The 54,361-nt window shown below is 48.5% G+C and carries 68 protein-coding genes; 45 read left to right on the forward strand and 23 right to left on the reverse strand.

Going from position 1 to position 54,361, the window contains the following annotated elements:
- The first annotated feature begins 371 nt into the window (after positions 1-371).
- The 3 genes from putP (at position 372) to M662_RS06515 (ending at position 3,804) form a co-directional block, all read left to right on the forward strand.
- Complete coding sequence (gene putP, locus M662_RS06505; protein WP_008636458.1) at positions 372-1,844, forward strand: sodium/proline symporter PutP; 1,473 nt, start codon at positions 372-374, stop codon at positions 1,842-1,844.
- A gap of 510 nt (positions 1,845-2,354) precedes the next feature.
- Positions 2,355-2,966: a DedA family protein gene (locus M662_RS06510; RefSeq protein WP_026578423.1), complete on the forward strand. Its 612-nt coding sequence runs from the start codon at positions 2,355-2,357 to the stop codon at positions 2,964-2,966.
- A 13-nt stretch (positions 2,967-2,979) separates the two neighbouring features.
- Complete coding sequence (locus M662_RS06515) at positions 2,980-3,804, forward strand: undecaprenyl-diphosphate phosphatase (RefSeq protein WP_026578424.1); 825 nt, start codon at positions 2,980-2,982, stop codon at positions 3,802-3,804.
- 154 nt (positions 3,805-3,958) lie between these two features.
- Here M662_RS06515 and M662_RS06520 read toward each other — a convergent pair whose 3' ends face one another.
- Positions 3,959-4,153 (reverse strand): DUF4177 domain-containing protein, encoded by a 195-nt coding sequence (locus M662_RS06520; RefSeq protein WP_008637989.1) that lies wholly within the window; start codon positions 4,151-4,153, stop codon positions 3,959-3,961.
- 92 nt (positions 4,154-4,245) lie between these two features.
- On the opposite strand from M662_RS06520, the gene M662_RS06525 reads away from it, so the two are divergent.
- From M662_RS06525 to M662_RS06535, 3 genes are read left to right on the forward strand one after another with little or no spacing between them, the layout of a single operon-like run.
- Entirely contained in the window at positions 4,246-4,401 is a 156-nt protein-coding gene (locus M662_RS06525; protein WP_161484892.1) for a hypothetical protein, read from the forward strand.
- Positions 4,402-4,426: 25 nt separating this feature from the next.
- Positions 4,427-4,642, forward strand: a complete 216-nt coding sequence (locus M662_RS06530; protein WP_008637990.1) for a hypothetical protein — start codon at positions 4,427-4,429, stop codon at positions 4,640-4,642.
- Positions 4,643-4,663: 21 nt separating this feature from the next.
- Positions 4,664-5,263 carry a hypothetical protein gene (locus M662_RS06535; protein WP_026578425.1) on the forward strand — a complete coding sequence of 200 codons (600 nt, stop codon included), beginning with the start codon at positions 4,664-4,666 and terminating at the stop codon, positions 5,261-5,263.
- A 36-nt stretch (positions 5,264-5,299) separates the two neighbouring features.
- Here M662_RS06535 and M662_RS06540 read toward each other — a convergent pair whose 3' ends face one another.
- Genes M662_RS06540 through M662_RS06555 form a run of 4 tightly spaced genes read right to left on the reverse strand, consistent with a single transcriptional unit; the run spans position 5,300 to position 9,846 of the window.
- Positions 5,300-6,769, reverse strand: a complete 1,470-nt coding sequence (locus tag M662_RS06540; protein ID WP_026578426.1) for a sodium:solute symporter family protein — start codon at positions 6,767-6,769, stop codon at positions 5,300-5,302.
- A 1-nt stretch (position 6,770) separates the two neighbouring features.
- The gene (locus tag M662_RS06545; RefSeq protein WP_008637993.1) at positions 6,771-6,992 is read right to left on the reverse strand and encodes a DUF3311 domain-containing protein; all 222 of its coding nucleotides are present in this window, start codon (positions 6,990-6,992) and stop codon (positions 6,771-6,773) included.
- Positions 6,989-8,596 (reverse strand): amidohydrolase, encoded by a 1,608-nt coding sequence (locus M662_RS06550; RefSeq protein WP_026578427.1) that lies wholly within the window; start codon positions 8,594-8,596, stop codon positions 6,989-6,991. Before M662_RS06550 ends, M662_RS06545 begins: the two co-directional genes overlap by 4 nt.
- Positions 8,597-8,607: 11 nt before the next feature.
- Entirely contained in the window at positions 8,608-9,846 is a 1,239-nt protein-coding gene (locus M662_RS06555; RefSeq protein ID WP_026578428.1) for a M20 family metallo-hydrolase, read from the reverse strand.
- A gap of 361 nt (positions 9,847-10,207) precedes the next feature.
- Between M662_RS06555 and M662_RS06560 the strand changes: the two genes are divergently transcribed.
- On the forward strand, positions 10,208-10,864 hold the full coding sequence (locus M662_RS06560) for a class I SAM-dependent methyltransferase (protein WP_026578429.1): 657 nt from the start codon (positions 10,208-10,210) through the stop codon (positions 10,862-10,864).
- Complete coding sequence (locus M662_RS06565) at positions 10,864-11,361, forward strand: GNAT family N-acetyltransferase (RefSeq protein ID WP_081694925.1); 498 nt, start codon at positions 10,864-10,866, stop codon at positions 11,359-11,361. Before M662_RS06560 ends, M662_RS06565 begins: the two co-directional genes overlap by 1 nt.
- Before the next feature lie 15 nt (positions 11,362-11,376).
- Here the strand turns inward: M662_RS06565 and M662_RS06570 are convergent, their stop codons facing one another.
- The 3 genes from M662_RS06570 to M662_RS06580 form a co-directional block, all read right to left on the reverse strand.
- The gene (locus tag M662_RS06570; protein WP_008638005.1) at positions 11,377-11,838 is read right to left on the reverse strand and encodes a DMT family transporter; all 462 of its coding nucleotides are present in this window, start codon (positions 11,836-11,838) and stop codon (positions 11,377-11,379) included.
- A 12-nt stretch (positions 11,839-11,850) separates the two neighbouring features.
- Positions 11,851-12,279 (reverse strand): DMT family transporter, encoded by a 429-nt coding sequence (locus tag M662_RS06575; protein WP_008638006.1) that lies wholly within the window; start codon positions 12,277-12,279, stop codon positions 11,851-11,853.
- A gap of 64 nt (positions 12,280-12,343) precedes the next feature.
- Positions 12,344-12,661: an ArsR/SmtB family transcription factor gene (locus M662_RS06580; RefSeq protein ID WP_026578431.1), complete on the reverse strand. Its 318-nt coding sequence runs from the start codon at positions 12,659-12,661 to the stop codon at positions 12,344-12,346.
- A 137-nt stretch (positions 12,662-12,798) separates the two neighbouring features.
- On the opposite strand from M662_RS06580, the gene M662_RS06585 reads away from it, so the two are divergent.
- Both M662_RS06585 and M662_RS06590 read left to right on the forward strand, forming a co-directional pair.
- Positions 12,799-13,137 carry an avidin-fold protein gene (locus M662_RS06585; RefSeq protein WP_008638010.1) on the forward strand — a complete coding sequence of 113 codons (339 nt, stop codon included), beginning with the start codon at positions 12,799-12,801 and terminating at the stop codon, positions 13,135-13,137.
- 75 nt (positions 13,138-13,212) lie between these two features.
- Positions 13,213-13,434, forward strand: a complete 222-nt coding sequence (locus M662_RS06590) for a hypothetical protein (RefSeq protein WP_026578432.1) — start codon at positions 13,213-13,215, stop codon at positions 13,432-13,434.
- 60 nt (positions 13,435-13,494) lie between these two features.
- Here M662_RS06590 and M662_RS06595 read toward each other — a convergent pair whose 3' ends face one another.
- A complete protein-coding gene (locus M662_RS06595) occupies positions 13,495-13,677 on the reverse strand; it encodes a YjzC family protein (protein WP_008638014.1) in 183 nt (60 codons plus the stop codon).
- A gap of 167 nt (positions 13,678-13,844) precedes the next feature.
- Positions 13,845-14,591: an IucA/IucC family C-terminal-domain containing protein gene (locus tag M662_RS06600; RefSeq protein ID WP_008638016.1), complete on the reverse strand. Its 747-nt coding sequence runs from the start codon at positions 14,589-14,591 to the stop codon at positions 13,845-13,847.
- 205 nt (positions 14,592-14,796) lie between these two features.
- Here M662_RS06600 and M662_RS06605 point away from each other — a divergent pair, with 205 nt between their 5' ends.
- The 3 genes from M662_RS06605 to M662_RS06615 are packed head-to-tail and all read left to right on the forward strand — an operon-like array spanning position 14,797 to position 19,692.
- A complete protein-coding gene (locus tag M662_RS06605) occupies positions 14,797-16,566 on the forward strand; it encodes an IucA/IucC family protein (RefSeq protein ID WP_026578433.1) in 1,770 nt (589 codons plus the stop codon).
- Positions 16,563-18,467, forward strand: coding sequence for an IucA/IucC family protein (locus M662_RS06610; RefSeq protein WP_026578434.1), 1,905 nt, complete (start codon positions 16,563-16,565; stop codon positions 18,465-18,467). The genes M662_RS06605 and M662_RS06610 overlap by 4 nt, the downstream gene beginning before the upstream one ends.
- Before the next feature lie 7 nt (positions 18,468-18,474).
- Positions 18,475-19,692 (forward strand): type III PLP-dependent enzyme, encoded by a 1,218-nt coding sequence (locus tag M662_RS06615; protein WP_035388461.1) that lies wholly within the window; start codon positions 18,475-18,477, stop codon positions 19,690-19,692.
- On the opposite strand, the gene M662_RS06620 is transcribed toward M662_RS06615, so the two are convergent.
- A complete protein-coding gene (locus tag M662_RS06620) occupies positions 19,604-20,383 on the reverse strand; it encodes a MerR family transcriptional regulator (protein WP_008638020.1) in 780 nt (259 codons plus the stop codon). The genes M662_RS06615 and M662_RS06620 overlap by 89 nt on opposite strands.
- Positions 20,384-20,476: 93 nt before the next feature.
- Here M662_RS06620 and M662_RS06625 point away from each other — a divergent pair, with 93 nt between their 5' ends.
- From M662_RS06625 to M662_RS06645, 5 genes are all read left to right on the forward strand, one after another.
- On the forward strand, positions 20,477-21,007 hold the full coding sequence (locus M662_RS06625) for a hypothetical protein (protein WP_026578435.1): 531 nt from the start codon (positions 20,477-20,479) through the stop codon (positions 21,005-21,007).
- Between the two features lie 144 nt (positions 21,008-21,151).
- Positions 21,152-21,289, forward strand: coding sequence for a hypothetical protein (locus M662_RS06630; RefSeq protein WP_161484893.1), 138 nt, complete (start codon positions 21,152-21,154; stop codon positions 21,287-21,289).
- 50 nt (positions 21,290-21,339) lie between these two features.
- Positions 21,340-21,789, forward strand: a complete 450-nt coding sequence (locus M662_RS06635) for a GNAT family N-acetyltransferase (protein ID WP_026578436.1) — start codon at positions 21,340-21,342, stop codon at positions 21,787-21,789.
- Positions 21,790-21,887: 98 nt separating this feature from the next.
- Positions 21,888-22,661: a class I SAM-dependent methyltransferase gene (locus tag M662_RS06640; RefSeq protein ID WP_026578437.1), complete on the forward strand. Its 774-nt coding sequence runs from the start codon at positions 21,888-21,890 to the stop codon at positions 22,659-22,661.
- Between the two features lie 449 nt (positions 22,662-23,110).
- The gene (locus M662_RS06645) at positions 23,111-23,620 is read left to right on the forward strand and encodes a GNAT family N-acetyltransferase (RefSeq protein ID WP_026578438.1); all 510 of its coding nucleotides are present in this window, start codon (positions 23,111-23,113) and stop codon (positions 23,618-23,620) included.
- Between the two features lie 38 nt (positions 23,621-23,658).
- On the opposite strand, the gene M662_RS06650 is transcribed toward M662_RS06645, so the two are convergent.
- The 5 genes from M662_RS06650 to M662_RS06670 all read right to left on the reverse strand — a co-directional run bounded on the left by M662_RS06650 (position 23,659) and on the right by M662_RS06670 (position 26,133).
- Entirely contained in the window at positions 23,659-24,189 is a 531-nt protein-coding gene (locus M662_RS06650) for a DUF2812 domain-containing protein (RefSeq protein WP_008638032.1), read from the reverse strand.
- Positions 24,182-24,742, reverse strand: a complete 561-nt coding sequence (locus tag M662_RS06655; protein ID WP_026578439.1) for a DUF2812 domain-containing protein — start codon at positions 24,740-24,742, stop codon at positions 24,182-24,184. The genes M662_RS06650 and M662_RS06655 overlap by 8 nt, the downstream gene beginning before the upstream one ends.
- Positions 24,732-25,076, reverse strand: coding sequence for a PadR family transcriptional regulator (locus M662_RS06660; protein WP_026578440.1), 345 nt, complete (start codon positions 25,074-25,076; stop codon positions 24,732-24,734). The genes M662_RS06655 and M662_RS06660 overlap by 11 nt, the downstream gene beginning before the upstream one ends.
- A gap of 188 nt (positions 25,077-25,264) precedes the next feature.
- Positions 25,265-25,678: a DUF3021 domain-containing protein gene (locus M662_RS06665; RefSeq protein ID WP_026578441.1), complete on the reverse strand. Its 414-nt coding sequence runs from the start codon at positions 25,676-25,678 to the stop codon at positions 25,265-25,267.
- Positions 25,675-26,133 carry a LytTR family DNA-binding domain-containing protein gene (locus tag M662_RS06670; RefSeq protein WP_026578442.1) on the reverse strand — a complete coding sequence of 153 codons (459 nt, stop codon included), beginning with the start codon at positions 26,131-26,133 and terminating at the stop codon, positions 25,675-25,677. Before M662_RS06670 ends, M662_RS06665 begins: the two co-directional genes overlap by 4 nt.
- A 182-nt stretch (positions 26,134-26,315) precedes the next feature.
- Here M662_RS06670 and M662_RS06675 point away from each other — a divergent pair, with 182 nt between their 5' ends.
- Together M662_RS06675 and M662_RS06680 are read left to right on the forward strand one after the other, a co-directional pair.
- Entirely contained in the window at positions 26,316-26,549 is a 234-nt protein-coding gene (locus M662_RS06675) for a hypothetical protein (protein ID WP_026578443.1), read from the forward strand.
- 77 nt (positions 26,550-26,626) lie between these two features.
- Entirely contained in the window at positions 26,627-27,883 is a 1,257-nt protein-coding gene (locus tag M662_RS06680) for a hypothetical protein (protein ID WP_026578444.1), read from the forward strand.
- 63 nt (positions 27,884-27,946) lie between these two features.
- On the opposite strand, the gene M662_RS06685 is transcribed toward M662_RS06680, so the two are convergent.
- From M662_RS06685 to M662_RS06695, 3 genes are read right to left on the reverse strand one after another with little or no spacing between them, the layout of a single operon-like run.
- A complete protein-coding gene (locus tag M662_RS06685) occupies positions 27,947-29,125 on the reverse strand; it encodes a transglutaminase-like domain-containing protein (RefSeq protein WP_026578445.1) in 1,179 nt (392 codons plus the stop codon).
- Entirely contained in the window at positions 29,122-30,057 is a 936-nt protein-coding gene (locus M662_RS06690; RefSeq protein WP_026578446.1) for a hypothetical protein, read from the reverse strand. The genes M662_RS06685 and M662_RS06690 overlap by 4 nt, the downstream gene beginning before the upstream one ends.
- Before the next feature lie 14 nt (positions 30,058-30,071).
- Positions 30,072-30,722: a DUF5819 family protein gene (locus tag M662_RS06695; RefSeq protein ID WP_152522233.1), complete on the reverse strand. Its 651-nt coding sequence runs from the start codon at positions 30,720-30,722 to the stop codon at positions 30,072-30,074.
- Positions 30,723-30,772: 50 nt separating this feature from the next.
- On the opposite strand from M662_RS06695, the gene M662_RS06700 reads away from it, so the two are divergent.
- Together M662_RS06700 and M662_RS06705 are read left to right on the forward strand one after the other, a co-directional pair.
- Entirely contained in the window at positions 30,773-31,126 is a 354-nt protein-coding gene (locus M662_RS06700; RefSeq protein ID WP_008638063.1) for a hypothetical protein, read from the forward strand.
- Between the two features lie 128 nt (positions 31,127-31,254).
- Entirely contained in the window at positions 31,255-31,575 is a 321-nt protein-coding gene (locus M662_RS06705; protein ID WP_008638064.1) for a hypothetical protein, read from the forward strand.
- 110 nt (positions 31,576-31,685) lie between these two features.
- On the opposite strand, the gene M662_RS06710 is transcribed toward M662_RS06705, so the two are convergent.
- Entirely contained in the window at positions 31,686-31,868 is a 183-nt protein-coding gene (locus M662_RS06710) for a hypothetical protein (protein ID WP_026578449.1), read from the reverse strand.
- 213 nt (positions 31,869-32,081) lie between these two features.
- Here M662_RS06710 and M662_RS06715 point away from each other — a divergent pair, with 213 nt between their 5' ends.
- The 6 genes from M662_RS06715 to M662_RS06740 all read left to right on the forward strand — a co-directional run bounded on the left by M662_RS06715 (position 32,082) and on the right by M662_RS06740 (position 36,732).
- Positions 32,082-34,013 carry a fructose-1,6-bisphosphatase gene (locus M662_RS06715; RefSeq protein WP_026578450.1) on the forward strand — a complete coding sequence of 644 codons (1,932 nt, stop codon included), beginning with the start codon at positions 32,082-32,084 and terminating at the stop codon, positions 34,011-34,013.
- Positions 34,014-34,167: 154 nt separating this feature from the next.
- A complete protein-coding gene (locus tag M662_RS06720) occupies positions 34,168-34,953 on the forward strand; it encodes an ion transporter (protein WP_026578451.1) in 786 nt (261 codons plus the stop codon).
- Between the two features lie 167 nt (positions 34,954-35,120).
- Positions 35,121-35,303: a hypothetical protein gene (locus tag M662_RS06725; protein WP_026578452.1), complete on the forward strand. Its 183-nt coding sequence runs from the start codon at positions 35,121-35,123 to the stop codon at positions 35,301-35,303.
- Positions 35,304-35,316: 13 nt separating this feature from the next.
- Positions 35,317-35,781, forward strand: coding sequence for a GNAT family N-acetyltransferase (locus M662_RS06730; RefSeq protein ID WP_026578453.1), 465 nt, complete (start codon positions 35,317-35,319; stop codon positions 35,779-35,781).
- Between the two features lie 58 nt (positions 35,782-35,839).
- Entirely contained in the window at positions 35,840-36,061 is a 222-nt protein-coding gene (locus M662_RS06735) for a hypothetical protein (RefSeq protein ID WP_026578454.1), read from the forward strand.
- Positions 36,062-36,081: 20 nt separating this feature from the next.
- On the forward strand, positions 36,082-36,732 hold the full coding sequence (locus M662_RS06740; RefSeq protein WP_026578455.1) for an MOSC domain-containing protein: 651 nt from the start codon (positions 36,082-36,084) through the stop codon (positions 36,730-36,732).
- 189 nt (positions 36,733-36,921) lie between these two features.
- On the opposite strand, the gene M662_RS06745 is transcribed toward M662_RS06740, so the two are convergent.
- Positions 36,922-37,488, reverse strand: coding sequence for a glycerol-3-phosphate responsive antiterminator (locus tag M662_RS06745; protein WP_008638075.1), 567 nt, complete (start codon positions 37,486-37,488; stop codon positions 36,922-36,924).
- Between the two features lie 237 nt (positions 37,489-37,725).
- Here M662_RS06745 and M662_RS06750 point away from each other — a divergent pair, with 237 nt between their 5' ends.
- The 4 genes from M662_RS06750 to M662_RS06765 all read left to right on the forward strand — a co-directional run bounded on the left by M662_RS06750 (position 37,726) and on the right by M662_RS06765 (position 43,152).
- Entirely contained in the window at positions 37,726-38,502 is a 777-nt protein-coding gene (locus M662_RS06750; RefSeq protein WP_008638076.1) for an SDR family oxidoreductase, read from the forward strand.
- Positions 38,503-38,528: 26 nt separating this feature from the next.
- Positions 38,529-39,971, forward strand: coding sequence for an FGGY-family carbohydrate kinase (locus M662_RS06755; RefSeq protein WP_026578456.1), 1,443 nt, complete (start codon positions 38,529-38,531; stop codon positions 39,969-39,971).
- A 51-nt stretch (positions 39,972-40,022) separates the two neighbouring features.
- Entirely contained in the window at positions 40,023-41,468 is a 1,446-nt protein-coding gene (locus M662_RS06760; RefSeq protein ID WP_026578457.1) for an FAD-binding oxidoreductase, read from the forward strand.
- Between the two features lie 139 nt (positions 41,469-41,607).
- A complete protein-coding gene (locus M662_RS06765) occupies positions 41,608-43,152 on the forward strand; it encodes a BCCT family transporter (RefSeq protein ID WP_008638082.1) in 1,545 nt (514 codons plus the stop codon).
- Between the two features lie 496 nt (positions 43,153-43,648).
- Here M662_RS06765 and M662_RS06770 read toward each other — a convergent pair whose 3' ends face one another.
- Both M662_RS06770 and M662_RS06775 read right to left on the reverse strand, forming a co-directional pair.
- Positions 43,649-44,146 carry a hypothetical protein gene (locus tag M662_RS06770; protein WP_026578458.1) on the reverse strand — a complete coding sequence of 166 codons (498 nt, stop codon included), beginning with the start codon at positions 44,144-44,146 and terminating at the stop codon, positions 43,649-43,651.
- 110 nt (positions 44,147-44,256) lie between these two features.
- Positions 44,257-44,916, reverse strand: coding sequence for a hypothetical protein (locus M662_RS06775; RefSeq protein WP_026578459.1), 660 nt, complete (start codon positions 44,914-44,916; stop codon positions 44,257-44,259).
- A gap of 808 nt (positions 44,917-45,724) precedes the next feature.
- Between M662_RS06775 and M662_RS06780 the strand changes: the two genes are divergently transcribed.
- The 13 genes from M662_RS06780 to M662_RS06840 all read left to right on the forward strand — a co-directional run bounded on the left by M662_RS06780 (position 45,725) and on the right by M662_RS06840 (position 54,271).
- A complete protein-coding gene (locus M662_RS06780) occupies positions 45,725-46,045 on the forward strand; it encodes a hypothetical protein (RefSeq protein ID WP_026578460.1) in 321 nt (106 codons plus the stop codon).
- Positions 46,042-46,827, forward strand: coding sequence for a DUF4037 domain-containing protein (locus M662_RS06785; RefSeq protein WP_026578461.1), 786 nt, complete (start codon positions 46,042-46,044; stop codon positions 46,825-46,827). The genes M662_RS06780 and M662_RS06785 overlap by 4 nt, the downstream gene beginning before the upstream one ends.
- Before the next feature lie 203 nt (positions 46,828-47,030).
- Complete coding sequence (helD, locus tag M662_RS06790; protein WP_026578462.1) at positions 47,031-49,373, forward strand: RNA polymerase recycling motor HelD; 2,343 nt, start codon at positions 47,031-47,033, stop codon at positions 49,371-49,373.
- A 159-nt stretch (positions 49,374-49,532) separates the two neighbouring features.
- Positions 49,533-50,111 carry a type 1 glutamine amidotransferase family protein gene (locus M662_RS06795; protein ID WP_026578463.1) on the forward strand — a complete coding sequence of 193 codons (579 nt, stop codon included), beginning with the start codon at positions 49,533-49,535 and terminating at the stop codon, positions 50,109-50,111.
- A gap of 12 nt (positions 50,112-50,123) precedes the next feature.
- The gene (locus M662_RS06800) at positions 50,124-50,291 is read left to right on the forward strand and encodes a hypothetical protein (protein WP_161484894.1); all 168 of its coding nucleotides are present in this window, start codon (positions 50,124-50,126) and stop codon (positions 50,289-50,291) included.
- 13 nt (positions 50,292-50,304) lie between these two features.
- Positions 50,305-50,592 (forward strand): hypothetical protein, encoded by a 288-nt coding sequence (locus tag M662_RS06805; protein WP_008637314.1) that lies wholly within the window; start codon positions 50,305-50,307, stop codon positions 50,590-50,592.
- A 19-nt stretch (positions 50,593-50,611) separates the two neighbouring features.
- Positions 50,612-51,028 (forward strand): GNAT family N-acetyltransferase, encoded by a 417-nt coding sequence (locus tag M662_RS06810; RefSeq protein WP_008637316.1) that lies wholly within the window; start codon positions 50,612-50,614, stop codon positions 51,026-51,028.
- Positions 51,029-51,055: 27 nt separating this feature from the next.
- A complete protein-coding gene (locus M662_RS06815) occupies positions 51,056-51,433 on the forward strand; it encodes a DUF4440 domain-containing protein (protein WP_026578464.1) in 378 nt (125 codons plus the stop codon).
- A 74-nt stretch (positions 51,434-51,507) separates the two neighbouring features.
- Entirely contained in the window at positions 51,508-52,146 is a 639-nt protein-coding gene (locus tag M662_RS06820; RefSeq protein ID WP_026578465.1) for an alpha/beta fold hydrolase, read from the forward strand.
- A 68-nt stretch (positions 52,147-52,214) separates the two neighbouring features.
- The gene (locus tag M662_RS06825; protein ID WP_026578466.1) at positions 52,215-52,613 is read left to right on the forward strand and encodes a DUF1259 domain-containing protein; all 399 of its coding nucleotides are present in this window, start codon (positions 52,215-52,217) and stop codon (positions 52,611-52,613) included.
- 33 nt (positions 52,614-52,646) lie between these two features.
- A complete protein-coding gene (locus tag M662_RS06830) occupies positions 52,647-53,369 on the forward strand; it encodes an AAA family ATPase (RefSeq protein ID WP_026578467.1) in 723 nt (240 codons plus the stop codon).
- Between the two features lie 2 nt (positions 53,370-53,371).
- The gene (locus M662_RS06835) at positions 53,372-53,725 is read left to right on the forward strand and encodes a DUF4181 domain-containing protein (RefSeq protein WP_026578468.1); all 354 of its coding nucleotides are present in this window, start codon (positions 53,372-53,374) and stop codon (positions 53,723-53,725) included.
- Between the two features lie 54 nt (positions 53,726-53,779).
- A complete protein-coding gene (locus tag M662_RS06840) occupies positions 53,780-54,271 on the forward strand; it encodes a GNAT family N-acetyltransferase (protein WP_051348957.1) in 492 nt (163 codons plus the stop codon).
- Positions 54,272-54,361: the final 90 nt, after the last annotated feature.

A 54,361-nucleotide genomic window follows, 5' to 3' on the forward strand; every position in this document is an offset into this window, starting at 1 on the left:
TTTTTATGTATGTGAATTGCGTTCTAATTAACCAGTTTAAAAGAAAATGGGTGATTGACGGAACTTTTTCCATGAAAGGGCTTTATCAAAGGTGCGGTATGGGATGGAGACGGATGGGGAAGGGGCCGATGGGAATCGTGTCGCTTTCATCCTCTTTTCGTCGAAATGGTGCGGTTTTTGTCAGAATACGCGTTTATGTTATACTACTCCACATGTGTTTTTGAAATAAGGTTGTAAACATCGAGGAGGGTAATTTGTGGAGTTTGATTTAACTCTTGCCACATGGTGTTGGCTGCTTATTCCAATGCCGTTGTTAATTATCATATGCATCATTACATTCTTTACAGAAAAGGGAGAGAAGTGAATCACCAATGGACATAAACATTCAAACCTTAATCGCAATTATTGTATACCTCGTAGGGATGCAGATCGTCGGTTACGTCGCCGCCCGGTTGACGAGCGATCTGTCTGACTACGTGCTTGGGGGAAGAAGACTGACCCCTGGTGTCGCCGCCCTGAGTGCCGGATCCTCGGACATGAGTGGATGGCTGATGCTCGGACTTCCTGGTGCGATGTACCTCACCGGAATGAACTCGATCTGGCTTGCGATCGGTCTTGCTACCGGAGCGTTCATGAACTGGCAGTTCGTTGCCAAGCCGTTCCGTGTCTACACCGAAGTCGCGAAGGATTCCATCACGGTTCCGGATTTCTTTGAGAACCGTTTCCACGATCATACGAAAGTGCTTCGTGTATTATCTGCGATCATCATCTTGATCTTCTTTACTTTCTATACATCTTCCAGTCTCGTAGGAGGTGCGGTGCTGCTGGAGAACTCCTTCGGTATGAACTACCGACTTGCTTTATGGGTAGGTGCCGCTGTTATTCTTTCCTATACGCTGTTCGGCGGGTTCCTTGCCGCGAGCTGGACCGACTTTATCCAGGGAATCTTGATGTTCCTTGCGTTGATTATCATACCGATTGTTGCCATTCAAGAACTCGGCGGCTGGAATGAAACCGTCCAGGCAATTGGAAATATGGATACGTCTTATCTTGACGTCTATTCCGGCGTGACGGTCATCAGTGTCGTGTCGCTGCTTGCCTGGGGACTCGGTTACTTTGGACAGCCACATATCGTCGTACGATTCATGGGAATCCGTTCAACGAAAGACATCCCGAAAGCGCGGATGATTGGTATGGGTTGGATGATCATTTCCCTGTTCGGCGCGATATTTGTCGGTTTTGCCGGTATCGCTTATTTCGCTGATGCACCGCTTGCCAATTCGGAAACGGTCTTCATCATGTTCTCGCAGGTATTGTTTAACCCATGGGTCGCCGGGTTCCTGCTGGCAGCGATTCTGTCTGCCATTATGAGTACGGTCGATTCCCAGCTGCTTGTATCTTCCAGTGCCCTGGCGCAGGACTTCTATAAAGCGATCTTCCGTAAAGAAGCGAGCCAGAAAGAAGAGATGATCGTCGGCCGTATTTCCGTTATCGGAATTGCGTTCATCGCTGTCCTGCTTGGATATGACCGCGATAGTAAAGTGCTTGAGCTGGTCAGTTATGCATGGGCAGGTTTCGGTGCTGCATTCGGTCCGTTGATTCTGCTTGCCTTGTTCTGGAAGCGGATGACGCGTAACGGTGCGGTAGCGGGGATTCTCGTCGGTGCCGTCACGGTCATCGTCTGGAGCAGCCTGGAAGGTGGAATCTTCGACCTTTACGAGCTTGCCCCTGGGTTTGTGTTCTCCTTCCTGTCTATTATTATTGTCAGTCTGATCGGCAAAGAGCCGCCTCAATCCGTGCAGGATGAGTACGATCAGTATAAAGAGAAAATGAAACAGGCATAAGCTGTGAGCCCTCTATCCTTGGGTAGGGGGCTTTTCGTTTGTTAAAGAAGGTATATCTAGGGGGGGGAGGGGCTCCGGGAAATGGGACGCTTTCCACGGGGCGGCCGGTGAGCCTCCTCATCGCGTTGCTCTTCCGGGGTCTCACCTGTTCCGCTAATCCCGCTGGAGTCTGCCCATTTCCCTCCGCCCCTGCTACATTTATCCTCTAATAATCAGTTGAAGAAAGCCGCTAGTGTGTTTGTCAGGGCAGAAAATTCCGTTTTTATATGGAGTGAAGAAATATTTAAGGGTGAGCTCCTGTACTTTTTCTAATACTCGTTCTGTGGAATGTCTTCCTGAGTCGTCGGTCAGACATTTTTACCAGGATTGTAAATTATATGGGAAGTGGTATTGTAAATATTGTGTAAAGACAGTGGACGAATACTTCTGCTTGTCTTCTAATAGCTTTATTATAGAAAGAAATGTTTGTTCATAAGCCTTCACTAAATAGAAAAAAGAGTGGGGAATGACATGGAGAACTGGCTGTTGGATATGATGAACAATTATGGGTACATAGGGATTTTACTGCTGATCGCTTTGGAAAATGTGTTTCCACCGATCCCGTCAGAGGTCATCCTTACGTTCGGTGGATTTCTTACGACTTCGACCTATATGAGCGTGGCCGGTGTCGTTGCGGCATCGACGGCAGGTTCTGTGATCGGGGCGCTCGTGTTGTACGGTATTGGCCTGCAGCTCGATGTGGAGCGGATGGAGAAGCTCATCGACCGCTACGGGCGTGTGTTGAGATTGACGAAGGAAGATGTCTGGAAAGCAGACCGCTGGTTCGATAAGTACGGCCCGTGGACGGTATTCTTCTGCCGGTTCGTGCCGCTGGTCCGCAGTTTGATTTCGATTCCGGCGGGGATGTCGAACATGCCGCTCGGTATTTTTCTGCTGTTGACGACGCTAGGGACATTGATATGGAATGTCGTACTCGTCAACGTCGGTGCTTCTGTAGGCGAGTCCTGGACGGAAGTTGTCCGCTATATGGACGTGTATTCTACCATTATCTATATCCTTTTGGGGATAGCCTTCCTTCTCTTCGTTCTGCTGTACTTGAAGAAGAAAAGAAGGAAGAAATAGAGGAGAGAAGTCAATGGGATTGTGGGTATTCCTTGTTGCTGTCGTGCTCGGCTTTGTAGAGGGATTGACCGAGTTTGCACCTGTATCATCGACCGGGCATATGATCATCGTCGATGAGCTTTGGCTGCACTCCAAGGAGCTGTTCAGCGAACCGGTCGCCAACACGTTCAAAGTGGTCATCCAATTAGGTTCCATCCTTGCTGTTGTCGTCATTTTCAAAGACAAATTCAAACAGATGCTTCACGTAGGGAAGCCCGTGGATAGAAGCGGACCGAAGCTGAAGCTTTCACAGGTCATCGTCGGCATCATTCCCGCGGGGATTCTCGGATTTCTATTTGAAGATTATATTGATACGTATCTTTTTTCCGTTCAGACGGTCATTATCGGCCTTGCTGCCGGAGCCGTCCTTATGATCTTTGCCGATTATTATCAGAAAGGACAGAGACACACGACGATGACGGTCGACCGCATCACATACCGGCAGGCGTTTGGGATGGGACTGTTTCAATGTATCGGCCTGTGGCCGGGGTTCTCAAGGTCCGGATCGACGATTTCAGGAGGGGTGCTTCTCGGAATGAGCCACCGGGCGTCCTCGGATTTCACGTTCATCATAGCTGTCCCGATCATGCTCGGTGCGAGTGGGCTGTCTTTGATGAAGAACCTGGAATACTTCACGGTTGATGCGTTTCCGTTCATTGCCGTCGGTTTCATCAGTGCATTCGTGTTTTCGCTTGTGTCGATCCGCTTCTTCCTGAAGCTGATCAACAGGATCAAGCTCGTTCCGTTCGCCATCTACCGAATCCTGCTTGCCGGCTTGTTGTATATGCTGTATTTTTGAAGGAAGCTGCCGCCCCCTTGAGGATGGCAGCTTTTTTGTTGTTCATAAGAGGAGGGGTTGCGGAAAAAGCGGTGTTTTCCATGGGCATCCGGTTCGTGTCCTCTTTCTTTACATACATCAACACCGGGCGTGCTCCTGCAACGAACGGCTTTAGTCAGGAGGTTTCTTTTTGGCGTTTGAATATCAGTTCATAGTAGGAAGGAATGCCGTAGCTGCTTGATCCTGGTGCAAAGATCTGGACCAGTTCCCATCCGTCCTTTGCCTGTTCGTGAACGACTTCGTGGTAGTCATTTTCCGGCTTCCTGCGTAACGAAGATAGTTCCAACTTGATGAATTTATGTTCATACATGTGCGACACCTCCAGATTATATTCTTCTATACGTATCAACTACACGTTTGTTTCAAAAATCTGGTAGGATATAATCGGGAGGAGGGAGACGGTTGGTATCTTTCATTTTCATCGTTATCATATTCTTCATATGTATGAGCATCAGCTCTGTAATGAATGTGCTGCTAAAAACGACGGGGAAGCGGGACTGGTTCCTTTCATTCGTGCTGAGTCTTGCCATTGCTCTCTTCGCTTCCGGTGTACTTTGAAGAGATGGAAAGGGAGGAAATGGGGATGGATTTTTTCGGATGGAATGTGGTTCTTGATAAGAGCTTGAAACCATACATAGATAAGGACCATCAACGGATGGCGGTGCTTACCGCAGAAGATGACGACATCCATATAGCACTCGAGATGGATGAGGACGGGAGCCTCGTCATGCATCCGAGGTGGAACGTCAAAATCGTTCTAAGGGAAGAGAAGCTGGTCGAGCTTACAACGAACAGCTGAGAGGAGAGGTTTGAAACCATCATGAAGAAAACACGATGGATGTTGGGCGTTCTGTTTGTACTTGCCGCCTGTCAAAACAGCCAGGCTTCCAGTGGACTTACCGTGAAGCCGGCGGAGCTTTCGGAAGAAGGAGAAGTATTGGCAAAACAGATCTATGCGGATTTCAAAATGTTCTACACGCTTGATGGAAGCATTGGAGAAGATGAGGTGGTCGTCGCTTCCATGACGACCTATGAGAATGGGAAAGAAACGGCAGAGGCGCTGTCTACTTTTGAATCCTGGGAAGGAGGGGACTTTGAGGAAGCACTTCATTCGTTCCAGCTGTTGAGGTCTGAGGAAGGAGTGGACTTCATCATAGGTTCCCCGGAAGGGTATGTGGCTTCCAGTCACAGTGGTCAAGGGGAGAAGGAGGAGATGGGATATATCTTTCAATCTCTTGAACAGGAAGAAACTCTCGAAAAAGGCCGCCCCCTTTATGTGGGCTATGTGAAAGGTTCCACCGGTAATTCCTTAGAAGCACCAGGGATAGGGGACGCTCACACTTTTCCTGAAGATCTGAAACAGGCGGAAGAAGCGATTGTCCTTGAGCTTCAAATCAAAAACAAACACGATATAGAATGAAGAATCCCCGGCTGCGAGGCAAGCCGGGGATTCTTATCATGATCCTATCTTTCTGTATTCTTCGGCCATTTCCAGCTCCTTCGTCTGCGTGAAGGCACTCACGATGACGACGAGTGCAATATTTGTAAGCAATCCGAGAATCCCCGGGTTGATATCAAGCGGCTGGCTGTCTGCGACAAGTTGGTAGTAGTAGTTGACGATTGTTCCGACGATCATGCCGGTTACGACAGCGGGTGCAGTGACACGTTTAGAATAAAGGGCGGCATACACGCCCGGGGCAAATTGAACAATGGAGCCATAAGCTCCGAGCAGCAGGGCGATAAGCCCCTGTCCTCCGAAAACGGTGATGAAGTAGGCGAGTCCACCGATTACGAAGACGCCGATCCGCATAATGAGAAGCGTCTGTTTCGATGACAAATCTTTTTTGACATTTTTGATGAAGCCGTCCGTCAGCTCAAGAGAGGCGCTGTGGGTGATGGCGTCGGCCGTACTCATCGCGGCGGCAAGCGCTCCGGCACCGACAAGGCCGTATACCCATCCAGGGAGGTTCATCACGGTCGTGATCAAGTAAGGAAGGATCTCATCCGGTGACCCGATCTGAGAGGGATCGATGACGTTGACGGAGGCGAAACCGACAAATAAAAGTGGAATTAGAAACAGGGCGAAGACCGGATAGACAAGCACTGTCTTCTTGATCGTCCGGGCTTTCGTCGCGTAGGATTTAGAGAATAAGTGCGGCCACATCAGGAACCCGATGGTCGATACGAGAATCATTGTCGTATAGGCCATGGCTGACATGGTCGATCCTTCTGCTCCGATCTGGAGGAAGCCTGGATTCGATTCCGTAAGATTTCGGAACATGTTCGGGATGCTGTCATGCAGCTGGTTGACGATTGTGATTCCGACGGTCCATGAAATGACGATCATGAGAATTCCCTGAAAGACATCCGACCAGGCTGCCGCCCGGAGCCCGCCGGTCGCGACATAAACGACAACGATGCCGTAGGAAAGAAGGGCGCCCAGCCAAATCGGGATTCTTCCTTCGGTCATGATGTTGAAGATGTAGGCCATTCCTTTCATCTGCGTCGCTAAATATTGAATGGAAGCAAGCAGTGTAATGATACCGATCAGCATCGCGAGTCCGCGGCTGGAATAGCGCTTCTGCAGGAAGCCGGAGACGGTATACAAGTTGTGCTTGCGGCCGATCTTACCGATTTTCGGACCAATTATGTACCACGGAAGAATGGCGAAAGCGGTGTAGGTGATGATGTACAGGGCGGGTGCTCCGCGGGAGAACGCCCATCCTGGAGCGCCGAGGAAGGAGAAAGCGCTGAAGACGGCTCCTCCCATGAGGAACCACATGACGAAGAGTCCCAGATTTCCGCCTGCAACGGTGAATTCCTCCAACGACTCTTTGTCCTGTTTGCGCCCGGCCAGGACACCGATAATTAAGGCGACGACTAAATAACCGATCATCATGATCATTGCGATCTGCCATTGTGTCATATCATTGTACCTCCTCTTCGTCCTTGTCCGGATCGAGACGATACAGGAATAGGACGATAATGAATGTGATGATGATCCAGAAGATCACCCAGAAAACGGAGAAGGGGAGCCCGATGATGAAGGGAGTCTCCCTGTTTCCGATGGCGAATAATGGAAACACCATCAATAAGAAAGGGGCAAGCAGTGATAGACAGTAGAGTTTAACGAATTGTTGTTTGCTCAATAGACATCCTCCTTTAGTTTGTGAAAGACGGTTTTTCCATCCAGGATCGTCTCATCGACGGTCACCTCAGGAAGTTGCTGGATAGGAGTATTCAGGACAGGGCGATCGAGGATGATCAAGTCTGCAAGCATTCCGGGCTTAAGGCTTCCTTTCACATCCTCTTCACCGCTTGCATAGGCCCCTCCCCACGTATAGGCACGAAGCGCTTCTTCCAGAGTGATTCCCTGCTCCGCGCCGACGGACCGTCCGGACTTCGATTGTCTGGTGATGGCTGCATGAATGCCGACGAACGGATCGGCGGTCGTAATCGGACTGTCCGAACCGATTGCAAATGGGATATCGTTTTGAGCGAAGGCGTGCAAGGGGAACATCGCTTCTATGCGATCCCCGTAGTCTTTCCGGTAACCGTCACCGAATTCGTGCAGGAAAGCGGGATTCGGGATCGGTACCGCCCGGACTGCTTTCAGGCGCTGGACGAGATCAGCCGGTGTGAACCCACTGTGCTCGATGCGGTGACGTGTGCCGGGACGTCCAGACCGGGCTCTTTCAAGCGTGGTCAAAAGCATGTCCACTGCTTGATCACCCATGGCGTGGGCCGTAAGCTGCCAGCCATGTTCATAAGCGGAGAGAAGGCTTCTGTCGAGGGCATGCTGATCCATGTAGAGCATACCGGAATCTGCAGGATTGCTTGTGTACCCTTCCCGCATTTTGCACGTCGGACCGCTGCTGCTGCCGTCAATGAACACTTTGGCAGGCCCGATCCGGAAAGAGTCATCCCCGACACCTGTAGCCATCCCGCTCCGGATGCCGGCCTCCACCATGGAAACGGAGTCCGAAAGCGAACCGTAAAGAGCGTATATGCGCTGCTTCAGCGTCTTTTCCTGTACCGCTTTTTGGAGATAGCGGATATGCTTCGTTCCATATCCGCCGGCATCGTGGACGCTTGTAATTCCTAATTCAAGAAAATCAGCGGAAGCGATCGCCAGACCCTTTTGGACCTCTTCTTCGGAGTAGTCCGCGTGTTGGAACATGGCCATATGGGCGGATTCCAATAAAAGTCCGGTCAAACGGCCGCTGGTGTCACGGTGGTACTTACCTCCTGGAGGATCGACGACTGAATCGGTGATACCCGTCAGTTCCAGAGCTTTCGTGTTGACGCAGGAGATGTGCCCGCACGTTCGAACGACGATGATCGGGTGCGAGGTGGACACTTTGTCCAAATCATCTCTCGTCAGGTGTCTCTGTTCTGCCAGATGATTCTGGTTATACCCCCAGCCCCGGATCCATTGTCCCTTCGGTATATCCTCTGCTTCCAGTAAGAGCTGGTCCAGCAGTTCCGGAATCGAATGGACCGCTTTGGCGTTTACGCCGAGCTGATTCGTTCCGTAAAGTTCGAGGTGGGCGTGCGCGTCGATGAACCCCGGCATCAACGTCCGTCCTTCCAGGTCTGTCACCTCCGTACCGCTTTCTACAAAAGCTTGTATCTCCTGATTTGTACCGACTCCAAGAATCCGGTTTCCGCCAATGGCGACCGCTTCGTGAACCGAGAAGCGATGATCGGATGTGAACACTTCCCCGTTGATAAATACTCGTGTCGCTTGCATCGTTGTCCCTCCTAGTCGATGTTGGCAATGCGTGATGCTGTTTGGTAGAGCAGTTCGACCCCTTTAGTCAAATCGTCCATTTCTGCGAATTCCAGCGGGTTGTGGCTGATCCCTTTTTCGCAGCGGACGAAAATCATTCCGTAATCACTGATGTACGACATGAACAACGCATCGTGGAACGGACCGCTCATCAAGACGGGAGAGTCATAGCCGAGTTTATCGTCCTCTTCCTTCATGATGTCTTTGATCCAGTCTGCGCAGTACCTCGGTTCACTCTTCGTATCTTCCGTGACGGAGAACTCCAGGTTATATTCCGTGGCAGCTGTTTCGATGATGGCATGCGTCTTTTTCTCTAAATTCGAACGCGCTTCGACATCGATATCGCGGAGATCGATCGTGAAGGAGACCTTCTCGGAAATGATGTTCCTTGAGTTCGGGAAGTTCTCGATGCTTCCGACGGTCCCGACCGTGTTCGGCGTTCCTTCCTCTTGGATAAGTGCGTTGAAATTCTTAATGATGGATGCCGCCCCAAGAAGAGCGTCCTGGCGCATGTTCATTGGTACGGACCCTGCATGTCCGGCGAATCCTTCCAAGGTAACGGTCAGCCAGATCGGTCCGGAAATAGCAGACACAATACCAATGGGTTTGTCCTTCGATTCCAGCACAGGTCCTTGTTCGATGTGCATTTCCAGGAAGGCTTCAATATCACCTGGTTTATACACCGGGCTTTGGGAAAGGTCCGGTTCGACGCCGAACTCCCGCAGCGCTTCCAAGCGTGTGACGCCCTCTTTGTCCTTCCGTTGAAGTTCGCCTTCCTCCAGCTGACCGATCAATCCTCGAACACCGAATACCCCTTTGTTGAAGCGGGAACCTTCTTCATCCGAAAAGCAGACGACTTCCATCGTTCGCTCCGCCTGCATGCCTTTGTCTTTCATCGTATGTACCACTTCAATAGCAGCCAGTGCGCCGGCCGTTCCGTCATACCTGCCGCCGTAGGGTTGGGAATCGATGTGCGAGCCCATCATCAAAATCGGAAGGTCGGGATTTTTTCCTTCTTTCCGGCCGATCAGATTACCGAATGTATCGATCTTCGTTTCAAGGCCGGCTTCCTCCATCCAGCCTTTGACGATATCCACCGCTTCTCGGTCTTTTTTCGAATGGGCGAGGCGGCAGACGCCGGTTTCTCCGATTTTTCCTATCTCCGCAAGCGTATTGATATGATTCTCGTATCTCGTATCATTGATTTCCATCGCTGCTCTCCTCCTTATTTGTACTCACTATATCAAGTTCGGAATTATCCGACAATTAACAAAATGTCAAAAGATGTTTGATTATTCTGTATAATAGAGGAGAGAGATTGTCTTTACATACTGCTTAAAGCTTGGATTCAAAGGGTTTAGGAGGCTGCTGTCTTTAAATGACAAAATGTCGGTTTTGGATAATATGTAATAATTTCCAAGGAGATGACGATCGGTGGGATTTTTCATCCATCACCTGAAACCATTTGTTTGAAGAAGAAGTGAAGGCAGCACTCGGATCTTGTGGAATGTATGAAGAAAGAAGGCGGGTATCTGTGAAGATCGGCCGCAAACAAGGAAAGAGGGGAAGCAGATGAATACGGTAAAAAGCTATTGGGATAAACGTTATGAAGCAGGCAAACTATGGGGCGATCAGCCGTGTCCTTCCGTGGCACTCGCTCTGCCTTTTCTCGTCGTGAATGGCGCCGGATCGATCCTCGTACCGGGCTGCGGGTACGGCCGGAACAGTCGCGCTTTTGCCGAGAGAGGTTTCCATGTGCTCGGAACAGATGTATCGTCCGAGGCACTCAGACAGGCAACGGCAGATAAACCGGAGGTAATGGAACAGCTGCGGTATGAGCGGATGGATATACGGGAAATGGCTGCCGGGGAATCTTTTGATGCCGTCTTCCTGTCGAACGTCCTGCATCTTTTTCTGGAGAAAGATCGGAAGAAGGTGCTCGCAGCGTGCGATAAGCATTTGCATAAGGGAGGCCTGCTGTTGTTTACGTGCCTTTCCACAGCAGATAAGAAAAATTATGGAACAGGGGCGGAAGTAGAGCCGCATACGTTCCACCATAACGGGAAGACCCTGCGCTTCTATGATAAACGGGCCGTGATGGACGAGCTTCCGGACGGGTACACACTGCTTGAATGCAGGGAGCATATTCAGACGGAATTGTATCCCTCGGGACAGCGGGAAGATCTCGTCCTATGGTTCGTTGCTGCCAGAAAAAAGGGGGCAGAATGATGGAATGGAATGGAGACGGGACCATGCGCCCCTGCAGCTCCTCCGATCATGCCGTCGTCACAAGAAAGATGAAAGCGTGGTGGGGAGGCAGGGAGCTGTCCCTGCCGAAACTTTTCTTTGATCACTTTCAGGACACCAGCTTTATCGTGGAGGTGAACGGGGAAATCGTCGGCTTTCTAATCGGTTTCTTATCCCAATCACGGGAGGAGGAAGCGTATATTCATTTTGTGGGGGTCGACCCGGCTTATCGAAAGCTGGGAATAGCGGCCGCGCTTTACGACAGGTTCTTTGAAAAAGTGGTGGAGCATGGCAGGTTGAGGGTACGGGCGATTACGTCTCCAGTCAATCGTTTATCAATCGCTTATCATACACGGATGGGATTTACCGTCGTTCCTGGAGATAAAGTAGTGGATGGTGTAGAGGTACATGTGGATTATGACGGGAAAGGGGTGGAGCGGGTTTTGTTCGTAAAGGATCTAAAGGGAAGGAGCGGATAACATCCGCTCCTGTTCTTACATTGCTTCTTGGACTGTCTTTTTATCCGCGACATAGATCAGTCGGAGTGCGATCAGCATCAGTACGATCGCTGTGCCCCGCTGCCAGTCGAAAGAAATTTGGAGACCGCCGAACAAACCGAAGTGATCGATGATGATCCCTCCGACAAGCTGTCCGATGACGGTCGCAATATTCGTTGCGATGACACCGATCTTCGGCACGGCGAGAATGGTAAGGAACAAGTATCCGACACCGAACCAGACGGCCGTCAACTGCCACTTCGGCGCATCAAGGACGGCGAGGAAATCCCCCTGTCCGAAGAATAATACGACGATGGCCAGCATCAACGCTCCGGTGAAAAAAGTCATAAAGGTACTCTCATACGTACCTGCGTGTTTACTGAATGCTCCGTTGATCGAGGATTGGGAGCTGAGAAGCACTCCACCGATCACAGAAGCTGCTACTAAAAGAATCCCCATTTTTTCTCCTCCTTAATAAATCAGAATCAGTGCGGCCGCCATCAATAGGACGGCAATGATTTTTTCTTTTTTGACTTTCCGTGCTTTACTGCCGAGCCATCCCTTATGCTCGATGACCATGCTCATCGCCATTTGCCCGACGATGACGCTGATCATGGCTGCACCGACGCCGACAAGTGGTACGGCGATGACCAAGATCGTTAAGTAGGTCATTCCCAGCAGTCCTCCGGTCAGCTGCCATTTAGGTGCTTGGAAGGTGTAGGACAAGGAGCCTTTTCCTAAAAATAAGAGAACGATTCCAAGGATAATGGAACCGACCAGAAAGTTATAAAAGCTTGCTTCGAGCTTCCCGATGGATTGACCAAGTTCTCCATAGATCGCCCCTTCGATGCTCAAAGACAAACCTGCAATCAGTGCGACGATATACATCCATAGTTTCATGATTTTCCCCTCCTGTTATATCTACAATTCGAATAATGTCGATATGAAAAACAAAAAAAAGAGCTCACAGCTCTTCTTTCATGTAGGCAGCCACTTTCTGGATGACCGCTTCATTTCTCCGGTAGTAGGTCCACTTCCCGTGACGTTCGGATTCCAGCAGCCCTGCTTTCTGCATCATCGCCAAATAATGCGAGACCGTCGATTGGGACATGTCGGACTGTTCCTGGATATCTCCAACACATATGCCGCCTTTGTGATGAATCGTTTCCGAAAGGTGGTCGGCCGGCTTGTCGATGTAAGTCATAGGATCCTTCAACCACCGGAGCATTTCCAAACGTTTTTCGTTGGCCAACACTTTGAAAATTTCTACGTAGTTTTCCATGGGGACTATACTAATCGATGATGTTCGATCTGTCAAAAAGACGGCATCGGGAAAAATAAGAAAGAAAGGGCCGAGACAGAGGGGATGCCTTCGGAATGTCGAATGAAATAGAATCGTAACTAAAGGAGGAAGCACACATGATTGATGTACATAACAAAACATTTGTATCCGTCCAAAATACGGAGGACGGGGAAGTATCCGCAGAAACGACGTTCCATTATTATCAGGAAGAAAGCATCATTTACGCGGATTACAGCGGAGGCGACATTGTGAAAGGGAGTCTGGTCGGAATCGTCAAGGAGGACGATACGCTGGAATTCCGCTACAACCATGTTAATAACCAGAAGGAAATCCGCGGCGGATCATGCGTCTCGACACCAGTCTTAACGAAGGAAGGGAAATTGGAACTTTGGGAAAGCTGGCAGTGGAATGATAAGGCACAGACAAGAGGGGAATCATTGATCCGGGAAGTTTAAGTGAAATGGAGGTATGTCCCGGCCGCCTGTCACATATCCTATAGTCAATGACTTACTTCAAGGGAGTGGATGGGCATGGGATTCACTTATGGGAAGGACGAGCTGATCGGTGATATACAGGAGCTGTTCGCCAAACACAATGTCCAGGCGATTCATGTGAAAGAGGAAGGGACGCTGTTCTCCATAGACCAGGACGGATCATTTCGGATCGGAGTCGGAGCTACGATCGTCGCTTTCGACCGGCATCCGGATGATAAGACGACCTTCCAGGTGATTGATGGCGGACGGAAGAAATGAAGGCATAGGAAAGGTCCTGAGCTTCGATTTGAGCTCAGGACCTTTTATGTGTTCATTCGGTCAGGCTTTTTTCCAATATGCAGCTTCTTTGTTGGAACGAAGCGGAGGGAATGTATCCCCGTTGCTCAGTTCGATATGTTTTTCATCTTCCGTCACATCTCCACTGCCACCATCTACTAATCCGTCAAATTGGTATGTTCCTGCTTCAGGTGCCTGTTCTCCAGTCTTGTAACGGTCTGCCATTTGTAAAAACATCCTTTCCGATTTTGGTTATATTTTGTGTGCGCACATAGGCTATATATCCAGATAAAACCAATCGAAAACATGTTTTTACCAAAATGTTACATTTGTAGGAGGGGTGAGCAGAAGGGACTATGGGAAAGAGCCTTTGTATCTTTTCTCTGCTTTATCTACAGTCTGTCCGCCCGCTCCTCATCGGATATGAGTGGGCAGGTCGGGCAGCAGTTCTTCTTGTTTCCCTGGTGCAGCATGTACTTCATGCAGCAGTGTCTGCGCACGTAGGTCCCTTTACCGTTCTCCTTTTCGAAAAAGCGGAATTCGAAGTGAAGTGGGTTGACCGTGCCGTCCTCAAACAGCTCTTCGGAAGTGAACCAGTGCAGGACTTTTTCCGCGAAGTCTTTCTTCTCCGGGTGCTCTTCAGCGAAAGCGAGACTCCGTTGGTGCAGGTTGTGACTGACAATCGAGCGCATGTGCGTCGATTTGCAGTTCGATGCTTTCGCAATCGTTTGGAACAACGGCTGAAGATTCTCCGTAATGAACCGGCGGATACGATCCTTCACTTCTTCTTCGGTCAAGTCTTCGATGGAAGCCACCGCTTCTTCACGGATGACGTAGTTCATTTTATTTTTTTCCAAGCATTCGATGCCGATATTCTCAGGCGAAGCATCGATGACGAGCCCGTATTTCACGATCGTTTCGTACATGCCCATCGTCATGACCGAATACATCTTCCCGAACAACAGCCCGGTGATCGATAGGTCGGGGGCTGCCAACCCTTCGTTCTGAGCTTCCAATAAAGCGCGGCATGCCGGTTTATGGTCGATGAGGCTTTCCAGCTCATGTGTAATTTTATGTTCATGGTCCGTGCCGATATAGAACCGGTGGTCCTGTTTTAATTGCTCCCATGCAGTATTCATGAAAATGACTCCTACATTTTGGATTTTTCCAGGCATAACGCTGGAAATGAGAACTACTTTCAATTATAAAAGAAGATGGCGTTCCTCTCAACTATTCGAACAGGCATAATGTGCCCGTCTCGTCGTAAGCTAAGCCTATGGTGATTAACCCGGCTGGAAAGAGGGAATAGGGTAGTCCGTATCAAGATGGAAAGGAAAGAACCCAATGCATAACGAAACGAATCGTACCACCTACATACAAAATCAAGCCGACCGGATCATTCTTCACCTTTTAATGCAGGCGATGATCAGGGAAAAGGCCTATCCATACGATCTCCTTCCAAACGGGGCCGCATTTCCAATCGGCAAAGCGGCACTGGAGGTAGAGATCACCCATACATACAGGCTTGGGCAGCTCGATATCGCCCGCGTTCAGTATGTGGAAGGAGAAGATGTGCAGGAAATAACGGACCCGCTGCAGGTCCTGGGTCTCTTCCTGCCGACGGATGATCCTTTCTATATAGAAGTGAAGAACAGTGTCCGGAATCTCGCACTTGCACTCACCGCGTCAGAAGAACGGAACCAGGAAGTGGAACAAGAAGCCGAAGCGCTCGGTGTATCGGATGTTTTTTCTTATGTTCTCCAAAAAAAATCAAAAATGTTCAGTCCTCTGACATTTTTCGAACAGCTGGTCATCCAGGGACACACGATTCATCCATGCGCCCGAACGAGGATCGGCCTGTCCGAAAAAGAAGCAAGGCTGTATGCTCCGGAGTGGGGTGGGACACCGGCGGTTATTCCCGTCGCCGTTCATAAACAGTTATTCCGGGAGACCCTCATGGAGGGGAAAACGGTGAAAGAAATTCTTTTTGCGGAATATCCAGAAGTGGAAAAAGCCTTCCTGTCTGAGATAAACCATCCTGATGATTATGCTTTAATTCCCGTCCATCCATGGCAGTGGAAGCATACGATCGTTAAGGATTACCAAGCGGATATAGAAGCCGGCAGAATCAAGCGTGTAAAAGGCGCGGACATTGCGACAGCTGCGCTCATTTCCTTCCGCTCCCTTGCACCGTTAAATAATCAATGGAAGCACCATATTAAAACAGCCGTCAACATCCAAATGACGAGTGCGGTGCGGACGGTGTCTGCCGCATCCACTTACAACGGGCCGATGCTTTCCCGGTTTTTCAAGGATTTGCTTGAGTCCGATGAAGCATTACGCTCCCATTTGAGCACCATGAAAGAACCGGCAGCGATCCATTATCAACCGTCCACAGGAGTGGAGGATGTCCATTTCTTTCAGAAAAATTTGGCGGCTATTGTAAGAGAAAATCCGGAGCATGCATTAGGTGATGAGGAAGTAGCGATTCCGGGGGCTTCCCTGCTCGCGCCTTCTCCCGTGTCCGGAAAAACGATTGCGGAGGAAGCATCGGAACGGGCAGGATCTCCGCGTTCCTTCATCCGCCGCTATGCCGAAGCGCTTCTGCCTGGAGTGCTGCATCTGTTAGGAGAATACGGGATCGCTATGGAAGCGCACCTCCAGAATGCAGTGGTCGTCTTCAAAGGCGGGCATCCGCTGCGGACGATCCTTCGTGATCACGGCGGCATCCGCGTGCTGGAGAAGCGGCTCGCTGAACATTTCGGTGATGTACCGATTGATGCAAGCACCAATTTGCTGACTGATGATACCGAAGAGCTGCTTGATATCTTTACCCATTCGGTGCTGCATAACCATCTCGGTGAAATTATCGTACAGTTGGCAAGAAAGACCGGATGTGCCGAAGACGGTCTGTGGGCGGAAGTGGAGAAGGTAATCAAGGAAACGGCCGTCCGCCTGTCGGAAGAAGCAAGGGAAGATATCCAGCGAATCCTGCACCGGCCGGCTCGGATGAAGGCGCTCGTGCAGATGCGGTTGAAGAATGAAGTGACGGAGAATCGCTATGTAGATATGCCGAATCCGTTTACAAAGGAAAGCGAGGTGCGTGGACGATGACCGTGACAGAACGATCGTTGTTGAAGGAAGAAGCGGATTGTCTGCAGTTTTTACAGAAGCAGCATCCCGAAGAGGTGGATAGATTTCTCGAATACCTTCCGGAAGGCAGAAGAGGAATAGTGAAAAAGCTGTCCGATGCCTATTTCCGTGAGAATATCGACGGGGCGTATGAGAAGGCCGCTGCGATTCCGGTAAAAACGGAGGGAGGACAGTTGAACCGTGCCGTCCTTCCCTCTATGTACAACGGACTGCAAGGCTATGACTTCCAACCCGAGCTTACTTATCAAGCGGTAACATTCGGAACTTACGGCGTAATGTTCGCCGTCGATGGTGAATCTGCTTTCCAGCGTGTCCACACGACCGGAGAAGTCGTCTATTTCGATGCTGGAAGTTATCGCCCTGTCGAAACGGCGTCGGAGCTTTCCCGACTGCTTTTCAGCAGGGAAAAGTATCCGAATGTGGATACGTTCATAAGGGAACTTAATAACGGAGCGGCGAATCTGACACTTGCCTTGATGAATCAGGAGCAGTGGGCGACGAGCGTGAGAGAAGAGGCTGCAGGCAGAACTTCGACAATCGAATATGCCCTCTCCCATTTCAGGGAACCGAGTCTTTTCTTTGAACAGCTTGTCACAGACGGTCACCATCTTCATCCTGGGGCGAAGACGAAGCTGGGACTGAGCTATTCGGATGTGCTGCGCTATTCCCCTGAGTTCCGACAGTCTTTCGCTCTCCGGTTTGTTGCCGTCCGGCAGAACCGGGTGATCAAGACGACCCAGGCATCCCTGCTTGCTGATTGCTATCCAGAGTGTTTACAGGAGGCGGGGAAGGAACTGGCGGCGAGAGGGCTTCCGGCTCAGGATTATGAGATTCTGCCTGTCCATCCGTGGCAGTTCGAGCATGCCATCCCTGACATTTATAAGGAAGAATGTGCCTCCGGGGACGTTGTTCTTCTTCCTGGAACGGTTCTGCCGGTCGATGCCACTTCCTCTTTCCGGACGGTCACTTCCAAAAAGAAGGGTGCCCCGGTGTTGAAGCTTGCCGTCAACAGCCAGATGACTTCCACAGTCCGGTCAATCTCTACACAGACCGCGCTCAATACGACCGTCTTTTCGGAAATGCTGGCGGCAATCCTTGAGCGGGAGCCGCAGCTTGACGGTTTTCTTCCCCTGTATGAACTTGGCGGAGCCGCTTTTCATACGGATGACCGGCTGAAAAGCAGGAACTTGACGATGCTGATCCGGGAAAGCATCGATGACAAACTGGAACAGGGAGAGGCGGCCGTTGCCGGGATGGCGCTGTATGCGAAGTCTCCGATGTACAACGGAACGATCATTCAAGAAATCGTGGAGAACTCACCATTATCCCGGCTCGAATTCTTTATCGACTATGTAGAAAAAGTGCTTCCCGGTTATTTGACGCTGATGGTCAAATATGGAGTCGCCCTGGAAGGCCATCTTCAGAACAGCATTCCGGTTTTCAAGGACGGCCGGCTCACCAGGTTTTTCTTCCGGGACTGGGGCGGGGCCAGGATATATACAGAACGACTCCGGTTTCACGGAATGAAGCCCGCCTTCGCACCGGATTCCGTCTCGATTACCAACGACATCTCTGATATGCACAACAAGCTGTATTACACCGTATTCCAAAACCATTTCGGAGAGATCATTAAGCAGCTCGTCACCTCTTCTGAAGAAGAAGCGCAGTACTGGAAGGCTGTGAGAGAGGTGTCCGATCGTGTCTTGACGTCGCTTATGGAAGATGCGCCGGAAGCGGTGGAGACGGACCGTGCGTTTTTATACCAGCCTGCCGTCATGCATAAATCGCTCGCGACGATGCGTCTGACAGCAAGTAAAGGGTACGGCTATAATGCTGTGCCGAATCCATTAGCTAAAGGATGACAGAAAGATGAAAGCCATCGAAAGATATATAGAAGAAAGACAGGATCATTCGAATCCTGTCTGTGCCTATGTGTATGATCTTACCCGGCTCGAAAAGCATGCCGGGATGATCAAGGAGACGCTCCCGGATTTTTGTTCCTTCTTTTACGCGATGAAGGCGAATCCGGACCGACACCTTCTGAAGACGCTCGCACCGATCATCGACGGGTTTGATGTCGCATCAGGGGGAGAGATCGCCAAAGCGGCTGCCTATGGAAAGCCGATGGTCTTCGGTGCCCCAGGGAAGAAGCAGAGCGAAATCGAGATTGCGATGGAGGAAGGTGTCCGTTATATCAACGTCGAAAGCACCCATGATTGGGACCGCATTGCCCATTTAGCTGAGGAAAAAGGTATATCCATTCCTGTCCTGCTCCGCGTCAACTTAAGCAGCGACGTACCGGAAAGCCACCACATGATGTCCGGTGTTCCAAGTCAGTTCGGAATGTCGGAGGAAGATGTGGCGGCCTGCATCAAGCAGTCGGAGAAAGAAAGCAGAGTGTCGATTGCAGGCTTTCATTTCCATGCCATGTCCAACAATCTCGATGCAGAAGCACACGTGCGATTTGTCCAGCTCTGCGTAGAGAAAGCAGACGATTGGCGCCGGCGCTACGGGTTGAAAGCCTCGATCATCGATATCGGCGGAGGGATCGGTATCAACTATTGGAACCCGGAAGAACCGTTTGACTGGAAAGCATTCGCCGCCGGTATGCACCGGCTGGATCCGGAGGGATGGACGCTTATCCTGGAAATCGGACGTTACTTGACGGCAGCGAGTGGTTATTATGTGACGGAAGTGCTGGATGTGAAAGAAAACCACGGCCAATGGTTTGCCGTCGTGCGGGGCGGTACCCATCATTTACGGCTGCCGGCCGCCTGGAAGATGAGCCATCCTTTCCGCATTCATTCGGTCGAATCATGGCCGTATCCCTTCAAGCGTCCTGGTGTAGAGAAGGGAAATGTCACGATCGCCGGAGAACTCTGTACGCCGAACGACGTGCTCGTTCGCGGTGATTACGTGGACAACCTGCGGGCCGGCGATATCGTTATTTTCGAATACGCGGGAGCTTACGCATGGACGATTTCCCATCACGATTTTCTCAGTCATCCCCACCCGGAACACGTGTATGTTCGGGATGGGGAAGTGCTTGCTCAGGAAGATGCTGGAACGCTTCCTCGAGAAAAGTGAGAATATCCAGAGACACGGGATAGAGTCCGAGCTCCGCGGACGTCTCCTCGGATTTACGCGCCTGCCAGAATTTATCGATGAGAACAGGGTCATCTCCCAGCATGCCTGCAGACAGGGCAAGGCAGTCTTCGGCGATCAAGCGGCCGTCGATTGAATCGGGACCGATGCCCCGCTCGATACATATCCGGGTCCGCTCAACAAGGCGGATCCATTTTTTCGTTTCCGCTTCTTCCATTTTCGGAAGGTCCTGCTTCAAGAGCATCTGCTCCTCTTCATTGAAATGATGGTTCCAGCGGTTTTGATCCGTCCGCTGCTTGTTGTCCCGTACGAGCGGAAGCAGCGCGTCCCATCGGATCGTCCCTTCGAGGCGAAGCGAGTTCTTCAATGCTTCGTTCTGCCCCAAAGACTGCTCCAGATCGGCGATCGATGCCCGGAGCTTTGCTTCATTAAGGGTGAGGATTTCGGCAATCGTCGTCTCCTTGAGGATCTTCTCGATATCGTCAAGCCCCATGGCAAGCGACTTCAGGAGCAGCACCTTCTCGAGCTCCCTGACCTCCTCTTCGGAATAGAGCCTTCTGCCGGAAGGGTCTTTGGCAGCAGGTGATACTAATCCAATCTGGTCATAATACCGGACCGCGCGCACCGTAATATCCAAATGTTTCGCTACTTCTCCTGTCGTATGTAAGCCCATTTACCAAAACACCTCCAAAAAAACTTGCAGGTGACGTAACGTCATCCTATATGATGAGAATACCATAGATTGGCAGCAGAGGAGAGGTAGCTTTTGAATAGTATCGGCTGGTTGATTGTTTTCAGTGAAATTGGATTTTGGGTCGTCATTTTGCTCGGACTTGTGCTTCGCTACGTCGCAGGAAAGGAGAAGGCAGGGCTGTTCTTCCTCGCCCTTACACCGGTGATCGATCTCCTTCTTCTCATCGCGACAAGCGTCGATCTTTATCGTGGGGCGACGGCGACGACGATCCACGCTGTGGCAGCGGTTTATATCGGAGTATCCATCGCGTTCGGGAAGAGCATGATCCGCTGGGCGGACGAACGCTTTCAATATTATGTTACGAAATCCGGTCCGAAACCAAAGAAACGCAAAGGGATGGAGTATGCGCGTCATTACTTCAAAAGCTTTCTGCAGCACATCCTTGCTTATGCGATCGGGTCCGCTTTCCTGTGGGTCTTGATCTGGTTGATCGGCGATCCGGAGAGAACCGAAGCGCTCTTCGGCGTCTGGCGGATCTGGTCGCTTGTCCTCGGAGCGGATTTCCTGATCGCTTTAAGTCATTTCCTATGGCCGAAGAAGTAAGAGCGGAGCACGGCTTCCGCTCTTTTTTTCGTTGATAATTTCAGGGCCGAATAGTTTTATGGGAGCCACTCCTGCCAAATTAAAAAACTCTCTCTGGAGGATCATCAATGGATTGAAAGAGGAATGGAAGCAGGTGAGGGACGAATGGTTAACGAAAGTATGGATAGATGGAAGTATGATCAGGAAGTTTCCAACCATTTTGCAGGCTGCATGAAGAAGAGAATAGCAGGAGGGAGAGAAGTGGATGGGGACCCGAAGTCAAAGGGATGGGATGTTTTTTAGAGGCCTTAGGTGAACCCCTCTTGTAATCAAGTATGGGAGTGATTTTTCTAATGGAAATCCATTTCAAAGTGCAAAGAATTAAAGCAGAACAAACGTACCATCTTCGACACCAAATACTCAGACCACATCAATCGTTTCAGGCATGTCAATATGATACGGATCATGATTCCGGGGCATTTCATATAGGTGCGTTCCATAAAAGAGAATTGGTCAGTGTGGCTTCTTTTTATCCTGAATCTCATCCGGAATTGGCAGACTCTCATCCATATAGATTAAGGGCTATGGCTACTGTCGAAGAATATAGAGGGAAGGGAGCAGGAAGGGAGGTAGTGACCTTTGGAGAGAGCGAATTGAAACATCTTGCAGCAGATCTGCTTTGGTGTAAAGGCAGGACTTCTGTAAAGCAATATTATGAGAGGCTTGGTTTTCAACCTTTCGGAGAAGCTTTTGACTATCCTTCCCTAGGGCCGCATGTAATTATGTATAAAGAGCTTAGGTAGGGTTTCCTGTTATTAGATAAACCAAATATCATTGGAACCATAGTTGCTATGTTACAATGATATTTATTGAATACATAATTTTACAGGGGTGATCTTTCATGGATACAACGCAGCAGAATAGTACGGCCTGGGACCAGAAAGTAGAAGAGGGCTCCAAGTACACAAAGCCTGTAAGCAGGGAAGTGATAGAAAAAGCGAAGAAGGATGAATGGAGTATAAGCGTGACAACGGAAAAACAAGTACCCAGGCACTGGTTTCCTGAATCGTTGAAGGATGTGAAAATCCTTTGTCTGGCTTCCGGAGGGGGACAACAGGCACCCGTTCTCGCTGCGGCAGGAGCAGATGTTACGGTGACGGATATTTCTAAGAAGCAGCTGGAGCAGGATCGGAATGTCGCAGACAGAGACGGATTGTCTTTAAGGGTTGTACAAGGGGACATGACAGATCTGAGTGACTTTGAGGATGAATCGTTTGATCTGATCGTCAACCCGGTTTCAAATTTGTTTGTGAAAGATGTACACCTCGTTTGGAAAGAAGCATACAGGGTTTTGAGCCGTGGTGGTGTTCTGATCACTGGTTTCACCAATCCGCTGTTATGGATTTTTGATGATGAAAAGGAAAGAGAAGGGATACTGGATGTGAAGCACTCGGTACCGTCGTCGACGCTTGATTATATGCCGGAAAGCGATGTCGAAGCATACATAAAATCAAACCAGACCATTGAGTATGCTCATACGTTGGAAGATCAGATACAGGGCCAGATCAATGCTGGGTTTGTCCTTAATGGATTTTACGAAGACGATTTCGGCGGAACCAGAATATTGGATAAACATATCAAAACCTTCCTTGCTACAAGAGCTGTGAAAGCGTAGAATTATTCTTCCTTTAATAACGTCTCTCACAAGATAGGGGAAATGAGGTTAGGAGTGGAAGTATTAGACACGCGATCATTCATGCGATTAACGCGGTTATTTTTGTTCTTTTGTTAGGTACGGGAGCCATGTTGTTCTTTGGTACTCATTTTGTCCCCCAGCCGGACCCCTACACAGCGGAGAATGTGGCCATCGTTTTCATTTATATCCTTTGGGCGGTGAGTTATTGGCTTCAGTTCAAGGTGCAGACGTATAAAAGTATTGTGTTTATAAATGTTGGTCTTATTGTTTTCCTTGGTTTTTATGTTGTTTTTATGTATTATCCCATAACTTTTTTGGAATTGTTTCTGGAGTAAGCAGGGAGAAAGTTTTTTATGTTCATGGCTTACACTCCAATGATGTTGCAGCGTAAACGGTCATATACTTGATTATCATGCAGGAGGTCGGATATGGACATAAGAAAAGCACAGCAGGGCGATGCTCTGGGAGTGGCCGAGGTTCAAGTAGATACGTGGCATTCTACATACAGTCCTATCGTACCGGAAAGTTATTTGCAGAGGATGACTTATGCGGGACGGGAAAAGAAATGGCGAAAAATCATTGCTGCGGAACAGGTATACGTAGCCGCTGTGCCGGCAGAGGGCATCGTCGGTTTCATTCATGGAGGGCCGGAAAGAAGCGGCCTTTATGCTGGATTTAACCAGGAGGTTTATGCACTTTACATCAGGAAAGAGCACCAGGGGAAAGGGCATGGAACGCGGCTTCTGGATGCGTGGAGGACGGGGCTGCTGCATAGGGATGTGCCTGTCCTCGTACGGGTGCTTGAAGACAATCCTGCTTGTGCTTTTTACGAAAAGAAGGGTGCGGGTAGGATCGACAGTCAGACGGTGACCATCGATGGTGTCGATTTGGAGGAAGCTGTATATGGATGGGGCGATATCCGGCAAATCGACTTCTGAACAAAAAAGAGGAACCTGTCACAGGTTCCTCTCTTTTGTTATAGATGGTTCTGGGTAAGTTTGTTGATCTTAACTTTCAATTGGACGATAGAGATGACGTAAAGGGCGATTAGAAAGCCATACAAAACTTTGAGAGCTGTGTAGATCGGATGTCCGGTGACACCAGGCTGGAAGATGGTTGCAGCAAGAACGAGAGTAACCAGGAACAGCGGGATCAGCAGATTGACGAGGAGCCGGTACTTATGCGCTTCCGTCTCGTGATCGGTATAAATGTCCGGTGCGTCTTCGTTTACTGTGAGCGGTTTACGGAAATAGTGCCAGCCGTGGAAGCGCTCGACCTTCTCCCATCCAGCTTCTTCGAACAAAGCTAAATAGCTGTCGATATCCTCGTCCGTCCCGTTCCTGTAGTCCAGTTTATAGACGTATTCGCCCGGTTCTCCCTGTATGAATGTGTAAAGACCGAAGCGGTACCGGGCCAGATGCCAGCCGTCCTTGGCCATCGATTGCAGCCATTCGGCTTCTTTATTGTCCTGCCATGTAAAAAATATCCGTATCGTTCGTTTATACATTCGTTTTCGCTCCTGTTCTTCCTTTTCTCAATTTCCGGCAGCGGTATGCGAAGCCGAGGAAAACCATTCCAGTGATCATGGTAGGGAACAAGGCAATTATTCCTATCCATTTGAATGCCTCACCGATCCAGGTAGGAAGCCCCGCCTCGCTGCTGAGGGCGCTCAGCAGGAAGGCAAGAACGGTCGTAACCAGCGACCATAGGGCCCATTTCCCGTCTTTCTCTTTCTCTGTTTCATACTTTTCCAGGAGGCTCGTCTTATCTGTATAGAGCGGTGTGGTTTCCGGCTCCGCCGTAAAAAGGTGAATATAATCTACCGACGAACATACGTGTCTCCAGCCTGCCTCTTCAAACAAATCGAAGTAGTCTTCATCCGGACTCTCCCGATAATCGATTTCGAACTGCTTCTCCTCCGGTTCTCCCTTTCGAAGCCGGAACCCAAGCAGCAGGAAGCGTTCCACATGCCAGCCTTTCTTCGCATAGCGCGCCAACTTCTCCATTTCTTTCCCTTCTGAAAAAGCGAGTCCATCCATCATGATATATTTACGCTTCATTGATAACATCCTCCTTCTCCTGCCATACCTCTTCGGCATGACGGATCATTCGCCTGCGCCGCTCGACATCGGATTTCAGCAGTTCTCGTCCGGCAGCTGTTGCGATATACGTCTTCTTTTTCCCGGAACCTTCCGCAAGCTCAATCAGCTCTGCTTTCAATAACTTCTTGATCGTCGTATAAAGGGAGGCAGGACCGATGGTGAATTCACCTTCCGTCCACTCTTCGATCGTCTGCATGATCAAGTACCCGTGACGGGCTTCCAGCAGGGAAAGGAGGATATAGAAGGACGTATCCGTCAGCTCCCCGGCATCCAAGGCATCGTTTCTGGCCAATCTCTTCACCTCATTTGTATCGTTTAATGATATATCGTTAAATGTAATATATCGTTTAATGATATAAAAGTCAATCTATTATTGGAAATTTTTTCAGAATTCGCTTGAGGAGAGGAAAAAAGAAAAATCCGGTCATGGAACGCTCTTATAATAAAAGCGTTCGATGACCGGAAGTTGTATGTTTTCTGTCATTCTATATGCTCGAGCTGTTGATTGAGCTTTCGTGATTCATGACGGAAATAGAGATAAAACCCGAGCCAGATCACTCCATACAGGACAAGAAAGACGGCGATGAAGAAGAGCAGACTTGTCAAGGTGAACGGCATCCATCCTACCCAGGCGCTGAGCGGAAAGAACAGGCACGTCACAATCAGGAAGTGGACGGCCGTCTGTCTGAAAAGGCTCCATGATTCGATTTCGAAAAGGAGCGGCGTGACGGAGAAGAACCAGCCGCAGAACATCGATCCGAGTGAATTTTTGATAAAGGGATCGGCTTGGAATACGGTGACATCTCCGAAGAAAAAGATGGCATAGGTGGTGAGGACCGAGAGGAATGCTCCGAAGAAGATGCCGATGAAACTGCGAAATAGAAATGTTTTCATTTGTTTTCCCTCCTGTTCTTATTCAATAGTTCTTTGATCTTACTGACGTAGTGTCTCGAGGCGTAGGTTTTCGCTCCGGACTTGAAATGGACGGCGAGCGTCCCGTGGAAGGAAGGCTCGAAGTGGCTGATTTCATACAAATTGGCAAGGACGGACTTCGACAACCGGATGAAGCGTCTTGATGGAAGCAATTGTTCCAGTTCATACAGTTTTTCCTTCATCGTAAACGTCCCTTTTTCGTTCTCTGCGACAACATGCTCCCCGGAAGTCTGGAAATAGTGGACATCCTCCGGTTTCAGGAGATGCTGTTTTCCTCCGAGCTTACCGGTAAGCAGGTCCGTTTTACCGGCTTTCAGGAAATCAAGCAGTTCTTTGATATCGTCATCAAGCTCGCTGCAGTGGATGGTCACCTTCGTCTCTTCGCAACCTGGGTCGACATCCAGTTGGATCTTCACATGCTCCACCTCCTTGGCTTTCTCTCTATGTTCTCAGTATAGGGAAACGAAAGAAAAGTGTCAGCACTCCTCCGGTAAGACGCACCTTATGGCGGATGAGCTGCAGCTATGAGGTGCCCTTCTGCTTCTCTTCCATAGATGTCTGTGATACCCTTTTTCTAGAAAATAAATGTTGTGGAGAGGTGTACCGTGGAATTAAAGAAAAGCAAGTATATAAAGACAGGGATGCTCCGTTTCGGCTTTCCGGCCGGAATTTTGTTTTTCATCGTCAATCAATTCACATGCGCGGGGGCGTAGGCTTTACGGTCGCTGCCTTGTTGGATTTCCTTATTACCGTCGTCCTATTTACGTTGGTGGGCGGCTTTTTCGGTTACGGGATATGGAAGGGAAAGAGGGATCAGCAGGAGACGGAGTAGAAGAAAATATTATTTTTGAAACGTTTATGAAAACTCTCCCGTAAATGCATAACAGAAAATGATGAAGAGGTGGGGCTATGGAACAGCGGTTGGAAGGATTGGCAGAACAGGTGAAGGAACAATTCGGTTTACGCGATTATACGCTCGCGCGGGAACACATTCATCGGAGGGTAGGTCCGAATCGGGAGACACAGTTTATCTACAGCATGGAATGGTTTCCGAGCGATTCGGATCAGGACGATGAAGATCTCAATCCGGAAGGGACGGCAAGCATCGAAGTCGATGTCCATACAGGGCAGCTGCAGCATGTGATTTTTGTAGGCGGGGTGACCCATGCGGAGTCGATTGTTCTGGATGATGAAGCAAAAGTCCGACGCTGGATCGAAACAGAGACCGGGGTAAACGTGGCCGAGCAGACGGAACAGGCAAGCGGGGAGATAAGAACGTATCAGTACCATAGTGTGATCGACGGGATACGTACGACTCCGGCTGGGACGATCGAGATCCGTCTTGATGAAGCAGGGAGGCTCGTGTTCTTCACCATACACGGACGGTTCCCGCAAAAGGAAGAGGCGGACGTGGAGTCCTTCGCCCTCACGACGGAAAAGGTGAAAGAGATTGTCATGGAGCAGCTGCAGCTGTTGGAATTCCCGGTGATGGAAAAGGAATGTTTCGTCTCTGCGTTTGCACTCGAAGAAATCTATGTGACCAATGACGGCAGGGAAACGCTTCCTTTTCAGCTCTTTTGGTCGGAGCAGAGGGTGGAACGGGACGAGATTTTGACTTACTCTTCTCCTCTTCGGGGGACGGTGGAAACGCAGGAAATCGATCTATCCGAAGAAGTGAGCCTGGAGCAGTTGGAAAAACAGGAGCCCCACCCGGACCTTGAGCCGCTGGAACCGGGTACGGTTGATCGGGTCGATAAGGCGATTGTGCGCTTCCTGCGGATGAATCATCCGGAAGACAGTGGGAAATGGCGCTGGAAGAACGTCTGTCGGGACCATGGTTATGTCGTCGCAGAGCTGGAGGAAGTGGAAAAGACGAGGACCGTTTTCCAAAGGAAGCTGAAGCTGTTCTTAAGCAAGGATGGTGGAGAGGTTCTTACCCATATCGACACGGGCGCATTTCTGGAGATGTTCGAGGCGTTCGAAGCGGCCGACACGGCGAAGTACACTAAAACAGAGGCGTATGAGCTCCTGAAAGATAAGCTGAAGCTCCGTCCGACGTATGTGCTGGACAGGACGACCGGCAGATACTGCCTTTGCGGACTGCTTGACTGTGATGATGCTGTATTGAGTCACTCGGGGGAAATCGTGCCGCTCGCGGATTTATAAAGCAACCTTCTTACAGAAAGAAAAAAACACCCCTACCGGATTTGGATGGGGTGTTTCTTTTATTCAATACACTAACCCGACGGCAGAGAATACGAATAACAAACAAAGGACGAGAATCGGCAGGTTGTATTCTTTTCTGATGATGGTAAGCAGGGCGAATATACCAAGGGAAATCGTCGACAGGGCACTCGCTGCGTAACTTGCAGAGACGGCGACGGAAAACCAATCCATTAAAATGGTTGCATAGACGAGCAGAACACCAATGACGAAGGAATATTTTTTCATAAGCAGGGTGGTACGGTCGACTGCTTTTGCCGGTTTAATAGTCACATTCCCCAGGAGATCGCGATTACTGATTTTCGTATATTCTTCATTCAGTCTCGGGTAAATCGGCTGCATATAAGGTGCTTTATTCTGAATCGAATCGAATCCCCAGGCGAGGCGTGTATCTCCAATCATATAGGTGGAGCTGTCTGTCGGCGGATCGACGGATGAGTAAGAGGGGGTAAGCTCCCGTTCCGGGTCGATGGAAAATACGACACGGTTTCCTTCTATACCTTCTTCGTATTTCTTTTTATTAGAGAAGACTCCGTACTTGATGGTCGCTCCGATATTGCGAAGTGGATGCCGGAAAAAGGTCCACATGGCGATGCTTACGTCCATGGGTGTCCATCCCTTCCCTTCAAGGAAAACCTCATTCCAGGCGTGCGGTTCATTCTTCCCCATCCAAGCCCCGACGAGCACTCTTGCCGGGATGCCCAAGGAACGGCAGTAGGAAGCGAGAAGCGCAGAAAGCTCTCCGCAGTCTCCTTTTTTTGAAGCTTTACAGTAGTGAACCCCCCGTTTGTTGAATTTCGTTGAGTATTTATAATGGTCACGGATGTGTCGGAAAAGAAGGCGTACTTTCGCATGATCGTCGACGGCGTCACGGACGATTTGTTGTGCTTCTTGCAGCGTCTCCTCATCAACCGGTATGAGAGAGGAGCTTCTGAGGAAGAAGGCTTTTTCTTCTGCGCTTTTTCCTACCGGGTCCCAATAACCTGCCTCCGCCTTCATGGAAAGCTGTGTATTTCCATCCAAGTGGAAGAAATAGAGATCCCCTAAGAAAGGATGGCTGGTACGGCGCGTGGGAGAAGCGCCGGGGAACGTGACATTCCGGCAATCGTCCGTCACAGAAAGCCAAACGTCGATTCCTTTGCTGCTTCTATTCTCGTATAAGAATTCGAATGTTTTTCGTTTCATGAAGCATTGCTCCCTTTTACGGATATTTTCTCAGGCAGCTTCTCCCGGAACCGCTTCATCCATGTCCAAGCCCGTTGATATTCCTTGTTGTTCAAAAGCAGGAAGTCCAGTCCTATCATGATGGCTGAGAAAGTGATCAGTCCCATGACGATGGCAATTCCGATATGGAACGCTATGATTCCTGCGATGATGATATACTTCGCATATTTGTTGAACAGGGCGAGTGGAAATGCCAATTTGATCAGGATGGAAGCATAGGTGAAGAATACGATGAAATACGTATTGCTTGTGAGAACGCCTTCCCAAAATTCGGAAGAGTATTGTTCTACCTGCAGAATATAGTAGAGCGCGGTTCCACTGTTCCACCGTTCGCCCATGATCTGATAGATTCCCGAAGTGAAATACATGATGGACAATTGGATGACGACGAAAGCAAGCCCGAAATTATGGATGATGGCAAACGTATCTTTCCATCGATCCAGGAACTTCGGCCGTCTAAGGAACGTAACGGAGAAGTACGCCGTAACATTCATAAACAGCATATAGAAAAGACACAAGTACAGGATGTTATCGCCGCCGTCGCTGATGAACGCATTTCGGTTAATGAGTGAAAAGGTGAACAGGAAATTCATGATTTGTGTGAATTTGCCACCGGTCCCGATCATGAACAAGAAAGAGAAAATCAAACCTGCATGAAACATGACCTCGAAATAGGCGGCACTGTCAGACAAGCCGTAAACCGAAAAAGGGAGCCGGTAGATCGTATTGTAAATATCGTTCGAAATGACGCCGCTGTCCGCCCAGTAGAAGTGTCTTAATGGATAGTTGATGACATAGTTGTAAACCAGGATCGCACCGAGGACGATCCTTGTCACACTCGCTCCGATTAAATGCTTAGGGGAGGTGAACCAGTCGATTATTCTATTCAGCATGTAGAGGGCTCCCTTCAGACGTCGTATGAATCCACATAGAAATAATCTCTCCATTCAAAATCGATGTACTGTGCTTCCCGTTTATAATCAGGATTGTTTCGCTCGGAATAAGGAACAGGAGAGACCTCCATGATCCGGACATTCACTTCCTTCACTTCCCCGGCATCCGTCAACAGCGGAATGGAGGAGTTGGCAAAACGGTACAGGGCGTCGATTTGTTCGCTGCGCTGTTGTTCAATGACCTCTTCATTTACGACATCGGTCGCTTCTTCTTCCCCGGTTTTCTTCCTGTAGGCCATGACGAGGTCATTAGGTCGGTAAATGCTGAAGAAAATCCCGGAAGGTACCCTCGCTGCGCGGTTAATGGCACTGAACCGGTTCTGTTGATTGGAATCGAGAATCGGGGTGGAGATATCGTTCCAATCCGATTCTTCTCCACTTTCCGTCCGGTATTTGACGAGGATCTTATGATTCTTCGATATAGGCTCCGGGGCAAATAAGTTCCAGTTTTGATAGAACAGCGGATCTTTATACTGGTTGATGGCTTCCCTGTGGGTGACGGAAACAGGGTTGTTCGGCCCGACGGAAAGACCGAGCATCGTAAAGTGGAAAACTAGAAAGATCGTTCCGGCTAGGATAAGTACGAGGTGCCCTGGCTTGTTCATGACGGCCTCCTTTATGTTATGGTAATGATTGACAAAGGTAACGAGAGAGGATGACGACATTGAAAAAGTTCTCCTATGCCGCTTTGATTGCTGCGTCCGTTTTGAATATGCTGATTGCAGGCGCTACGTTAGCCGGATTGTTCTTAGTGGACACTCGTAACGGATTGAACGGGACAGAGTATTGGCTGGTCGGTAACCAGGCGTTTTTAGTAGCTACGCTGCTTGTGTTCATCGGGACGCTTGTACTCTTTTATCTTTTAGCGAAAGGACGGCCTGAAAAAAGAATTGCACCCTGGTTCATCGCCGCCGGACTTTTACTGATCCTCACATCATTGGGATCCAGCTGGGTGACAAGTGCGCTTTTCTTTTTCGGCGGGTGGACAATTGGATCATCCGGGGAATGATGCGGGCTTCCTATGTATCTTTATGTTCCGCTTTCTCCGACCTTTTAAACCCAAGAATACTATAATTTGACATATAGACGGATGCATGAGAAGCTGTTAATTGTAAAAATACACCAAGGAGGAATTGCATGAAGTATAAGAAATTCGGAGCTATTGCACTAGCTGGGACTGTTGTATTAGGATCATTGGGAATGTCATCGTCTTTAGCCGCTTCGAATGAAGTAAGTCCGGAAGAGCAGAAGAAAGTCACAGGAGAAAATGCGGAAACCGTAGAGCCTGAAGCAGTACCAGCCATCGTCGGAACGGCGTTTCTGACAGGTGCAGCGGGTGCAGCAGGTGCGAAGGTCGGGGATGCTGTCGCTGACTTCGCTGTAGACAAGCTCAACGGTCACGAAAATGTTGACCCTGCTATTAAGGAAGATGCAAACCTTGATGTCATTTTTGACTGAAATACGAGCGATTAAGTAGAGATGATAATAGATAGAAAGATAGCCTGGCCCTGTTGGGTCAGGCTTTTTTTATGTATCGGGTGTCGTAGACAAGAGGACGGAAGCAGTCTTTATTCGCGTCTGTGCCTGGAGGCATATCTATTCCAAAGGTGGTAGCTGATCCAGAAAGCAAGAACGATGAGGAAGGAGTATTCTCGATAATCCTCCGGGAGTGTAAGGTAGGTGAGGACGGCGGCAAGGAGGAAGGGCGGCAGTAAAATCCAATATCGTTCTCGGTTTGTCCGTTTCTTCATAAAAGTCCTCCCGACTTTTGTATCTTTCCTTTATGGAAGCGTATCATATCGACGGAAATTTTGGAAGGAGATGCCATCTATAAGCCTTTCCGGCCTCTGCGGCTTCAAAAATATGTTATGATTTAAATGGATTCCAGTTGGTTAAACACTAAGTAATCCTGGAAGTAAGGGATTAGATAGATAGGGATAGATTCAGAAAGGGGATACATAGTCTTGAACGCGAAATATTTGGATTTACTTGCTCAGAAATACGATTGTGAAGAGAAAGTAGTGACAGAGATCATCAACTTGAAAGCGATCCTCAATCTGCCGAAAGGGACCGAGCACTTCGTCAGCGATCTGCACGGGGAATACCAGTCCTTCCAGCACGTGCTTCGGAACGGCTCCGGACGTGTGCGGGAGAAGATCATGGACTTGTTTGCCGACGATCTTACAGAAGAAGAGATCAACGAGTTCGCTGCCCTGGTCTACTATCCGGAAGAAAAAATCAAGATCATCAAGAACGGCTTTGGTAACAAGGAAGAGCTCAATCAATGGTATGCAGTCATTATCGACCGGATGCTGAAACTGATTTCCTATGCCTCTTCCAAATACACACGGAAGAAACTCCGCAAGGCCCTTCCGCAGCAGTTCGACTACATCGTCGAAGAACTGCTGTACAAAACGGAAGACTACTACAATAAAGAAGATTACTATAATAAAATCGTCCAGCAGGTCATTTCGCTCGGTCAGGCGGACAAGTTGATCATCGGGCTTGCCTATACGACTCAGCAGCTCGTCGTGGACCACCTGCACGTCGTTGGGGACATTTACGATCGTGGGCCGGAACCGGATAAAATCATGGAGACGCTCATCAACTACCACTCGGTCGATATCCAGTGGGGAAACCATGACGTCTTATGGATCGGTGCCTTCGCCGGTTCCAAAGTCTGCCTTGCCAACATCATCCGTATCTGTGCTCGCTATAACAACCTCGATATCATCGAAGACGTTTACGGAATCAACCTGCGGCCGCTGCAGAACCTCGCGGATAAATACTATGACGAAAATGCTGCGTTCCGTCCGAAAGTGCAGACCGATTCCAAGCTTTCGGATGATGAGATCGCACAAATCACGAAGATCCACCAGGCGATCGCCATGATCCAGTTCAAGCTGGAGAGTCCGATCATCAAGCGCCGTCCGTATTTCAATATGTCGAACAGGCTTCTTCTTGAACAGATGGATTTGGAGAACGAAGAGCTGACCATCAACGGCCAAGCCTATCCACTGGAGAATACTTGTTTTTCAACGGTCGACCCTGAAGATCCTGCCCGCCTCCTTGAAGAGGAGCAGGAAGTGATCGACAAGCTGTTGTTCTCCGTCCAGCATTCGGAGAAATTGGCCCGACACATGAAATTCCTCATGAAGAAGGGGAACCTGTATTTGAAATATAACGGAAACCTTCTGATTCACGGATGCATTCCGCTGGATGAAGACGGCAACCTGGAGAAAATGACGATAGAAGATCAGACGTACGGCGGCCGCGAGCTTCTCGATAAATTCGAGTATTATCTGCGTCATTCCTTCGCACATCCGGAGGAAACCGACGATCTCGCAACAGACATGGTCTGGTATCTATGGACAGGCGAATATTCGTCGCTCTTCGGGAAGCGGGCGATGACGACGTTTGAGCGGTATTTCATTAAAGATAAAGCGACACATAAAGAAGTGAAGAACCCGTACTATACGCTTCGTGAATACGAAGAGACCTGCCATACGATCCTTGAGGAGTTCGATTTGGATCCGGAGCACGGTCATATTATCAACGGCCATACGCCGATCAAGGAAATCGAAGGCGAGGATCCGATCAAAGCGAACGGCAGAATGGTCGTCATCGACGGCGGCTTCTCGAAAGCCTACCAGTCCACGACCGGAATTGCCGGGTATACGCTGTTGTACAATTCCTACGGCATGCAGCTCGTCGCCCACAAGCACTTCAATTCAAAAGAAGAAGTGCTGAGCAACGGGACGGACGTGCTTTCCGTCAAGCGACTCGTCGACAAGGAGCTCGAACGGAAGAAGGTACTCGAGACCAATGTCGGGGAAGAGCTGCTTCAGGAGCTTCATATTTTGAACCGTCTCATGCAGGAACGTTATATGAATTAAACAGACCCTCCGGCGAATACTTGCCGGAGGCTTTTTTTGTGTTTGGAAAAGTTGCGGAAATATCCATTGACTATCGAGGAGAATTCTTATATAAAGAAGACGATTGTAAAAAACATGACGCCTGGGTAAGGGTTTTTATACATAACGCAATCAGGTGGAAAGCGGGGAGTACATTATTCAGTTACAGCGAATCGTAGAAAGCAAAACGTTCACAAACTTCATTCTGGCGGTCATCCTTTTCAATGCCGTCCTGCTCGGTCTTGCGACAGACGAGCGGATTTACGCATCCTATGAGAATATCTTCATTCTTCTCGATATCGTCATCCTGGCGATCTTCACCATTGAAATCCTGATGAAAATAGTGGTCTACCGTCTGCGTTTCTTCCGAGATGGGTGGAACATCTTCGACTTTGTCATCGTATTCGGCACGCTTATTTTATACAACAGCCACTTCATCGCTGTCCTGCGGATTCTCCGGGTTCTCCGGGTACTGCGGACGATTTCTGTCGTTCCATCGTTACGCAGGCTGACGACCGCACTGTTCATGGCCATTCCGGCGATTGGATCGGTGACGCTCTTAATGGGAATCATCTTTTACGTCTATGCCATCATCGGAACGAGCTTCTTCGGCGAACTTGCACCGGAATATTTCGGAGATGTCGGGTTAAGCACGCTGACGCTTTTCCAAGTGTTCACACTGGAGAGCTGGGCAAGCGGCGTCTTCCGGCCGATCTTTGCAGAAGTAACATGGTCCTGGCTGTATTTTGTTTCGTTCATTATCATTTCCGCTTTCATCATCCTCAACCTTATCGTCGGGGAAATCGTCAATAATGCCCAGCAGCTGTCTGAGCATGCCGAAGAGGAAAGCAGGGATATGGAACGGATCAAGCAGGATCTGCAGGAATTGAAGCAGATGGTGAGAGAAAATGGAAAACATTGAAAGGCTGAGGGATTTCCCCCTCGGCTTTTTTGTATGCCGCACGTAACAGGAGTTCTTGTGTAAGGGTGTAGAAGAGATTCAGGAAATTTATTGAAACGAGAGGCTGTTTTTGTCGTATAGTTGAGTAGAAGGTTCAGAGGAGAAAGGGGTGGCTTACGCTGAGGCACTTGAAAGCATTTTTCGGTATCGATTTGATCGTCATTTTGTGGGCGGCTGTGATGGCGTACGTCCGTTGGGATATCCCGCTGTATCTGTGTGCGGGGATCGCTCTGCTCGCGCTTTTGCTTACCTATACATTTGCGAAACAGTTGGATAAGAGATCAGCTGACGTGGATGGGATAGAATCATGAAGGAGGATTTCTAATGCTGTTATCTCCAATGAGGAACGAAGAGTTTCACCAATACCGAGAGCTGTCTGTACGGGAATATGCAGAGGAAAAGGTGCGTGCGGGGAATTGGAAGGAAGAAGAGGCGCTGGAGAAGTCGGAGGAGCAATTCTGTCAGCTGCTTCCGGACGGCGTGAATACGGTGGATCATTACCTGTTCACCATGCAGGAGGACGGGGAAGCGGTCGGAGTGATCTGGCTTTACAGGCAGACACCTGAGAAAGGGTTCATCTACGACATTAAAGTGGACGAGAGTAAACGCGGGTTGGGTCACGGAGAGCGGGCGATGCGTGCGTTGGAAACAGAAGCAGAGAAGCTCGGGCTGGCAACGATCGGGTTGCACGTGTTCGGACACAACAAAATCGCCCGGCGCTTATATGATAAGCTCGGCTACATAGAAACAAATATTTCCATGGAGAAGAAGCTGCCACGAGATTCCTAAAAAGGAGAGGGAGTTCGAATGGAAAACCGGAAAGCCGTTCATCGAATGGTTTTCGATTATGGAAGCGGTCGTACGGATCGTTGGCGTTTGTTACATGTTTTTGATATTCACTCGACCGGAAATGCCGGGAGAAGGTTTTGTGCTGGCAGCCATCCTGCTGCTTTTAACGGGTGTCCGGGTGTTTAGGGCTATGGCAGAAGGGCGGAGGAAGTCGGCTGTGGCTGGATCAGGGTTTGTACTTTTCGTTGCACTGGTCCTTGTCATCGCTGTTTATTTGTAGAGAAGGAAGTGGAGTTCATAATGGTAAGATATGTCCTGCAGGCGTTGAATTACGGGAAGGTGGAAACGTTGACCTATGGCGGAAAAACGTTTGAATCCGCCATCAGGAAAGCGGCAGCGGAAGCTCCGGTCTACCTGACAAAGGTCGGTTTGGCCGGTGATGAACAGGCGTATAAAGATCATGGTGGAGAAGACAAAGCGCTCTGCCTTTATCCTTATGATTACTATCCTTATTGGAAGGATATCGTCAAGGATCCTCCAGAGACAGCGCTGTTCGGAGAAAACTTGACTTGTGTCGGATTGACCGAAGAGAAGGGACATGTCGGAGACGTCTATGCATTCGGGGAAGCTGTCATCCAAATATCCGAACCGAGAAATCCTTGTTATAAGCTGGCGGCAAAGTATGCGGTGCCTGATATGGTGCTCCGCATGAGGGATACCGGTTTTACAGGCTTTCTCTTCCGTGTGCTGAAAGAGGGGGATGTTTCCAGTGAGGACGTCTTACTTTTGATGGAAAAAGGGGACGTTTCGATTGCGGAAGTGAACGAAGTGAAATTTCACGACCGTTATAATAAAGAGAAGCTGAAGAGAGTCCTCGCATCCGAAGCGTTGGCGGAGAGTACGAAAGCCCCGCTCCGTAAGCAGTTAAAGAAGGCGGAAAGCATGGCCTGATGGAGGGGAAGGGTTGTGGAGAGAGATTTTTTATGAAGGTGGAAAATCGGAATTCCGGCCTGCACGAACCATTGGCTGCGATAGAAGAAGTGCATTTTAGCGGCTGTAGTATTTCCCGAGAAATGATTGGAATTCTCCCCGCTGAGAATAAAGAAGAGAGCTGTTTGCGAACAGCTCTCTTCTTTGTTCTTACATATACCAGACTTCATTATTCGTCGATGATATGGCGACGGCGCCTGCTTTGATCGCTTCTACGACATCTTCTTTCTCGCATACAAGGCCACTGGCGATAATGGGGATATGTACTTTGTCTTTAACCCAGCCGATTGCTTTCGGCATCATGCCGGGGAGGATTTCTATGAAGTGGGGGGAGGAGTTTGCAATCTGCTTATCGATGCTTTTAAAGGAAATGGAATCGACAAGAAAGAATCGGTGAACCGTATAAAAACCGTAATTTTTGGCGGCGCGGACCATTTGTGCTTTCGTTGATATGATCCCGTCTGCCTGGGTGTTTTCTTTTAGGAACTGCAGGGAAACTTCTTTATTCGATGTACCTTCCAGCAGGTCGATGTGCACGAAAGCAAGCTTCCCGTGGGTTTTCACTTTCTCTACAATCTCACCTACATTGATGATGTCACTATTCAGGATGAATATAATTGTACAATCCGTCTGGATCGCTTCTTCTAATCCTTTGTCATCTTTTACAGCTGCGATGACTGGATTTTCTTCCAGCGCTTCTTCGACATGATCTCTCATAATAGTCTCCTTATCCACATATTTCTCTTTTTATTATATACAAATACTAGTTTAAGTAAAAGGGGAGGGCTCCTTGGGAAGGGAATCATGTCCGAATTTGACAGTCTGTGTAACTATGCCTATACTTATAGACAGTTAGAGTTACTAGAGCCGAGAGAAAAGTAACTTCCTCCTTGGGGGAAGTATGCTTTTCTCTCTTTTTTTTGCTCGAAAACTGCTCAGGAAGGAGTGGAAGATATGGACATGACCGATTTTTCGATGGATTTCTTTTCCTTGAAGGGAAAGACAGCCATCGTCACCGGTGGAAATACAGGCTTGGGTCGTGCATTTTCTCTTGCCCTGGCGAAAGCAGGGGCGGACCTTTTTATTCCGAGTCTTACAGAAGACGATGGAACGACGAGGCAACTTATTGAACAGACCGGAGCCAAGATGGAGTTCATGGAAGTGAACTTGACGGAAGACGGTGCCGCTAAAAGGATCGTCGACCGCTGTCTGGAAACGATGGGCGCGCTTGATATCGTCGTCAACAGTGCCGGGATGAATACCGTAGCAGAATTTAACGAGTTCGGACGGGACAAATGGGATCCGTTGATGCAGGTGAATTTAACGGCAGCGTTCGAAATGAGTCACGAGGCTGCGAAAGTGATGATTCCGAAGCGTCAAGGGAAGATCATCAACATCTGTTCGGTGTTTTCCTACCACGGAGGACAGGGTTCTCCTGCCTACACGGCGAGTAAGCACGGTATTGCCGGACTTACAAAGGCGTATTGCGATGAACTGGCTCAGTACAATATCCAAGTGAACGGGATCGCTCCCGGTTACTATGCCACAGATATAACGGAAAACACACGCAATGACCCGGCAGCCAACCAGAAAGTGTTGGATCACACACCTGCCAGCCGCTGGGGCGAACCGGCTGATTTGATGGGAGCGACCGTCTTTCTGGCAAGCCGGGCTGCCGACTACGTCAATGGACACATCATGGCAGTGGACGGAGGATACCTTGTCCGCTGATTAGGGAGAAAGGAGCTGGGGGCGAAATGACGGAACGCTACATAATTGGAGTCGACGGAGGATCACAGAGTACGAAGGTGGTGATCTACGACTTGAAAGGAAACCCGGTCAGCCGGGGAGTACAGCCGCTGAAGCAGGTGGATACTCCCGAACCCGGGCAGGTGGAGCATCCGGGAGATGATCTTTGGGACTCCCTTGCTGCTGCATCGAAAAAGGCGATGGATCAGTTCTCCGGTGACAGGGAAGCTATCGTCGGAGTCGGGTTGTGCACGATCCGCTTCGTCCGCTGTCTGTTGAAAGCAGACGGATGCCTTGCTTCCCCAGCCCAAAGCTGGATGGATGAGAGGGTCTCCAAACCATATGAACAGGAAGATTCGGAAGTTTCCTACGTCACGACATCCTCTGGTTATCTCACGCATCGGCTGACTGGAGAGAAAAAGGATTCTGCAGGGAATTACCAGGGCCAGTGGCCGATAGATACAGATACGTGGGGGTGGAGTGAAGAGGATTCCTTGTATGAGCAATACAACCTGTCGAAAGACATGCTCTTTGACCTCTACCCTCCTGGAACCATCCTCGGCCATATCACGGAGGAGGCGTCTTTGGCTACCGGCATTCCGAAGGGGCTTCCGGTCGTTGCAACCGCCAATGATAAAGCGGTGGAAGCGCTTGGTGCGGGCATCCGCACACAAGAGACGGCACTGATTTCCCTGGGAACGTACATAGCGGGGATGGTGCACGGCGGTAGGCAGAATGTGAAGGAAGCAGAGAATTACTGGACGAACTTTTCTGCTGTACCGCAGGAGTATCTCTACGAAAGTGGAGGAATCCGGCGGGGAATGTGGACCGTCAGCTGGTTCAAAGAGCTGCTTGGTGAAGACCTCGTGAAAAAAGCGGAAGCGTCGGGGGTTTCACCGGAGGATTACTTAAACGCGGAAGCGGATTCCCGTGTCCCGCCGGGAAGTGACGGACTCCTTACCGTTCTCGACTGGCTGGCTCCTGCGGGGCAGCCGTATAAGAAAGGCATGATGATCGGCTTCGACGTCCGTCATACAGGTGCCCATATGTACCGGTCGATTCTTGAAGGGATCGCCCTTACGATGAAAGCCCACATGGATGCTATGTACGCGGAGATGGGAGAACGGCTGGAACGTATCATCCTTACGGGCGGGGGCTCCAACGGGGACTTGATGATGCAGATTTTTGCCGACGTGTTCGGTGTACCGGCAGACAGGAATGTGATCAACGGTTCCGCCAGCCTCGGGTCAGCGATTAATACATCCGTTGCGCTGGGGATCTACGAGAACTACGACCAGGCGATAACGGAGATGGTGAAGGTCAAAGACAGTTTTTCGCCGGACATGGACACGCACGATTTTTATACGCGGTTTAATGAAGAAGTGTACCAGCAAATAACGGCACATACAGACCCGGTTTTGAAGCAGGCGCATGCCTTTTTCAACCGGTAAGAAGCTGCCGTTTTCTATAAATCTATCAATTTAAGATGAGGAGTTTTAACTATGGCATTGACAAGAGAACAGATTGTAAAGGACATCCAGGCATTTATTGCAGAAGACAGGGTCATTACAGAAGAAGAAGTGTTGAAAGAAAACAGTGTGGACCGTTTCCGTAAATATGAAACGATTCACGGGATCTACACGCAGCCGCTTCCTGCTGCTGTCGTCAAAGTGAAAGATGAGCAGGAAGTATCCGATCTCCTTCGTTATATGAATGACAACGGTATTAACGCTGTACCTCGTACCGGCGGTTCTGCTACGGAAGGTGGTCTGGAGACGGCTGTGGAGAATTCCATCGTCATCGATGGATCAGGAATGGATGAGATTGTAAGCATCGATCCGTACGATATGCTGGCGACCGTCAAATGCGGCGTTCCATTAGAAGTGTTGGAGGATAAGCTTAGGGAACAAGGGTTGACGACGGGCCACTCTCCGCAGTCGAAGCCGCTCGCTCAAATGGGCGGACTGGTAGCGACGCGTAGTATCGGCCAGCTTTCTACTTTGTACGGTGGCATTGAAGACATGGTGATCGGTCTGGAAGCGGTATTTCCGAATGGCGAAGTGACAAAAATCAGAAACATCCCGCGTCGCGCGGCAGGACCTGATATTCGTCATGTCATCATCGGCAACGAAGGAGCCCTTTGCTACATTACGGAAGTGACCGTGAAGGTCTTCAAGTATCAGCCGGATAACAACCGCTACTTCGGGTACTTATTGGATGATATGAAGAAAGGATTTGAAATTCTACGGGAAGTGATGGTGCAGGGGTACCGTCCGTCTGTGGCCCGGCTGTACGATCCGGAAGATGGAGCGGATCATTTTGATTTCTCGAAAGGTAAATGTGTCCTTATCTTCATGGCGGAAGGTCCGAAGGCTTTGGCAGAAGTGACGGGAGCAGCTATTGAAGAAATCGTCAGCGAGCACGGGCCGGCGGAACAAGTGGAAAGCCGTTTGATTCAGAACTGGTTCGAGAACCTGAACTGGGACCCGGCAAAAGTGCTGGAAGAGAGAAAAGAAATCAAAGAGACGAACAATATCGGATTTACGACAGAAGTATCAGGGACATGGGGCGTCATTCATGATATTTATGAGCGGTGCATCAAACGCGTGCGGGAAGAGATTCCTCACATTACTATGCTCGGCGGTCACTCCTCGCACAGTTACATGAACGGTACGAATATGTATTTCGTTTATTATTACGACCTTGTTGACATTAAGCCGGAAGAAGAAATCACCAAATATCATTATCCGATCAACAAGATCATTGTAGAAGAAACGATCAAGGCGGGCGGTTCCATGGTCCACCACCATGGTGTCGGAAAGCACAGAACCCCATGGATCAAAGAGGAATATGGTTCTTCCTATTATATTTTGGAAACGCTCAAGCAGGCATTTGACCCGAAAGGCATCATGAATAAAGGGACAATCTTCCCGAAAGAAGATAAGTAAATGCTTCTTCTCTAAATGTAGTCGACTGCCGGACCGGAATAAGAACCGGTCCGGCGGTGTCTGCATTTTTATAATGACGAAACGGCAGAGGGAAGTCTGCTGAAACATAGAAAACCTGTTGAAAACAAGGAGGAAAAATATGAGTAGCAAAAAAAGGGTGCGGATTCGTCCGCTGGTATTTTTGCCAGCCTTTGTATTACTCTTACTTACGATTATATTAAACTTTGTCAGCTATGATTGGTTTTTACACGTTACGACCGTCGCCAAAAACTTCATGACGCAGGAGCTCGGCTGGGTGTACAGTCTTGCAGGCGTCGCTTGTGTTATCCTGATTATCTTCGCGTACTTCTCTCCACTTGGAAACGTGAAGATCGGGGGAGCAGAGGCGAAGCCTTTACTTAGAAAGAAAACATGGTTTGCCATCACGTTGACAACGACGATCGCTGCCGGAATTTTGTTTTGGGGAACAGCAGAGCCGATTTCTCACTTCACCTCTCCTCCACAATCGCTTGGGATTGAGCCGATGTCTGCGGAGGCGGCCATTTTTGCAATGGAAACGCTCTATCTGCACTGGACATTCATCCCGTATGCGTTCTATTCCATCCCTACCATCGTGTTTGCCTTCGCTTATTACAACATGAAGCGCTCCTTTAGTGTAGGCTCGCAAATTTCGCCGGCTCTCAGGAATTACAATCAAGATAAAATCAACACGGTCGTCGATGCGGTGATCCTTTTTGCAGTAGCCGCGGCCATTGCTTCCTCCTTCGGTACGTCCGTAATGAATATGGGCGGAGGAATCAACTCGCTGTTCGGCATTGATAATGATAAATCGCTCTGGGTCGTCATCACCATCATCGGGACCATTGCCTTCATCGTCTCTTCCAGTACGGGTCTGATGAAGGGAATCCGGGTGCTGGCTGACTTTAATATCTACTTGTACTACATCATCATAGCTGCGCTGATTATTCTCGGTCCGACCGTCTTCATGTTCAGTATGGGAACGGAAAGCTTTGGAGGGTTCCTGTCGAACTTCTTTGATAAAGCACTGTTCACCGGAGAAACAGCGAACGACGATTGGGCAAGCGGCTGGACGACCTTCTATTGGTCGAACTGGATGGCCTGGGCTCCTGTAACAGCTGTTTTCCTGGCAAGGATCGCCTACGGATATACGGTCAAAGAAGTCATAATGATGAACTTCGTCATCCCCGGCTTTTTCAGTGTCCTATGGATGACGGTGCTGGGTGGAACCGCCCTTAATTTCCAAATGACGGGGAAGGTTGATCTGGCGGAAGTGATTGCTGAACAGGGAACAGGGGCAGCCGGTTACGCTGTTTTAAGTGAGCTGCCGTTTGCAAGTGTTCTGATTATCATCTACCTGCTTGCTGTCATGATTTCATTTGTCACGGCAACAGATTCGACGACGAATGCGATGGCAAGCATCAGTTCCACCGGGATAACCGAGGGGTCCCAGGAAGCTCCTGTCTTCATCAAAGTGACGTGGGGTGTGATTGTAGGTGCTGTTGCGCTGATTTTCATTTCCACCCTTGGGTTGGACGGGATTCGGACGCTTTCTTATCTGGGTGGGTTTCCGGCTCTCTTCCTCGGTGTATTGAGCTTGATTTCGTTAATGGTCATTATGAAAAATCCGAAGAAATTTGATCGTCATTCTTCAGATAGACAATAAAGGGAAAAGCCGGCAGATTGCCGGCTTTTTTTTAATGAAAAGGCTTAGTTAAAGTTTGTTGTTGATATTTGAACAATTAGAACAAGTGTCCTTGGTTCAAGCGTCTATATCTAATGGGAAAGTCTTTTTAAATTGTTCAAAAAACCCTGTATAGGCTAGCAAAGAGTTTTGTATTAGTCATTGGTACTTCGTTCGTTATATTGGGTGCTTGGGTGATATAAGCGTTACGGTTACCTCGGATTCATATCGTACGTAAACGGGGGCAATAGCTGAAAATTATATAGTTAATCTTCAGCTATTTCTTTTATTCAAGAACGCAGTTGTCTAGAAGACAAAATTTCGAAGTATTTTTAAAAAGGTACTCTTTATCCATTGTGTTGAAAATGAATTGTTAAATATATACATAGACATTTAGATAAGGTGTTGAGGTTGCTAATTCACGTGGTTTAAAACTATAGAACAAAAAGCTCTCACTTTTGGCGGTTTTTTATTTGTTTTAATTTGTGAACTTAATATCTTGATCAATGTCTACTAATGAATAGGTTATAGTAGAACTATTTAATTCAATTTCCTCATCATTTACTTCATCTAGCTTATCTAAACTCAAATCATTAAAATCTTTTTCATTAATATACCCATAAACTAATTTTGTTGAGTCATCGATTTCGATATAGTCGGAAGAATATACTTCTCCTGTAGACGCCAAGTGTGCTGTTCCTTTAGAATACTCCCAATTTCCATTGTTACTTTCCTGGAAAATTGATAAGCCAACTCCCTGGTTGTTTTCGCTATCTTCTAAAATATAAAAAACTAGTTTTCCAAACTCTTCATCTTGTTCTGCAATAATTTCTTCAAAGTGTTCTTGTTTTTCTTCTATCTGTTGTTCAAGGTTATAACTTTCCCCGGAATTTGCTTCTGAACAACCTACGATTAATGTAGTCAATACAAGGAGCGAGAAAACCTTCAAATAAGATGATTTTTGTTTTACAAACAAAATATCCACCCCAAACAAATATGATTATTATACATTTTAACAAATGTTAAAGGTGCATTCCTAATATATATAAGAGTAGGAATTTCCTACCGACTTTATAACCTGATTCTTTAGTATGTTCTTTCAGTAAAGCCTTCGGCAATATCTTTTCTAGCAAAATATGAGCCGCCTGTTCCACCAGATACACTAAATCCAGCTGCTTCAAACCCTGCGGATGCTTCATAAGTAGTTTCTACTTCAATTGTTGCAGCTCCCGTTACCTCGATTTCAGTTGTAGGAAAAGAACCAGTTGTTGATATAGCATCAGATGTTCTATTGACTAGCTGGTGATTTCCACTAGATGTTTGCCAGAAAGTATCTCTTACTTCATTAATTTGTCTAAAGGAACCTGATCCTTCTATTACAAGGCGTGCGCTCAAAGTACTTTCTAAATCATTATCTATTCGTGATTCGCTGACAGTTAAAAATGTATCTTGGGCACTAACCTCTTGTGTAGATAGAGGTATTTCTTCTTTAACAGTGAAGGTTTTTAATAATTCATTAGTCTCCTTATCATAGATGAATAACTTTTCCTTTAAAGGCTCCTCAACTTTCTCAATACTCACCTCAGACTTCTTATACGGAATTACTACATTAAGTCCCATTAAGTTTTCAGTATATTCATCAGAATTATCTGTTGTACTAATCGATGCAGATGCTGAAGTTCCAAAGCTAATCAATGCAAAAAATAAAACAATGAAAAATACGGGTAACAAAAACATTTTCTTCAAAATATAATCACCCCTCATTTGGTATATATTGTATGTAACCTTTTTGTAATAAAATAAACATAACATTACGATTTAATTTAATAAGGAGTCAAATGGAACGAGGGAAAAGTTACCTGTTATTTATGCTTGAGGATCTATTGCAACTTGGGGGGCAAGTTGCAGGAAAATAAGAGACTATTCTACTGCTTTTGGTAATTTTTATGATAACGGATATACTGGATACGATTTTAAGGCTGAAACAAACAAATTTAGCTAGAGATAAAAAGTAATTCTTATACAAAGAGAATATTTATGATTAATAAAGTTTACTTTAGTAGTAGTTTTATTAGCATTACTAATTACAGTAGGTGTAGGGCAAGCCGATATTCCTGATTATGAGAACTTCAATAATACGATGGGTTGTTTTAACAGTAGTGGCTACACTACTGTTAACTCTGGTTTAGCGTTTACAGGGACTTAACTAAACCAGAATAAATGGTGTTAATTATTGTCGTTTACTGCTGTATTTCTTGTCATTCAGTGGTAAAAAGTACGTCAAGGTTGTTATATTTCCTTAGCTGCAATTAGTAGTAGAATTCTACTGATTATCTCAGTAATTTTATATTTTGTTTGGTGGTTTACACATTGATTTAATATAGTTAATTAGCACATAGCTCTATGTGAAAACAACTCGATACGGAGTGTTAAATTGGAAGTTTCTTATTTGTAATAATATCAACACTAAATTTTAACAGGGGCAATGAATTTAGAATATTTTGAAACATCTAATATACTCAAACGTATACAAAATATAAAGGGGGGGATGATGATGAAGCATGTGTTTTGGTCTTCAGCGACAATCGTGGCTATAGCGGCGGCCAACTGGCTTATTGCCGCCTTCTTGGGAGGAACGGTGATGGATTATGCCTTCCTTACCGGTTTAGCGGCGGCTACCACCGTTGGCTTTTTTAATTCTTCCGGGGGATTTGCATCGGATGCCATCCGTCTGAGTGCCCAGGCACAGACGGGCATCAAAGTGGAGAAGGATAAGCAGACCTTCCGGCCGACGGTCGTTTTTTATACGGCTGTCGTTTATACGATCGTCGCTCTTATCGCCACGATCATTTATTACAAGGATTATTTCCTGTGAGGGGAGCGGATCTGGTAAAGAAAGCAGAGGCGCAGGCCGCGTTTTACGCGGAAAATCCGAAGGTGGAGGTGATCTTTCTTGCGGGATCGGTCGCGCGCGGATGGGATGATGCGTTTTCGGACATTGAATTGCACATCCTTTGGAAAGCGCCGCCGACGGAGGAGGATCGAATCGGCCCGGTTTCTGAGGTGGGTGGATCGATTCTGAGCTTCGAACCATATGAAGACGAAGAATGGTCGGAAGCCTACACCGACGAGTCGGGGCTGAAGTTTGAAATCAGCAGTTTCCTTACGGAGACAGTGGAACGGTACATAACAGACGTCGTCGAAGACGGAGAGTTCGATTATGATAAACAGTGCATCCTGTCTTCCATTCAGGATGGAAAGATTCTTTATGGAAAAGCGCAGGGGCAACGGATGAAAACAAGGACGGATGCTTATCCGGATGTGCTCGCAGCGAAGATGATTTCTGAAAACCTCGAGCTGACGAATCGCTGGAGCAACCGACAGGCGCTGAAGGCCCGCGGGGACTGGTTGATGTTTTATGATCTTGTGACGTTTGTCCAGAAAAAGTTGATGGGCGTATTGTTCGGCATGAACCGGATGTATGTCCAGCATCCTTCTTTCAAGTGGATGGTATGGAACATAGACAGAATGGAAGAAAAGCCGGAGCGTTTTGGCGAGCGGATGTCCACCCTTATCTCTAAAGATCCCGCGGATACGCTCGCTGACTTGGAAGCGTTGGTGGAAGAGGTGCGGGCCTTGGTATCGAAGCGCGGTTGACAGGTATTAAAAAACCAGCGGAGCTCTATGCTCCGCTGGTTTTATCTATATTCTCAAAAAGTATTGCATTGGGAAGAAAGGTATGGTAAATTTAATCAGTGACTCTATTTTAACTATTGAACATATGTATCCATTATAAATTATAACTTAAAAAGGGCGCGGAGTCAATAGCGGATGCGTTTTTTTCTAAAGGAGGACTTATTTTGGGCGACGAAATACAGAAAGAACAGAGATATTTGGATATGGTGATGGCAGATATCGCAAGGCAGATCGGCGTATTGGAAGCGGACGCCGCCAAGCGGAAAGAAGAAGTGATCCATATCCGTAAGCACTTTTGGGATGATCTGAAAATCAACATGGATACGTTCGACGACTATCTGGAAACGATCATCGGGATGAGACAGCAGGCGCAGGATCTGTCGGTCAGTCAGGGAACGCACAGACAGGCCTTCCACCGCTTGGAAAGGCTGAAGCGGGTGGAAGAAGTTCCGTATTTCGGCCGGATCGATTTCAGAGAAGAGGGTCAGGAGGAAGCGGAGTCTGTTCATATCGGGATATCGACGATTACGGATGAAGCCGATGAATCGATTCTCATCTATGACTGGCGGGCCCCGATTTCAAGTGTCTATTATGACTATGCGCCGGGCCCTGCCGCCTATCACACACCGGAGGGCCGCATTCACGGGGAGCTTGAAAAAAAGTGGCAGTACAACATTAAGAATGGTGTCATTGAGTCCATGTTTGATACGAGTGTGACCATCGGGGATGAAATACTTCAGGGAGTTCTTGGCCAGGGTTCCAACAAACACATGCAGAGCATCGTTGCAACCATCCAGAAAGAGCAGAACAAGATCATCCGGCATGTGAAAGGGAAACTCCTGATGGTGCACGGCGCAGCGGGCAGCGGCAAGACGTCGGCAGCGCTCCAGCGAATCGCTTATTTCCTGTATAAATTCCGGGAAAACTTGAGAGCGGATCAAATCATCCTTTTTTCTCCTAATGCTATGTTCTCCAATTACGTCTCCCACGTCCTGCCGGAATTAGGGGAAGAAAATATGGAGCAGGAAACATTCCAGGACTATTTGGAGTACCGGCTCGAGGATTCCTTCTCCGTGGAAGGTCCTTACGAGCAGCTGGAGTACATGCTGGAATGCACGGACGACCCTGATTACGGCGTAAGAAGGGCAAGTGCTCAATTTAAAGCCTCCTCCGTTTTCTTTGAAGGGATGAAAACATACCGCGACATGCTGGAGTCCTCCGGCATGATTTTCCGTGGGCTGAAGTTTCGCGGAAAATCGCTGGTCAAAGCAGCGGATATCGCCGAGCGCTTTTATACGGAGGATACAAACCTCCGTTTCAACAACAGGATCGAGAAGCTGAAGGACTGGCTTCTCGAGATGATCGACCGGATCGAGGTTGGGGAACTGGAAAAGTCGTGGGTCCAGGAAGAAATCGAGCTGCTCAGTAAAGATGATCTCCAGAAGGTATATACTCGTCTGGATAAGGAAAAAGAATACGAAGACGGCACTTATAAATTTTATGAAAAAGAACAGGAAGTCCTTTCCCGCTTGATCGTCCGTAGAAGGTTGAAGCCGCTCCGCCGAAAGATCGAGGCGCTTCAGTTCATCCATATCAAGAACTTGTATCGCCAGATCTTTGATGAATCTCTCCATGACAAGTTGTGGGGCGACAGTCGTATACCTGATGAGTGGTCCCGTATTTGTGAAATGACGAAGGAGGCGTTGAAGGAAGGGAAGCTGTATCAGGAAGATGCGACGCCTTACCTTCTTTTGAAGGAGCTTATTCAAGGCTTCCAGTCGAATAACGCCATCAAATATGTGCTGATCGATGAAGCGCAGGACTATTCGGTGTTCCAATTCGAGTTCATCAAACGATTGTTCCCGAGAGCCCGCATGACGGTGTTGGGAGATTTCAATCAGGCGATATTCGCCCACGCGGACCAATCGGTGAACTTTGATTTTCTGAGTGGATTGTACGGGCCAGAGGAAACAGAAAGCATTACGCTGGATCGAAGCTACCGGTCGACGAAGCAGATCATTGAATTTACAAGAGAGCTTGTGCCGGAAGGGGAACAGATCAAGGCGTTTGAGCGGGAAGGAGAAAAGCCGAAGCTGACCACGCTTGATACCCGGGAAGAGCTGCATGCAGAGATCGTGTCCCGGGTCGCTGCGTTGAAACAGGAAGGCCACTATACGATCGCCATCATTTGTAAATCGGCTCGGGAAAGCGCGGATGCCTTTGAGGGACTAGGGGCAGTCGACGACCTTAAGCTCGTTAAGAAAAGCACGGACGAATACGAGCAGGGTGTGGTCGTCCTTCCGTCCTATCTTGCAAAAGGGATCGAATTCGATGCGGTCCTTATTTATGATGCGTCGGATCGGGTCTATGGAGAAGAGCACCTGCGCCGGCTGTTTTATACCGCCTGTACGCGTGCGATGCACACGCTTTACCTGTACAGTGTCGGGGAGCCGACGCGTCTGTTGAACGGAGTATCTCTTGGCACGGTTCTCGCTGTGTCGAAGTGAAACGGAGATCTATGATAATGGTAAAAAAGCTTATCCTGATGGGTAAGCTTTTTTGCTGTCTCAAAGGAAGAGGGCTCCTTTCCATTGTTAAATATGTTAAAAAAATGAAATAAATGATAAATTGTTAATAGACAGGATTCATAAAGGGAGAGGGTTCAGATGAAGACGGTGCTCGTGTTTGTTACAGATGGTTATGCGGATTGGGAAGTGGGCTACATAACGGCGGAGTTGAATAAGCCGGGAACGGGGTACAGTATCGAAACGATGGGCATTGATAAGGAACCCAAAGTGTCGATGGGCGGTATGACGGTGCTGCCCGATTATCAGTTGGGTGAACGCTTGGACCCATCTCCTGCTATGGTCATATTTCCGGGCGGGACGGGATGGAGAGAAGAGAAAAACCAGCAGGCGGAAGCGCTCGTACGGAGTTGTTTGGACCTGGATGTACCGGTAGCGGCCATCTGTGATGCAGCGACGTTCCTCGGCAGGCATGGGTTCCTTGATAATCGGAAGCATACCGGTAACTCATTGGCATATTTGAAGGAAGGGGCGGCTGCTTATGAGGGAGACTCCTTGTATATAGAGGCGCAGTCTGTTCGCAGCAGCGGTTTGATCACGGCTAACGGCAGTGCGGCGCTGGAATTTTCGCGGGATATTCTTACGGAATTGAACGTAATGGATGAGCGCGGTCGCGAGGAATGGTACGGCTTCTTTAAAGAAGGATTCCTGTCAAATTGAGGGGGAAGTGAGATGAATAGGAAAAGTAAATGGAAACGGAAGAAAGCAAGGAAGTCTGATTCCGGCGACTGGCTGGATATTCTGTTATTCATCCCTGAATTGCTGCTGCTTCCGTTCCGACTCCTTCTTTGGATGCTCCGAATGGCCGGGAAGGCGCTCCATTCTTTATTCGACTGGTGATGGAGGTGGGAACATGATGGATGATTTGCAGGCTTTTCTCGAGTCGGAAATTACTGATCAGGAGTACTATGAAGGCATTCTTGCCTTTATCCAATCTCCCAATATAAGGAGCGGGGAATATGAATGCAATACCTTCATTGTGAGGAAGATTAATCGCTCCAGCTTTCTCATTTATGAGGAGTTCGAGGTGGACGGACGTGTAATAACGCAGGGGGAAACAGCGTCTTCTCATGACAATCTAGTGAAACAAATGCAGGAATGCGCGCAAAAACAGGGGTTTACCCTCTGTCATTATCCATAATCGGGAAGGAGGAGGAGAATTGAGAATCATAGAAGAAGAAAAACTGGAGGATTATGTAAGGGAGAAAGTCATCGAACATAACATGCGTATGCTGCCGGATGAGCTTAAGACGCCGAATGAAGATATCAGTTTCCTGTTGAAAGAGGACGACGATACGATCGTCGGAGGAATTACGGCGAACATGTTCTGGCATCACATGCATATTGAATTCTTCTGGGTGGAGGAAACATTAAGAGGAAAAGGATATGGAAGTGCGCTGCTTGAAAAAATGGAAACGGCCGCCCGCGAAAAAGGATGCCGCTTCATCCATTTGGATACGTTCAGCTTCCAGGCACCGGACTTTTATAAGCGGCATGGATTCGAGGTGTTCGGAACACTGGAGGATCACCCGGAGGGATTCGCGCAGTATTACATGGTCAAACGGTTCGACCGTTGAAGATTATTCATAGAAAGGAGCATATCTATGGAAAAAATAGAAAAAGTACTGGACGCGTATTTTTCTGCTTGGAATGAGGGATTTGCTACGAAGGAGGCTGCGGGCATACGAGCGTTTATGTCCAGGGATTTCGTCGGTTATTGGTCCCGGTCGGATATTCTGCAGCCGGATCCATATTTCTACGACTATGACTTGGAAGCTGTCTTGAAGCAGATGGATGAGGCGGAGAAGACTTTTGAAATCGCTTCTATAGGGGAGAGGAAGGACGGGCAGGAGAAGATCGTGCTCGGGAGGGAGACCAACGTCATCCAGGGAACCGCCTTTTCTGCACAGTGTATGTTCGTTTGGAGGAAAGAAGCGGATGATTGGAAACTCGTGAAGGAATACATAGAACTGGAAAGATAGGAAGTAAAATTGGGTTGTTCAGACTTGGGGGTTTCCGAGTTTTTTCTGTGGTGGATGAGAGGAGAGAAAAGGGTATGAAAGTGGATAAGAGGGAAGTAGAAATAAGAGGGAGAAAGCTCGCTTACACATATATTCAAAATCAATCCGACACCGTCTGCTTCATGCTGTCCGGATCCAGTTACACCTATGACAAACCGCTGTTTTACTACGCGACGATGGGCATGCTTGAGAAGCGTACCGATATCGTCCATATTCATTACGATTACATGGATGAGAGGCTTGATTTATATGATGACAAGTTTTCGGCATTGGTTTCAGAAGACGTCGATGCGGTAATCCGTGCTGTATTATTCGGTCGGACCTACTCACGTATGGTGGTGGTGGCGAAATCGCTCGGCACACTTGCTTTAGGGCGCAGGATGTTTGATGATTATCCCGATGCTTACTTCGTCATCTTGACGCCGCTGCTTAAGAAAGATTCTCTGGCAGCAACACTTGCAGGCGTATCCAACAAGATACTTATCATCATAGGAGACAAGGATCATCATTATATGGAAGAAACGGTGAAACGGGTAATGAAGGGAGAGGCAAAAGTCACTACTATTCAAGAGGCGGACCATTCGCTCGAGGCTGTCCCGTTGGACCCCTTCAGGTCTCTGACCATCATGCATCAAGTCATCACGGAAATCACGTCGTTTCTTTATGATGAATGATACCGTTCTTCTGAACCGTTGAGCAAGCGAATATACATGGACGGATAAAAGAAGGAAGGACTGATTTCATGCCATCCTCCCTATGTGATCATTTCGCTGAGCTGGTAAACGGCAGGAGCCGCTTGGAACACGGGACCTGTACCGTATCGCTGCATCGGACTTTCCAGGCCGTGGTTAAAGGCCGTCCTAGTCGGGCGGTCGTCCCTGTCGGTCTTTCTTTTGAATCCCTTGATACGAATGGAAGAGCTTTGTGTCTTGCAGAAGTAGCGGTATTAGAAGAGGAAATACCGGGCTTTATGCGTGCCGTTGTCCAGCAGGGACTGGTTGTGGGCGCGCTTCATAATCATTGGCTGTATATGAATCCGATTGTCATGTATATGCACATCCAATCAGTGGAACCGCCGCTTGATTTCGCCGGTAAAATGGCGCGGGCGTTTTCATCGTTAAGCAGTTATCCCGTCCCTTGATTAGAAAGAGAACAACAATAAAGGAGGCAGCATATGTTTTTGAAAGAAATCCGTCTCCTGCGAGAGAAGATCGAATCCTATGAAGCTTATCCTTTTTCCATACCCGCCATCCGGAGACTTGACCATCTCGATCTGAAAAGCCGTGTGACATTCTTCGTCGGGGAGAACGGATCCGGAAAATCGACGCTGCTGGAAGCCGTCGCCGATATGTGCGGCTTTCACACCGCCGGCGGCGGGCGCAATAACACGTATGATGTTCATGCTGCAGCGTCTGACCTCGGTGACTATATCAGGCTTTCGTGGATGCCGAAAGTGTCCAGGGGCTTCTTCCTACGAGCGGAATCTTTCTACAACTTCGCTACTCATATCGAGGAAGTGGGGGCGCTCGGAGGCTACGGCGGCCGCTCCCTTCACAAGCAGTCCCACGGGGAATCGTTTCTTTCTCTGTTTACGAACCGCTTCCAAGGGAAGGCGGTTTACTTGCTGGATGAACCGGAAGCGGCCTTGTCCCCGCAGCGTCAGCTCTCTTCTTTGAAGATTCTCCATGACTTGGAGACAGAAGGGGACAGCCAGTTTCTCATCGCCACCCATTCCCCGATCCTGCTGGGCTACCCGAATGCGGATATCCTCTCGTTCGACGGCGGGAAAATCGAACGGATCTCTTATGAAGAAACGGATCACTATCAAATAACGAGGGCTTTCCTTGAAAATAAAGAGCGTATCCTTGATGAACTGTTCCGGGAAGAAGAGGGATAGGTATGGATATTCTTTTGTTTTTTATCAGCGCCGGTCTGTTTATGTATCTGTTGGATAAATACCTCCACCGGTGGTTAGGAGTAAACAAGGTTGACCTGTCAACGACGAAAGCGTGGAGAGTGGAGCGGTGGGGAAGTCGTCTATTCTTCATCCTCTTTCTCCTCCTGTTATGGAGCATAGATCGGACCGTTGAGAACGGGTTTTGGTTATTTATCAGTGGGATTGTTGCTTTTAACAGTTTCCATGCTCTGCTTGAGTGGATGTATATTAAGAACTCCAGGCAGTTTGTCGTAACGCTCCTGCTTATGGTGTCTGTCCTCCTTCTTTTACTCGCAGGGCATTATGTCATTCTCTGAGAACGGTCGAGGAGATGGTCCGTTTGCTAGAACCTTTTTATGAAGGAGGATACGATGATAGATACAGAAAATGTAAAAATCATGGAAATAGAAAGCCGGTATGAAAGAGAAGCGAAACGGGTGATCCTTGCCGGCATGGAAGAGTATTTCGGCTTTATCGACCATTCACTGAATCCTGATTTGGATGATATTCTATTGAGCTATCAAAAGGTGGGCAGTAAATTTCTTATCGCCGTCTTTGAAGCCCGGGTGATTGCGACGGCAGCTGTAGTGAAAGAGGACAACGGTACGGCAAGGCTCGTGCGTATGTCTGTCGTGAAGGAATTCAGGCGGTCCGGGATAGGAAGAAGGATGCTGCGCTCTATGGAAAGGTATGCGTTTCAAACCGGGTACAGGAAGCTGGTGCTGGAAACCCATCGGGAATGGGAACAGGCTATCCGGTTTTATATCGATAATGGCTATGAAATGTACGTGGATGATGGACAGAGGGCTCACATGTGGAAGGATGTAATCACCAATTCCTGTTCGCCGGAGGACTTCTCCTGACCATTGTAGAAATATGTAAGGAGAGATGTCGGAAAGCGGAGGGATACGGATGAGTTTTTGGACATGGTTTGCCATTTGCCTTGCATTGTT

The organism is Bacillus sp. SB49 (assembly GCF_000469135.2).
Lineage (GTDB): Bacteria > Bacillota > Bacilli > Bacillales > Halobacillaceae > Halobacillus.

Coding starts and splice junctions, on each gene's coding strand:
- putP (WP_008636458.1), top strand. CDS start 372: ATGGACATAAACATTCAAACCTTAATCGCAATTATTGTATACCTCGTA.
- M662_RS06510 (WP_026578423.1), top strand. CDS start 2,355: ATGGAGAACTGGCTGTTGGATATGATGAACAATTATGGGTACATAGGG.
- M662_RS06515 (WP_026578424.1), top strand. CDS start 2,980: ATGGGATTGTGGGTATTCCTTGTTGCTGTCGTGCTCGGCTTTGTAGAG.
- M662_RS06520 (WP_008637989.1), bottom strand. CDS start 4,153: ATGTATGAACATAAATTCATCAAGTTGGAACTATCTTCGTTACGCAGG.
- M662_RS06530 (WP_008637990.1), top strand. CDS start 4,427: ATGGATTTTTTCGGATGGAATGTGGTTCTTGATAAGAGCTTGAAACCA.
- M662_RS06535 (WP_026578425.1), top strand. CDS start 4,664: ATGAAGAAAACACGATGGATGTTGGGCGTTCTGTTTGTACTTGCCGCC.
- M662_RS06540 (WP_026578426.1), bottom strand. CDS start 6,769: ATGACACAATGGCAGATCGCAATGATCATGATGATCGGTTATTTAGTC.
- M662_RS06550 (WP_026578427.1), bottom strand. CDS start 8,596: ATGCAAGCGACACGAGTATTTATCAACGGGGAAGTGTTCACATCCGAT.
- M662_RS06555 (WP_026578428.1), bottom strand. CDS start 9,846: ATGGAAATCAATGATACGAGATACGAGAATCATATCAATACGCTTGCG.
- M662_RS06560 (WP_026578429.1), top strand. CDS start 10,208: ATGAATACGGTAAAAAGCTATTGGGATAAACGTTATGAAGCAGGCAAA.
- M662_RS06565 (WP_081694925.1), top strand. CDS start 10,864: ATGGAATGGAATGGAGACGGGACCATGCGCCCCTGCAGCTCCTCCGAT.
- M662_RS06570 (WP_008638005.1), bottom strand. CDS start 11,838: ATGGGGATTCTTTTAGTAGCAGCTTCTGTGATCGGTGGAGTGCTTCTC.
- M662_RS06575 (WP_008638006.1), bottom strand. CDS start 12,279: ATGAAACTATGGATGTATATCGTCGCACTGATTGCAGGTTTGTCTTTG.
- M662_RS06580 (WP_026578431.1), bottom strand. CDS start 12,661: ATGGAAAACTACGTAGAAATTTTCAAAGTGTTGGCCAACGAAAAACGT.
- M662_RS06585 (WP_008638010.1), top strand. CDS start 12,799: ATGATTGATGTACATAACAAAACATTTGTATCCGTCCAAAATACGGAG.
- M662_RS06590 (WP_026578432.1), top strand. CDS start 13,213: ATGGGATTCACTTATGGGAAGGACGAGCTGATCGGTGATATACAGGAG.
- M662_RS06595 (WP_008638014.1), bottom strand. CDS start 13,677: ATGGCAGACCGTTACAAGACTGGAGAACAGGCACCTGAAGCAGGAACA.
- M662_RS06600 (WP_008638016.1), bottom strand. CDS start 14,591: ATGAATACTGCATGGGAGCAATTAAAACAGGACCACCGGTTCTATATC.
- M662_RS06605 (WP_026578433.1), top strand. CDS start 14,797: ATGCATAACGAAACGAATCGTACCACCTACATACAAAATCAAGCCGAC.
- M662_RS06610 (WP_026578434.1), top strand. CDS start 16,563: ATGACCGTGACAGAACGATCGTTGTTGAAGGAAGAAGCGGATTGTCTG.
- M662_RS06615 (WP_035388461.1), top strand. CDS start 18,475: ATGAAAGCCATCGAAAGATATATAGAAGAAAGACAGGATCATTCGAAT.
- M662_RS06620 (WP_008638020.1), bottom strand. CDS start 20,383: ATGGGCTTACATACGACAGGAGAAGTAGCGAAACATTTGGATATTACG.
- M662_RS06630 (WP_161484893.1), top strand. CDS start 21,152: ATGGTTAACGAAAGTATGGATAGATGGAAGTATGATCAGGAAGTTTCC.
- M662_RS06635 (WP_026578436.1), top strand. CDS start 21,340: ATGGAAATCCATTTCAAAGTGCAAAGAATTAAAGCAGAACAAACGTAC.
- M662_RS06640 (WP_026578437.1), top strand. CDS start 21,888: ATGGATACAACGCAGCAGAATAGTACGGCCTGGGACCAGAAAGTAGAA.
- M662_RS06645 (WP_026578438.1), top strand. CDS start 23,111: ATGGACATAAGAAAAGCACAGCAGGGCGATGCTCTGGGAGTGGCCGAG.
- M662_RS06650 (WP_008638032.1), bottom strand. CDS start 24,189: ATGTATAAACGAACGATACGGATATTTTTTACATGGCAGGACAATAAA.
- M662_RS06655 (WP_026578439.1), bottom strand. CDS start 24,742: ATGAAGCGTAAATATATCATGATGGATGGACTCGCTTTTTCAGAAGGG.
- M662_RS06665 (WP_026578441.1), bottom strand. CDS start 25,678: ATGAAAACATTTCTATTTCGCAGTTTCATCGGCATCTTCTTCGGAGCA.
- M662_RS06680 (WP_026578444.1), top strand. CDS start 26,627: ATGGAACAGCGGTTGGAAGGATTGGCAGAACAGGTGAAGGAACAATTC.
- M662_RS06685 (WP_026578445.1), bottom strand. CDS start 29,125: ATGAAACGAAAAACATTCGAATTCTTATACGAGAATAGAAGCAGCAAA.
- M662_RS06690 (WP_026578446.1), bottom strand. CDS start 30,057: ATGCTGAATAGAATAATCGACTGGTTCACCTCCCCTAAGCATTTAATC.
- M662_RS06695 (WP_152522233.1), bottom strand. CDS start 30,722: ATGAACAAGCCAGGGCACCTCGTACTTATCCTAGCCGGAACGATCTTT.
- M662_RS06700 (WP_008638063.1), top strand. CDS start 30,773: ATGACGACATTGAAAAAGTTCTCCTATGCCGCTTTGATTGCTGCGTCC.
- M662_RS06705 (WP_008638064.1), top strand. CDS start 31,255: ATGAAGTATAAGAAATTCGGAGCTATTGCACTAGCTGGGACTGTTGTA.
- M662_RS06710 (WP_026578449.1), bottom strand. CDS start 31,868: ATGAAGAAACGGACAAACCGAGAACGATATTGGATTTTACTGCCGCCC.
- M662_RS06730 (WP_026578453.1), top strand. CDS start 35,317: ATGCTGTTATCTCCAATGAGGAACGAAGAGTTTCACCAATACCGAGAG.
- M662_RS06735 (WP_026578454.1), top strand. CDS start 35,840: ATGGAAGCGGTCGTACGGATCGTTGGCGTTTGTTACATGTTTTTGATA.
- M662_RS06740 (WP_026578455.1), top strand. CDS start 36,082: ATGGTAAGATATGTCCTGCAGGCGTTGAATTACGGGAAGGTGGAAACG.
- M662_RS06745 (WP_008638075.1), bottom strand. CDS start 37,488: ATGAGAGATCATGTCGAAGAAGCGCTGGAAGAAAATCCAGTCATCGCA.
- M662_RS06750 (WP_008638076.1), top strand. CDS start 37,726: ATGGACATGACCGATTTTTCGATGGATTTCTTTTCCTTGAAGGGAAAG.
- M662_RS06755 (WP_026578456.1), top strand. CDS start 38,529: ATGACGGAACGCTACATAATTGGAGTCGACGGAGGATCACAGAGTACG.
- M662_RS06760 (WP_026578457.1), top strand. CDS start 40,023: ATGGCATTGACAAGAGAACAGATTGTAAAGGACATCCAGGCATTTATT.
- M662_RS06765 (WP_008638082.1), top strand. CDS start 41,608: ATGAGTAGCAAAAAAAGGGTGCGGATTCGTCCGCTGGTATTTTTGCCA.
- M662_RS06780 (WP_026578460.1), top strand. CDS start 45,725: ATGAAGCATGTGTTTTGGTCTTCAGCGACAATCGTGGCTATAGCGGCG.
- M662_RS06795 (WP_026578463.1), top strand. CDS start 49,533: ATGAAGACGGTGCTCGTGTTTGTTACAGATGGTTATGCGGATTGGGAA.
- M662_RS06800 (WP_161484894.1), top strand. CDS start 50,124: ATGAATAGGAAAAGTAAATGGAAACGGAAGAAAGCAAGGAAGTCTGAT.
- M662_RS06805 (WP_008637314.1), top strand. CDS start 50,305: ATGATGGATGATTTGCAGGCTTTTCTCGAGTCGGAAATTACTGATCAG.
- M662_RS06815 (WP_026578464.1), top strand. CDS start 51,056: ATGGAAAAAATAGAAAAAGTACTGGACGCGTATTTTTCTGCTTGGAAT.
- M662_RS06820 (WP_026578465.1), top strand. CDS start 51,508: ATGAAAGTGGATAAGAGGGAAGTAGAAATAAGAGGGAGAAAGCTCGCT.
- M662_RS06825 (WP_026578466.1), top strand. CDS start 52,215: ATGCCATCCTCCCTATGTGATCATTTCGCTGAGCTGGTAAACGGCAGG.
- M662_RS06830 (WP_026578467.1), top strand. CDS start 52,647: ATGTTTTTGAAAGAAATCCGTCTCCTGCGAGAGAAGATCGAATCCTAT.
- M662_RS06835 (WP_026578468.1), top strand. CDS start 53,372: ATGGATATTCTTTTGTTTTTTATCAGCGCCGGTCTGTTTATGTATCTG.
- M662_RS06840 (WP_051348957.1), top strand. CDS start 53,780: ATGATAGATACAGAAAATGTAAAAATCATGGAAATAGAAAGCCGGTAT.